We start from the raw sequence: 57,671 nt of genomic DNA, 5'->3' as shown, positions 1-57,671 counted from the left end.
AAATTCAAATTGTTACTATAGTCTCTAAATTTATAACAATCAATTTATCATTTCATCATTATTTCAACCGTATATTACTATGACTATTTCACTAGTGAAATAGTCATCTTCGATCGCCGCCAACTTGGATATGCCCTGCATACTTATCACAAATAATACACCCCATCTCTTCTCCTCCTTTATTATAAAAAAATGTCCATCATCTCCTAAAGAGACAATGGACATTGCGGTACCACTCTTTTTCAGCGAGCGAGCAAGCCCGCCCTCCTATGCTGATAACGGCAGTTCTCTAAGACAGATTTCCACCCTACTGCTTCTGTGCACTGTGTTTATCTATTCCAAAAATTGTTTGCGGTTGAATGTATTCCGGAACAAGAGATCCCGCTGGTGATTGTTCACAAACATACGAACAATATCACTTACACCTTTAAGATGAATCAGCTGGTGACTTGTCACATACTTAATATCGCCGCTATTTAAATGAATCGATAACTCTCCTTCTCCTGTGCCTTCGGTATAAAGGACATAATCGATGTTCTCATAAATTGTCATATCCAGGTAAGCAGGTTTCATTAACGGCTTATGCGTAAACAGAATTCGATTTTGCGTGACACCAATTATGCCGTTCTTCCCCTCGAGCTTACATGGTGCGTAGAGAAAAAGTCGTTCATCTTCATCTAAATACGTGGACAACACCTTCAGATCTCTTTTTTGTCCCATTCTCCGCGTTCTCCTCACTTAAATATACTCGCTTCACGTCTTTGTTCATACCTTCTAAATATATATATCATTTTGGAAATTATGCAATGAAAAGTAACAGCTTTTGTTCTTGCTTCACAGGCAGTTAAATGTTTCTTAATCATCCTACATTCTACCAGCACCTTGTGCAGAATGATACCACCTTGCTCCGTATTTTCCAGCCCTTCCTAGACTTTCTTCTAGGAATTTAGGCTCTTTTCATTTCAATCCATATAGTGTTACGGTATGATGTTTATGTCTTTATTTGTTTATTATTAGAAGACAAGACCTGTTAACAGAGAGGATGAAAGAAATATGAAACTGTTCCGTACACCGGCTGCAGTATTGTTATTCGCACTCACCCTTGTTTTATCAGCATGCAGTAACGGCGAAGAAGCTGCAGAGAAGTCTACATCGACGGCAGAAGCTGCTGATACAAATAGCACCAAAACATTGCCCTCCGATTTGTCAGAGGCTGTGGCAGCGGATAATCCCTTTTTCCCTGACCGCCTGACACGAGATGCAGTAGCGGAGAAGGAAATATTGGCTGAACAGAGCCTTGATCAATCTCAAACTGCTGATAATTTGGAAGTAACCCTAGAGGGGATTCAATATACGAAGTTAACACCCGCTTCATCTTATGCGTCTTCATTTACGGGCTTTCAGGACCCAAATAAAATTGTAGCTGCTACGGCTAAGCTGAAAGTAAAGAATGCTAGTGAACAGGCGATACCATTAAGTGAGCTTGGTGCCTTTCTGGAAACGTCAACCTACCGTATCTTGAATCATAATATACTGGAAGCAGATACGGGGGAAATCGATCCTGGTAAAACTGCTACTAAGTATGTTGTTTTCTTAATGGATCAGAAGGATTTCAAAAAAGAGGACACGTTCTCCCTGCGGATCTCCAGTGTTTTAGATGAAGAGGAAAAAGATCTGCTGGCAGCTGACTTGACGTTCGATTTGCCAGCAAATTAAAAAGAAGAGCACATGGCCAGGGTGGCGCATGTGCTCCTTTTTTATTAAGAGGCATGCAAATGAGACAAAAAGCTGTAAAACCGATGAATGTCTGTAAGGTTTCGGTTGCATTTGGCACTATCTCTGCATACATAATTTCCGCGCTTCACGTACGTTCCGTGGCTGCGGCTGACTGGATCAGCCATAAAAAGACCAACACTTTCTAATTTATTGCATATCGTACAAATTCCCGGCTGTGAGGAAGGCGTAAACGTACCGCGAGCTGCCAGAGTTCCTTCCTTATACGGCGCAACCAGGTACTTTGCCTGCTGGCCGTTATCATTCCAGCCTAGATAGGAGGTTTTTTCTAAGTCTACTTCACTTAATTTCGGCAAGTACAGCTGCTTTACCTTTGGAAATAAATCTCGCAGCTGCTGCTCTGTATATGCAGGGAAAGGTTTAATAGACGGACGAAGCTGTGCCAAGTAAAGTTCTGCATCAATTTCATCGCGTACCGTTGAAATGCGCTCTAGCATTTCTGCTTGTTCTTCTGATAAATCCTCGAAACGTTCTTTGATTTTCTCTTCTGCCAACGAGCGAAGTCCGTAAATCATATCTATATCTTTTACTGCAGCCGAACTGTTCACCAGCTGCTGCGCCTGCTCTTTGATATTGTTATATTGGTCGTTTCGGATAAAGGCTTGCATGTGGACATCCCTCCGTTTTGATCGCTTCCTCCTATTTTAGCAGATAATGAGCAGGAAACAAAAAAACGGGTGTAAATGAAAGAAATAACGAAATGCACGGCTCATGGTTGCTGGGACAACAGAAGCGTGATTTTCATCCTTTGCAATGTCTGATGTTCTGTCGGCGTTAGTTGAACGATTAACAAACGAACATAAAACTCTCTCATCGGATAGGCAGATAAAGATAGCTTCGTAACTGTTACACAAGATATTAGCAGCCGGTTGTCCACACCACTCAAGAATCTTGTAATATGCGGCACTAAGGACAGCAAAAGCAATTACTCCAATCCGTGCAATTGTGATAATTTATCGTAATCAGCTATAGAAAAGATGATGCAACAATACTTAGAAAGGAGAAGTATAAGAAATATATAATAGACTGCAGGAGTTCTGCAGCCTATTACTTAATCAAAATGTAACTTATAGTCGCCTGAATTTATCCATTTCCACTTTTTCGTAAATACGTACAGCAAGATGACGTTTAAAATAAATGGCAGGATAAAGAAAGTACCTGCCATAATGAAGACGTTGGCCGCAGACCAGCCTCCTTCAGCTAATCGCATATAATTCAATGGACCAACAAATCCGGAGAGACCAAAGCCTGCACTGTATGGTGTTCCTTGAATATTTAATACACCTGCCAAAGCTCCTAATACAGCAGCTGTCAGGAACATGGGAAAAGCTATTTGCGGTTTCATGAAAAAGTTGCGCATTTGGATCTTCGGTGAACCGAGAACATGCGCTAAGGCCGTTCCTAAGGAATTGGCTTTATAGCTGGCAACGGCCAAGCCGATACCCGCTGCAACAATACCAAGATTAGCAGCACCTGATCCAATTCCTGCTAATGAGATCACAGTTGCCACGCCAACTGTAGAGATAGGAGATAAAATAATAAAACAAAAAATAACTGCTAACAGTGCTCCCATTAAAATTGGCTGCCAATTTGTCATCAAGGCAATTCCTTCTCCAATAAAACCTGTGCCGCTTCTTATGTAAGGAAGTAAGATTAAACCTATCATGCCAGGAATTAAAATACTTAAGGTCGGCAGCAGCAAAATACTGTATGCTTTCAACCTTTTACCGATAAAAGTAACGAATAGGACTGCTACGGCTGCGGTTATACCAGTATTAATAACAATGCCAATACCTTGTAAAGCGAAAAGGCCATCTGCAGTCTTCTGGACTGATCCGCCGCCTACCATTGCAGCAATACCGACACTAGCTGTCTGAATCGGTGTGAGCTTGAATGAAATTCCGACCATAACACCGATTAAGATAGGCAATAAGCTCATAACGAAAACAGTTGTGTCGTAAACGGCCTGCAAGACGGGTGCGTAGGGAATTGCGAGCTTGAGCAGTTCACCTAACAACGCATTTGGAATCAAGGCAACTACAATACCAATACTCATCCCATTCAGCAATTTGCTGAAGAATTCTCTCATCTATTTCTCTCCTCTCATATAGCGATTGATTATAGATATTAAATTTATAATTGTCAATAAATTTAGAATAGTAAAATAGCCCATCCAAATGGATGAGCTATCACTTTATCTTGTTTGGCCAGTGCCTTTCATGACATATTTATATGTCGTTAAAGCCGGCAGACCCATTGGTCCGCGTGCATGCAGTTTTTGGGTTGAAATTCCTATTTCTGCCCCAAAACCTAATGCATGACCATCTGTGAACCGAGTGGAAGCATTATGGTAAAGAGCTGCCGCGTCGACTGTTTTCATAAATACGTTAACCGCTTCTTCATCTTCAGCAATAATAGCTTCGGAATGTTTTGTTCCATATTGATCAATATGCTTAATCGCTTCTTCTACTGAATCTACAACCTTCACAGCAACGTCAAGGCTCAGATATTCATTGGACCAGTCTTCTTCTGTAGCTGTTTTGCAGTCAGGGAGCAGCTGAACAGCCACTTCATCACCATGTGTTTGGATGCCATTATCTTGTAACGCCTTTACAAAGTCCGCTTTATGCGCCTCTAGCCACTCTCGGTGAACAATTAAGGTTTCCAGTGCGTTGCATACAGCAGGGCGATCTGTTTTGGCATTCAAAAATGTTGCCAGCGCCATTTCGACTTCTGCGCTTTTATCAATATACATATGACAGTTGCCTACGCCTGTTTCCAGCACCGGTACGGTTGCTGAATCAACAACTGCTTGAATTAATGAAGCACCTCCGCGAGGGATAAGCACATCGATGTGCTCCTTCATTGTAAACAGTTTCGCTGTCTCTTTGCGATCTGTTGATTGAATAAGCTGCACTGCCTCTGCTGGCACTTTCGTTTGTTCCAGCGCTCGCTTGATTACCTCAACAATAGCCGTATTTGTATGAATGGCAGAAGAACCGCCTTTCAGAACGATACTATTACCGGATTTAAGCGCCAAACCCGTTGCATCAGCAGTGACATTTGGACGCGCTTCATAGATCATGCCGATAACGCCCAATGGTACGGTGATACGGCTGACTTGTAAGCCATTTTCCAACGTCCAGTCACTTGTAACTTTGCCAGTCGGGTCGTCAAGGTCGACTACTTCCTTCAATCCGTTGGCAAAATCCTCGATACGATTTCTTGTGAGCTTCAAACGATCCAGAAATGCCGCATCAAAGTCTTTCGCTTTTCCTGCCTGCATATCTTTTTCATTTGCGGCTAAAATCACTTCGTAGTCCTTTGCCAACTGATCGGCAACCGCCAGCAGTGCTTCATTCTTCTCGTCTGTTGTTAAAAGTGCCAGCTGCTTGCCAGCTGCTTTGGCAGAGATCGCCTGTTCTTCAACTGTTAGTCCTTTTAATGTGTGCTCCACGGTTTTCCTCCTTGTATATTATTGAATCGGTACAGTATGATCCAGTTCACAAACAAACGCTTCTTGATCAACGATCGTCTCTTCCATATTCTTCACTGGACTCGCCAATGCCTGCCAAAGCTCAGATGCATCTTGGTTCACGATGCCAAGTCCAATTCTTTCTCCTGCTTCATTCTGAATTCGGACCACATCGCCTTTTTTGAAGTTGCCTTTCACAGTTTGGATGTCACTCAAATTGATTAATATAGGTGATTGATTGATATTCTTAATAATAATTTCGCCAACGGGACCGGAATTAAAAGCAATCCACTGTTTTTTGCGGTTCAGAGAGTCTATATCCTCACTGGCCTCAAAATAAGTGCCTTCCGCGTCTCCAAGTACAGAGCGATAGATAATGTCTTCTGCTGTTGCTTCTCCGAGAAAGCCTTTAATGCCAGAAGCCATTGCTATCTTGAAGGCATCCAGCTTGGATTTCATGCCGCCGGTACCAATCGCGCTGCCAGCATCGCCTGCTGCCGCTTCTATTTCCGCTGTGATTGCTTCTACAAGCTCAATACGTGTTGCTTCCGGATTTTTGGCGGGATTATCCGTATACAATCCATCTATATCAGAAAGGACTGCAAGGAAATCTGCTCCAACCAAGCCAGCTACCTTTGCTGAAAGGGTATCATTATCGCCAAAGCGAAGCCTGTCAACTGTAACTGTATCGTTTTCATTGATGATCGGGATAATACCTCGATCTACTAATACATTGATTGTATTTCTAACATTATTATAGCGGGTTTCATCCGAGAAGTCCCCGCGGGTAATCAAAATTTGTGACGCAACATAGCCATGCGACAGGAAAAGGTCCGAATAAGCCTCCATCAGAAGCCCTTGACCGATTGAAGCTGCAGCTTGTTTTTCCGGAAGTGATTTCGGACGCTCCAGAAAGCCTAGTTTGCGGTAGCCGGCTGCTACTGCACCTGAAGAAACTAGCAATACTTCATAACCATTGTCCTTCAGCTTCACTAGCTGCTCTACTAGCTTTTCAAGTTTTTTGCGGCTTATTTCTCCGTGTAAACTCGTTAATGAACTGCTTCCTATCTTGACGACAATACGCTTTAATTCTGTTGCTGGTTTAGAAATGATAAGTTCCTCCAGTTTTCGAATTTTGACCGAGTGTCCAGAATGGCATTAGCGTGTCAGCAATTGTTTTTTTAGATCCTCACTAATTTCATTTGATCGTTCTGCTGCGGATAGAATAGCTTTTGTCATCGCTTCTCCTGCTCCTGCATCGTTCAATGCTTCCAGACCCGCTGCTGTTGTTCCATTTGGAGACGTAACCTTCTTTCGTAAACAGGCTGGGTCTTCTTTTGTTTCCACTAACATTCTGGCTGCTCCAAGCATCGTCTGAATGCCAATTTGACTGGCGGTGTCCTGGTCAAATCCTGCAGCTACACCTGTTTCAGTGAAATGTTCCATAAGCTTATAAAAGTAAGCAGGTCCGCTGCCAGCCATGCCTGTGAATACATCCATTTGATCTTCTTTTATAACAAACGCCTTGCCAAAGGCCGCCACAAGTTCTGTTACCATGTTAAGCTGCTCAGCTGATACATGTTTTCCTGGTGCAATGGCTGTAGCTGATTCGCCAATGGTACTGGAGGTGTTAGGCATAATACGAACAACGGGTTGATTTTTTGGGAGATAATGCTCGATCTGTTCATTCTGGATGCCTGCTGCTACTGATATAAGCACCTGTTGTTCCTGAACCTTGTCTTGCAATTCGATCAATGCAGCAGTAAGATCCTTCGGTTTCATTGCGAGTATGATTACATCCATACCGTGCCAATCCACATCACTTTGCGAAATTGCGGTGAGACCGTAACGCTCCTGCAGCTCACGAAGGCGTGCAGCGTTGCTTCGGTTCGTCACGAAAATCTGCTCATTTTGCAAGCTGTCTGATCCGCACATGCCGGCAATCATTCCCTCTGCCATTGATCCTGCTCCTACATACATAATCCGTTTGTTAGTTAAGATACCTAATCGCTCCTTTTAGAATATTTCGATCTCTGTTATCAGTTATCTATGCTATCACTATAGGATACTATGTCAAGGAATGTCACAGCGCAAAAGCCTGTCCCATCAGCGTTTTAACCTCTAAGACAACGCAATGGAAGCGCTTTACAAATTATATTGAAGAAGTTCAAGAAATGGTCATAATATCATGCTCTTTCCTACTTGTATTGGAGGGAAAATTGGCCTACGCTTATGCTTGTACTATTGCGCTCATTATTCCATTTTATATAGAAAAAGGAGTTGTCCAATGAATGGAGGCACAACAAAAGCCACCGGCACCTAAGAAGAAACTGCGACGCCGTTCTCTTTATCAGTCCGTTTGGCGCTGGCATTTCTACGCTGGTCTCATTATCATGCCATTTCTTATCATTTTGGCTGTCACTGGCGGTATTTATCTCTTTAAGCCTCAAATTGAAGCTGCCCTTTATAAGGATTACTATGAAGTGACACCGCAGACGACTGTCACAACTCCATCGGAACAGATTGATACGGTAGAAACGATCTATCCGGATGCAGCTGTAACGTCGTATCGACCGAGCGACAGTCCAGATCGTTCTGCAGAAATAGGCATACAGCAGGATGGTACTGCATTTACTGTGTTTGTCGATCCTTATACAAACGTGGTACTTGGCAAACTGGAGGAATCCTACCGTCTTGTTAATGTTATAGAAAAGATCCATGGTGAGCTCTTAATGGGAACTGTCGGGGATCGTATCGTAGAATGGGCTGCCTGCTGGGCGCTTATATTGCTTATTACCGGTGTTTACTTAGGCTGGCCTAAATCAAAGACGCGAATCCGCGGTGTACTTGTTCCGCGACTGAATAAAGGAAAGAAACTGCTTGCACGCGATATGCACGTTGTACCAGCGTTTTGGATTTCTTTAGGACTGCTTTTCCTCATTCTCACCGGCCTTCCTTGGTCAGGCTTATGGGGTAATAATTTTCAGGCACTAACGACAAACGCCGGCATTGGCTACCCGCCTTCCGTATGGGTCGGTGATGCACCGGCATCTGATGTGAAAACAAAAGAAATAGCTGATGTGCCATGGTCTGCTGAAAATCTGCCAGTCCCAGTATCTGCTAACCAGCAGTATGCACAGCTGTCTGTCGATGATGTCGTTCAAATAGCCGATGAGGAAGGCGTTAAGCCCGGCTATAATATTATGATTCCGCAAACACATGATGGCGTGTTCACGCTGTCTGCTTTCCCGCCAAATGCTCGTGATGAAGTGACGATGCATATTGATCAGTATACAGGAGCTGTTCTCGCAGACTATCGATATGATAATTATCAATTGCTAGGCAAGATTATTGCGTATGGTATTACCATTCACAAAGGAACCGAATTCGGCATTTGGAATCAAATTATCGGTGTGATTGTTTGTCTGGGAATTGTCGGTATCGCAGTGAGTGGATTCATTCTCTGGCTTTCTCGCAAGCCGAAAGGAAAGCTCGGTTCTCCAAAAGCACCTTCTGATAAGGTTATGAAAGGTGTCATTGCCATCATAATTATCCTGGGCATCGTTTTCCCGCTTGTCGGAATTTCCATTATCATTGTCTGGCTGTTTGATCGATTCGTTATCCCGCGTGTACCTGCACTAAAACGGTTTTTCAATGCTTAAGAAAGGGGGAAAGCAGATGCGAAGACTTGTCATCACAAGTTTGTTACTGATGTTATTCCTGCTCGCTGCTTGCTCCGCTGATCCGGATGCAGCTGCTCACTATTCCCAACGGAAAGAAGTGAACGTGAACATTGAAGTCCCCGACTCAATTGAAGCTAATTCCGTTCCTCGCATTGATGTATTGCTGACGAGTGATGGAAAGGCCCTCGACAAGGAAGCAGACGTTACCTTCCTTGTTTGGAAAGATGACAACAAAGCCGAAGCAGAAACGATTCCAGCGTCACGTAAAGAAGACGGAGGCTATCAACTGGAATATACATTTCCATCAGAAGGCGTCTATTATGTGAAAGCAGACGTTATTGTAGATAATATCCATTTGATGCCGACAAAACAGCTCCGAGTCGGAGAATTGACAGAGGAAGAGAAACAAAAGATTCTGCAAGAACAAGAACAAAGAAAACAAAAGGATAGCGGCAGTCACCATCACCATTAATCAATAGAAAAAAAGTCGTATTTTCGCGAAATGCGGCTTTTTTCATTGGAAATTTCTGTTACGATAGAGTCATATCTTATTACTTTATGAAATGGTGAAACGATGCAAAGACTACAATCATACTTTGAGAAATTCGATTATATATATTTTTCACTTATCGTACTGCTTGGCCTGACAAGCCTTGTCAGTTTATATCAAGTCCAAATTCTGCAGGGTGAATATTTTGTTGTGCAGCAAATTGTCTGGTATGTCGTTGGTTTAGGAGGCTGTTTTGTTGTCTCATTCTTCCTTGATTTAGACATTATAAAGCGTCTTTCACTCTTTATTTACTTATTTTTCCTGTTTCTGTTAATCGGTATTCTCGTTGCACCATCCAGTATTTCTAAAGAGATCAATGAAGCATACGGTTGGTACTCGATTGGCGGGTTCTCCTTCCAGCCGGCGGAGTCGATGAAGATTGGTTTGATCTTGTACCTTGCTCAAGTTATTAGTAAAGGGACCGAAACATCTCCTACGCTAAAAGAAGAGATGCTGCTTGTTGGAAAACTGACGCTGATTACATTGATTCCTGTTGGTGTTGTAATGAAGTTTCCCGACTTTGGAAATGCCATGGTTTATTTGGCTATTTATGGCGTAATGCTGATTGTTTCCCGTGTGCGTTTGAAAACAATTCTATTGATTTTCTCGATTCCTATTACGGTTGTACTAGCGTTGGCTATTACCTATTTCGCAGCCCCCGACTTTTTCTTTGACCGAATACTTGGTATGCTGCCGAGTTACCAGGCAAGTCGATTCTATGGCTGGCTGCAGCCGGAGAAATATGCTATTTCGGGCTATCAGCTTAACCAATCAATTATGGCAATTGGAGCTGGGAATATGAGCGGCTATGAGCAATTACCGCACGTGCCATACGCATACTCTGACTTGATTTTCGCTGTTATTGGCGGTGTATTTGGCTTCCTTGGCACGAGTATCGTCTTGCTGCTTTACTTCACACTTATTTACAAAATCATCATGATTTCTCAGCGTTATCATGATTCCTTCGGTTCCCTAATCGGAGCTGGAATTGCTGGCTTTTTAACGTTTCAGATATTCCAGAACGTCGGCATGAGTATTGGATTGATGCCTGTTACCGGACTTGGATTGCCTCTGATCAGCTATGGCGGCAGTGCGCTTGTCATTACACTTGCTTCGCTTGGACTGATCCTTAATATGCGCGTGAATACGATGACGTTTATGTTTGGAAGCAAATAACGTTTACTTCTGTAAATAGTTGCGTTATATTATTCGTAATTACTACTATTAAGGAGAACATATGCAGCATAAACAGTATCTAGCCTTAGCTTTGCCGCTGACCCTCTCGACAATCACAACCCCGCTGCTCGGTGTTGTTGACACTGCCGTTGTCGGTCAGCTTTCCGATTCTTCCTATATTGGCGGAGTAGCAATTGGCACCATTATATTTAATACCATGTACTGGCTTTTTGGTTTCCTGCGGGTCAGCACCTCTGGTTTTGCAGCGCAAGCTTCAACTAGTCTTGATACAGAAGAACATGTAATGGCACTATTGCGGCCTTTTGTGGTCGCTTTTTTGGTCGGTTTGCTGTTTGTTTTGATTCAGCAGCCTATTCTGCACTACTCCCTTTCCTTCTTGGGAGCGAGTGATGCAGTAAATGTCAGCGCTTCAGCTTACTTTTCCATTCGAATCTGGGGAGCACCTTTTGCACTTGCAAACTATGTTATTCTCGGCTGGCTGATTGGCATGAGTTATATTAAAGCGACACTTATTCTGCAGATTAGTACGAATGTGCTGAATATCCTTCTGTGTATCTTGGCAGTTCATGTGTGGGATTGGGGTGTAGCCGGGGTAGGCGCATCCACCCTCATTGCAGAGGTCTTTTCTTGTGTGTTCGGCTTCGTGCTGCTGCGAAAATATGCCGGAAGCATCTGGCAGCAGCCATTTATACAGCTGCTCAAGCGTGCACTGGATCCTAAACCGATGTGGCAGATGATGAAAGTGAATCGTGATTTGTTTATCCGAACCATCTGTCTGCTTGTTGTATTTAATCTGTTTACTGCAAATGGCGCTGCATTTGGAGAGGACGTATTAGCAGCTAATGCAATCCTTATTCAGATTCATTATATGATGGCATACTTCTTTGACGGCTTCGCCAATGCCTCCAGCATTGCTGCTGGCCGAGCACTTGGCGAACGCAATGAAAAACTCTTCTCGCAGTCACTGCGGCTGTCTTTTCAGTGGGGACTGGGTATAGGTATTACACTTGCGCTTGTTTTCCTGGCAGGAAAGCAGTGGATTTACCCGCTCTTTTCGGACCAGCAGCATATTATTGATCTAACCAGCACATACGCAAACTGGCTTGTTCTGTTTCCGCTTGTGGCTAGTCTTGGTCTTGTTTATTACGGTGTATTCACCGGCATGACAGAAGTAAGGTTCGTGCGTAATTCAATGATACTAGCAGTGCTGCTTTATCTGGCTGCACTTTTCTCGCTTCAGCCGCTGGGCAACCATGGACTTTGGCTCGCGTTTCTGCTGTTCAGTCTTGGACGCTCTGTTTTTCTTATCCTTTATGTACCAAAGCTGCGCCGTCTGTTTAAACAAACGGCAGCAGCATAACCTCAAGCTTGATGACCGCCAATTTTTGAACTGCGCTCGATTGTCATTCCGGCAGCTTTATAACTGCTGGCTCGCAGTATAGCGGTCGTTCCGAAGCGAGCTCGGATTTGATCCATTGCCTTGCTCAAATCCTTTTGCTTGCTTTTGTCCTCGAACAAGCTGAGCTGCGTTGCTTCTTCATCATATAAATTGGTCAGGGAGACAGACACACGTCTGACTTCGTGACCTTTTTGGTAATTCTCATAAAATAACTCCATGCACAGCTTATACATATCCGTCGTCAAATTGGATGGACTGGTGAAGGAACGAGAGCGGCTGAATCCTCCGCCGTACTGACTCGCATATCCAACAGACAAGTGCACGGTATTGCCTTCCTTTTTATCCCGTCTTGCCCTCCTGCAAGCCTCTTCACACAGCTCCAAGATGATTGTCGGGATTTCTTCCCCCTTATAATTGCGAAGCAAGGTAATGCCATGTCCATAACTCTTTTGCTCTTGTTTAACAAAATCACCGAGCACTTCACTTTCATCAATTCCCCATGCATGCCAATACAATTGCTCTCCCATGACACCATACCGTTTCTTGAGCTGCTCTAAAGAAGCATTTGCCAAGTGACCGAGTGTCACAATGCCCATTCTGTTCAAGTTTCGCTGCATCCGTCGCCCTATTCCCCAAATATCTTGTATCGGAACAGGCCATAATAAGCGCGGAACATCTTGATACCGACAAACGGCTATGCCAGAAGCCTGCTTTTTTGCGTGAATATCCATAACAACTTTAGCGAGAAACTTATTATCTCCAATTCCGATTGCTGCTGTGACTCCAAATTGCTCCAAAATATCTGCCTGCAGCTTGGCTGCTGTTTCTTCTGCTGATCCATGCAGCTGTTCCGTCCCATCAAGTGTTACCCAAAACTCATCAACCGAGTAGACGTGGATGGCCTCCATCGGCACATACTCGTGAACCAGCTCCGTAATTGCTACGGAAACTTCTAAATAATCCTTCATATGTGCTTCCGCAATCACGATGTCCGGATCTTCCGGCAGTTCAAAATAACGACTCACGTTACTAACACCATGCTTTTTCTTCAATGCAGGACTTGCTGCCAGTACAATGCTGCCGGGCCGCTTCGTATCTCCGACTACCGCAAGCAATGTCGTCATCGGATCCAAGCCGCGTTTCACACATTCTACACTGGCATAAAAACTCCGCATATCCACACATAGCAACTCATGCTGTTGAAATCCGCTGTAATCCATTCTCTCCACCTCCAAAAGGGAACAAATGTTCTTGTGGATAGCTTACCCGATTTCTGGCAGTTATAGTAGCTGTAATTTTTGGATAGGGAGGAAAATAGGGAAAGAATCTGCTTCCAACAGCTGAATAGTAGCCCATATTTCGGTATTATAGTTATACAATAGGTATTTTTCGTGTTACTAATAGGTGGGGTATGATGGAAAATTGGCTGACTTTACACTATATAGCGGGTTTTTTGCTAGTGCTGAGCTTATCTATCAGCTTGTTCTAGAAGGCAGCATCAACTGGTTTTACCTCGCATACTAATCAGTCAGATAAGTGCTATATATGCAGCGAGAAAAGAACAGAAAGAGCAAGTTGCAGAATAATATATACATATGTAAATAACCCGCGCAGTTTAGCGCGGGTTATTTTTATTCTTTTTATGCTTCCACTTTATTAAAGAACTGCGGTAAATGCTCTTTATGTGCTTCCAGCATCTCATCCATGATTTTCTTCGCTGTCTCATCAGAAGGAACTAGCGGATTGATTGTCATTGCCAGCAGCGCCGTATTGTAGTCACCTGTTACGGCAGCTTCTGCTCCAACACGCTCAAATGATTTGATTTGCTGAACAAGTCCGCGTACGGCAACTGGCAAGTCACCGATCCCGATTGGTTTTGGACCGTCTTTTGTGATGACACTGTTGATTTCAATGGCTGAATCGTTCGGAATGCTTTGAATCGCACCGTTGTTCACTGTGTTTACTGTTTGGATATCACGTTTATCATTGTAAATCGAGTTAATTAAGCTGCAAGCTGCATCGCTGTAGTACGCACCGCCGCGCTTGGACAGCTGTTCTGGTTTATGCGCCAAATTCGGATCTTTATAAAGCTCGAACAAGTCACGCTCCACGCCTTGCACGACCTCAGCACGAGTTCCTTCGTTATCCGCTGATTCCAGCTCTGCTTCCAGCATGCTGGATGTTTTATAATAATAACGATGGTATGGGCAAGGAATCGCCTTCAAGCCTTTGATAAAGCCAGGCTCCCAGTTCATCGCTTTGATGTTTTGCATCGTCATCTTATTGTCGTCGCTCGTCATTTTATCAAGCACTGTATCTGTTACATTCTCGCCGTCCAAATACACATTCAAACCAAATACCATATGATTCAGCCCGGCAAAGTCAATATGCACGCGATCTCCATCTGCACCGAGCAGCTCTGCTACTTGCATTTTCATCATAATCGGCACATTGCATAAGCCAACAACTCGATTGATATTGGAATAACGAAGCACTGCTTCTGTTACCATACCAGCTGGATTTGTGAAGTTTACGAGCCAAGCGTTCGGGCACAGCTCCTCCATATCCTTGCAGATACCAAGAATGACTGGAATTGTCCGCAAGCCTTTGAACAAGCCGCCTGGTCCGTTTGTTTCCTGACCGATAACATTATATTTTAATGGAATACGCTCATCTTTTGCACGGGCATCCAATAGACCAACACGGAATTGTGTCGTTACAAAGTCGGCATCCTTCAAAGCTTCGCGGCGATCCAATGTCAAATGTACATCAATTGGAAGTCCTGCTTCTTTGACCATACGCTTTGCCATGTTTCCTACAATCTCCAGCTTCTCTTTTCCTGCTTCCACGTCGACAAGCCAAAGCTCCGTAATGGGCAGCTCCTCATAACGCTTAATGAATCCTTCTACAATTTCCGGTGTATAGCTGGAACCTCCGCCAATTGTAACAATCTTCAATTTTCCCATGATTTCGGCCTCCTGTTTGGTTATGTTTATCTCTGCAAATAAAGCTTATATGCTGGAATGCATCCCAGGTCAAGCACAAATTCGTAAGGAAATTGTAAAGGAGTAACCGAAAGCATACAAAATGGTTATTTTCCGCTACAATAAAGGAAAGAAAGCGATTTCTAAAGAGGTGATGTACATGAGTAATATCAAGCAGATCGCAAAGCTGGCTGGGGTTTCCCGCAGCACTGTTTCCCGTGTCCTCAATCACCACCCGCACGTTCACGAAGAGACAAGAAACAAAGTACAGAAAATTATTGATGAGTTGGATTACATACAAAACAGCAATGCTGTTCAGCTGAAAAAAGGCAAAACAAATACGATTGGCATTGTATCTCCATCTATAAGCCACTATTTTATGCAAATCGTCCAAGGCATAGCTGAGGCAGGCGCTTCCTGCCATTATCAAACGTTACTTTATCAAACGAATGGAAAGCCTGAGCAGGAACTGGAGGCATTGGAGATGCTGCGCCAAAAACGCCTCGATGGACTGATTATTTTGCGCTGTGAAACAAGTTGGGAAAAAGTCAGCACCTATACAAAATACGGGCCGATCATGACGTGTGAGCCTTTACAGCATCCGAAAATACCGTCCATCTATATGAACCATTATGCGGGCTTTCAGCTTGGTCTGGAGCATTTGATTGAAAAGGGCTATACCCGCATCGCTTGCACAATCGGCAGAACAGAAAGCAGAAATAGTCTGGAGCGGAAGAAAGCGTTTGAGGATGTATTGAAAAGACATGACCTTCCCATTCATAAGGAGTGGATCTTAAACGAAACGTTCACTGTTGATGATGGACGTAAAGCTCTTCAAGAGCTGCTAGTCAGCAAACGAATGCCTGATGCAGTCATTCATGCAAGTGATTACGTCGCTGCCGGCATGGCAGCAGAAGCCCGAAAAGAAGGTATTCATATTCCAGACGAGCTGGGTCTGGTCGGTTTTGAATCTGATCAAAGTGACATCGCTGGTCTTATGGAGCTGACGCATGTGTGTAACCCGTTAAAGCAAATGGGAGCAGAAACTTTTCATCGCATGCATGCCCTGTTAACAGACGCCGCCTATACTGCTAAACCACTTTCCTTCTCGCTGACCGAGCGACAGTCAACTGCCAGAGCTGTGACACAAGAGACATAGTATTACAGAGAATTTCTATATAGATAGACTCGTCTGCTGTGCTAGGATAGTGACATAGGGGGTAATGCATATGATGGTAACAAGACAATTTACTAACTTTACAGTTTGCACTGTCCACCTAGTTATACTAGTGTTTTGGCTGGCAGCATGGGAAAAGCTCTTCAACACGCCCGGCCTTATCATCTGGGGAGCTGCCGCGTTACTAGGCGCTGGTCTGTTCTTTTTATGGGAACGCAGAGATAAGATGGACATTAGCGGCCGGTTATTAGCGCTATCTACCTCTATGCTCATTGCGCTGGCAGTACTATCTGTGCTCATTGAGATTACTGTTTCCTCCATGCCGTGAAGAAATGAGGCATGGAGGATGAAAAGGAATAGCCTAAGCAGCTACTCCTTTTCACTAAAGTCATTTAAAATACGCCGGTGACTGCCGATCATCTTTTCCGGTAATGCTTTCAGCGGGAAAAATGCCAGCTGGATTGATTCCGTTTCTTCATGCATGAGCTCTCCATGGTAAGCATTTGCACGGTAAACAATGGTTACATTGTAGAATGCATCACCATTTGCAGCTACAGCAAAGTTATCTTTCCCAGAATACACATCGACCAGCTCTAAACCCTCTGCAGTCAGCCCTGTCTCTTCTAATACTTCCCTTGCGGCTGTTTGTTCTGCTGATTCACCGAGCTCCATCAATCCTCCTGGCAAACCCCACGTTTCATGAGGATGAACCCGCTGCTGCAATAGCACACGGTTTTCACGATCAAAAAGCAAACATAACGCCCCAACTAAAATGACCGGCTGATGCCCGACATATTTACGGAGATTTTCTACATAACTCACAAGCATAACTCCTCTCTTCATCAGTTTACCAAATGTACACCCAGCTAATAGAATTCTTTGTTCCCGATGTGATACAGTTAAGATAACGAGAACAAGGAGTGATTATATGGATAAAATCATGTTCATCCAAACTGGATTCGGTGTTGATGTCCATGGTCAAGACGTGACCAAGGCTGCAGTCCGCGCAGTTGTGAATGCCATTCACACAAACTCAATGCCAGGTATTAAAAGTGTGCTTCCTGAAAACGATTTACATAATATGAAGGTGAATGTACGGCTCGCAGTTCCTGCTGACAAGAACAAGCTGGATATCGAACAAGTAAAAGCTCGAATCCCATACGGTACTGTTACAGTGGAAGTAATCGACGGCGGGATGCTGACTTCCAGCGCTATTTTCTTAGAGGAGAAACAGGATAAAAACGACATGATGTATATCGTTAATGCTTCCGTCGAAACAGGCTACTAAAATGATAGCCCACAAACTTTATAACATGGTCATGGTGCACACAGAAGATCACGTACTTTTATTAAATCGGCAGCATGATGATTTCAGCGGTTTTATTCCGCCTGGAGGGAAAGTGGATTTTCCGGAGAGTCTTACTTCCAGCGCCATTCGTGAAGTAAAAGAAGAGACCGGGCTGGATGTGCGGGACTTAGAATACAAAGGTATACAGCATTATGTGAACAAGAAACAAAATGTTCGTTATCTCATTTTTTACTATATCACAAGCTCATTTTCCGGTCACTTACTGACAGAATCACGAGAAGGGAAGCCATCTTGGTTCAAAAAGTCAGAAGTGATGGAGCTGCCCATGCAGGATGTCGTTCGTACTGCCTTCCCACTATTCTTTCAAGAAGGCACCTTCGAATTATATCTTCAAGCAGGCTTCAAGGAATCAGATGACAAGGAAGACGTTTTGTACACCTAAAAAGAGGGAGCCAGTTAGCTTCCTCTTTCCTTTACTATGTACATCAATGCGATGCAAAAGCTACCGAATAGGGCGCTTCCTGCCGGATAATAAAATAGTGATTTAGAGATTACAGTGAATTGTTCTGCTAGATGCAGCGTGAATAACTGCAGAAACGCAATGATCAGCATTGTAATACCTACTTTACTCCACAAACTTGCTCCCCCCTTACAATCTATTATATGTTAATTCCAGTTATTGTAACTACCAAATAGGTAATGATGCGAAATAGAAAATTCCAGCTAGGTATTTCTGCTTATTTTCAGAGTAATAAGCATAATTTTCAGCAGTTTCCCACTTTCCCAACTTCCTGCATGCTTCTACATATTTATATATTATCTGTAATCATTTTTACTGTCACCTTTCCCAACTTTCCTTCTAATTCTGTCAGATTGTGTGAGAATAACTCACGAAAACCGCATGAAATCAAGGTCCAAGCTGCCTCTCCCCCTTCTAAAGAACCATTGTGAATCTAGCAAACTTGAAGCTATACTATTTCATAAGGAAAACTTTACCTACATACATTTATTGTTTTCCGACTATTTAAACTATTAGCACAAGGGAGAGTGACATGCTTGAAGAAGAATAAATGGATGGCCTCTGCGATGGCAGCTGTTATTGGATTTAGCACTTTTACTTTATCATTGACGCCCGCACAAGAAGCAGAAGCTTCAACCGCAGAGGAAGTACCTGCTGTAACCTATTCACCGAAAACCACACAAGGCGGACCTTTCGACAGTGCCATTGCCAATACAGATAAGCTGATTGAATTACTTAAAGAAGAAGGAAGGATCAGTAAAGATGCTACTGAAACAGAAGCACAGGAAGCAGTGAACGCCTACTTGAAAGAGCGGGAAGAAAAAAGTGCAGAAGCTGCGAAAGAACCACTTCCAGAAGAATTAGAGGAAGCAAAAATTGATGAAACGGTTGTAAGCGACACAGATAAAGAGAATGGGAATGCAGATAATGCTGCGAGCCAGTCTAAGCGAGAAGATTCATGGAAGAAAGGGAAAGATAAAAAGAAAAATAAGAAAGTAGATAATGTAAAAGAAGAAGCATATGACGGAGAAGTCCGTGAAGACAAAGTACTTGTCTTGGCAATCGACTTCCCAGACTACCAGAACAGTTCCATTACACCAGAAGAAACAGATATGTGGTATGAGGATTATACACACGACCACTACCAAGATATGGTTTTCGGTGAGGATGGCTACACTGGTCCCGATGGCCAGAATTTCACTACCATGAAACAGTATTATGAAAATCAATCCGGCGGAAGCTATACAGTTGATGGCGAAATTGCCGGATGGTATACAGCAGACCATCCTGCTGCTTATTACGGCAGAAATGACCCTGCTCCAGACGGCAGTGATGCAGCTGCACGGGAATTGGTTTATGAAGCTTTAACAAAAGCGGCGGAAGATCCGAATGTCGACCTTAGCGAATACGATCAGTGGGATCGTAATGACTATGATGGTGACGGCGTCTACGATGAGCCCGACGGCATCATTGACCACTTGATGGTTATTCATGCAGGTGTTGGTGAGGAAGCTGGCGGCGGAAGCCTTGGCTCAGATGCAATCTGGTCTCACCGTTGGAATCTTGGCGGACTTATAGCTGTTCCGGGCGGAAGCTCTGAAAGTGATCGCTTTGACGGACAGCTGGCGGCATATGATTATACAATGATGCCGGAAGATGGCGCAATGGGCGTGTTTGCACACGAATATGGCCATGACTTAGGCTTGCCGGATGAGTATGACACAAACTATACAGGTCAAGGTGAAGCTGTCGCTTATTGGTCCATCATGGCAAGCGGAAGCTGGGCTGGTGATGTTCCGGGAACAGAGCCGTCTGGATTCAGTGCTTATGCAAAGGAATACTTGCAAAATGCGCATGGCGGCAACTGGCTTAGCGGTACAACCATTGATGTCAAAGATTTAGATGACGACGGCCTTGAGCTGCTGTTGGATGAAGCTGCGACAAAAGGAACCAATAATGATGTCATTCGTGTGAATTTGCCAGATAAGGAAAAAGAGATTACCAAACCTGCCAGCGGTACTTATGCGTACTTTAGCGGCAAAGGAAATGACCTTGATAACAATATGACAACAACGGTTGATTTGACTAATGCTTCGTCAGCCGAGCTTACTTTCAAGACATGGTATGACATTGAACAAGACTGGGATTACGCTTCTGTGAAAGTAAACGGAGAGACAGTTCCTGGTTCCATCACGACTACAGATAATCCGAATGAGCAGAACCCAGGAAATGGTATCACTGGTACTTCTGATGGCTGGGTAGATGCAACCTTTGATTTAAGCGCTTATGCAGGTCAGGAAATTGAGCTTTCATTAAATTACTGGACAGATGTAGCGGTAAACAACGCTGGATTCTATGTCGACGATATCCAAGTATCCACAGACGGGACTTCTATCCTTACAGACGATGCAGAAGCTGACAGCAGCTTTGAACTAAATGGATTTTCACAAGATAAAGGTGTGTCTCTATCCGAGCATTATTACTTGCTCGAATGGCGTACCCATAACGGTGTTGATGAAGGTCTTGCCCATATTCGCCGAGGCGACAGCCTAATGAGCTACAACACTGGTCTTCTTGTATGGTACGTTGATAATTCTTATGACAATAATTGGACAGGCACGCATCCAGGTGAAGGATTCTTAGGTGTAGTGGATGCGGACCAAAAAGCGCTTTACTGGAGCGATAAATCTGTTGCTTCCAGCCGCTATCAAATCCATGACGCTGCATTTAGTAAAGACAAGTCAGAAAAAATGTTCCTTGATTATCGTTCTACAACTGGTTTGACACTCAAGGATAACCATACAAAGAGCTATGATAAATTCAAGGATGTTAACAACTACTTGAACAAAGCACTTCCAGATGCCGGACGTAAAGTACCGGATTACGGATTGGAGTTTGAAGTGAAAGCAGACAGCAAAGATGGTTCAGTTGGTAAGATTGAAATCTCGCTTGAAGATTAAATGAAAAAGCAGGAACCTGTTATAGGTTCCTGCTTTTTTTCGGTAACAGCACAGTGAAAATTGTGCCTTTCCCTTCTTCACTCGCTACTTCAATTGTACCTTGATGGGCTTTTATAATAGAATGACTAATGGATAGACCTAGTCCTGCACCGCCTTGCTGACGTGTACGCGAGCTATCACTGCGATAAAACCGATCAAATATATGCGCTACATGTGCAGCAGGTATACCTGAGCCATTATCACGGACACGTATTTCCGCTCCAGCATGATTTGTTTGCAATTGCATTTCAATGACGCCTTGCTCGGGATTGGTGTGCTGGACAGCATTATAAAACAAGTTCAGCAGTACTTGTTTCAGCTTATCTCTGTCAGCCTCCACCGCAATCTGCTCCTTCATTAAAAAAAGCAGCTCCCGATTCCCAGCCAGCATTTCAAAATGTGGCTGCATTTCCTCTAATACTTGATTCAAGTTCACTTGCTGTAATTGCAGCCCTTCCGATTTATCAAGCTTGGTAAGTAACAGCAGATCCTCGACTAACTTCTTAATACGCTGCGATTCCTTCAGCATACTCTCCAATGCAGGATACAGCTGGTCGGGGTTATTCGCGGCTCCGCGCAGCAGCACTTCTAGAAATCCATGAATGGAGGTGAGCGGCGTACGCAATTCATGAGAAGCATCTGCGATAAATCGCTGCATCTGCTCCTTCGCTTCCCTTTCCGATTGAAACGAACGGTCAATCCGTTCCACCATTTGGTTAAATGCGAGTGTGAGCCGTTTAATCTCAACTTGTTTTGTTTCTTCTTCCAACCGTTCCGACAAGTTCTCAGCACTTGTTCGTTCTACCTTTCGAATAATCCGATGCAGCGGATCTAATGCTTTTTTTATTACTTGTGTATACAGTAAGCTGCCTGCTCCTAATGCCAATACAGCTAATAGGATGAACACTTGCAGTTGTCCATTAATGACGTCGTTCAGAGGTGCTGTTTTTGTCCCTGCTTGCAAATAGCTTGTTATTTCACCGAAGCGGCCCTCCGCAATGATAACGACAAGCTGCTCATTCCCCTCTTCATCGTCTGTGACAATATATTGCGCGTCTTTATCACCCCTGTTATTTACAGCTGCCTGAAACTCCTCCTGTTCGAGGCGGGGACTGGAAAGACTCGTTTCATCTGACATATCCGTGTAGTTTCCGGAGGTATCTATCTTCGCTAAAGAGCGATCAAACAGAAATGGCTGGCGTATATCTGATGCATCATCATTTAATAATGCCGGCGGAAGCGAATGCAGCTGCGACTGTATCGCATCCGCTTCATTTTGATAGAGAAAATCTTTCATTAGAATATACTGCAGAATCCCAATTACGATTAGAATGATGGCTAGAATCAGACAAGATAAAGCGACAATCTGTTTATTCAGCGTTTTTGGTTTTAATTGCTGTAATTTTTTCTTCATCTCACATCCAGGCGATAGCCCGCTCCACGGATCGTTCGAATCAGCTTCCGATCTTTATCATGCAGCTTTTCCCGCAAAGACCGTATATACACTTCTACAATGTTTTCTTCTCCATTGAAACTGTATCCCCATACTTTATCAAGAATGAGCGCCTTACTCAGCACAATATCTTGATTCATTACTAAGTATTTGAGCAATTCATACTCTGTTGGTGACAGCTTTAGCACCTCTTCTTCCAAATATGTTTCCTTCCGCCGGTCATCAATTCGCAAAGGACCTGCTTGCAATGAATCACCTACTTCCGGGAATTGATTACGCAAGCGCGCTTGCATTCTGGCAAGCAGTTCCTCAAAGCTGAAAGGTTTGACTAAGTAATCATCAGCTCCGTCGTTCAACCCTCTAATCCGGTCATCCACTTGATCTCTGGCAGTCAGCATAATAATAGATAGTTTTCTGCCTTTCTTTTTCAGCATGCGACATACTTCAAAACCATCCATTCCCGGCATCATCACATCCAAAATAATAAGATGCGGCTCGAATTTTTCTGCTTTGGCAATTGCTTGCATTCCATCCGCAGCACTTTCTACTATATATCCTTCATTTTGTAATCCGAGCATCAAAAACTGTGTAATTGTTTGTTCATCATCAACGATCAAAACTTTAATTTTTTCCATCCTGTCATCCAATCTTTCTTTTTTCTTTATTATGGAACAACTAGCTGAAAAACAGCTGAAGATTCTCGATTTTTTCACTTTCAGCAAATCTTCAGCTAGCTTTCATGTGCACTTCAGCACGAGACTTCATACTAGCAACTAGTCAGAGCAGGCATGACACAGAAGCATTATTGCAGGCATGAAAAATGTAAAGGAGACGGTGTAATGAATTTTATAAAACGTGCATTTTGGAGTATGAAAGCAAAAAAAGGTAAGACATTGCTTCAGTTGGTTATCTTCACAGTCATATGTGTGTTTGTACTATCTGGATTAACCATTCAATCTGCTGCCAAAGCATCTAGTGAATTGGCAAGACAAGAACTCGGAGGATCTGTGACACTGCAGGTTGACCGAGAAGCAGCAATGGAGCAGCAAAGAAGCGAGCAAAGTGAGACAGATGGACCGCCGCAATTTACCAGTACACCAATAAGTTTGGATGATGCAGCGTCTATTGCAGCTTTGGATCATGTGAAGAGCTACAACTATTCTGTATCAGCATCAGCAAATGCAGAAGACTTCGATATTATAGAAAGCAGCACCTCAACAGAAAGTGACAACAGTGAAACAGATAGTGAACAGGCACCTGGCGGAGATCAAGGCCGAGGCGGTATGGTCCAAGCTGACCTGACTGTCAACGGTACACTAACAAGCGATGGAGCAGACAGCTTTAGCGATGGAGAAGCAGAAATTGTTGATGGCCGCGGTATTGAAGCATCTGATGCTGGCAGCAATGTTGCTGTAATTGAGCAAACACTTGCTGAGGAAAACGATTTAGCAGTTGGAGATACAATCACAATCAGTTCCTCCAATGATGAAGATACAACACAAGAATTAGAAATCGTCGGTATTTATGAGACTAGTTCTGCAGGCAGTGACCAAGCATTGAATTTCTCGTTCTTGAACCCATACAACACGGTTTACGTACCTTATACTGCAGCAAATACGCTGAAAGGCGAAGATTATACGGATACCGTAGAATCGATAACATATCAAATGGACGATGCAGAGAACATTGATGCATTCCTTACCGCAGCTGAGAAGACGGATGTCGATTTTGATGTATATGAATTAGATGCAAACGATGATCTCTACCAGCAGATGGTAGGGCCAATTGAAAACGTCGCATCATTTGCTAAAAATATCGTCTACCTTGTCACAGTTGCCGGTGCGATTATCCTTGCCTTAATTGTTATGCTTTCTATTCGAGAGCGTAAGTACGAGATGGGTGTTTTGATGGCCATTGGTGAGAGCAAATGGAAGCTCGCAGGACAATTTGTAACAGAAATTGTGGTAACTAGCATCGTAGCAATTGGATTGTCTTCTTTATTCGGAAACCCGATTGCAAACGTGTTGGGTAATCAACTATTAGATCAGCAAACAACCGCCTCAGCAGAGAATGTCTCAACTTCTATGCAGCAAGGACCTGGCGGTCGTGGTCAGATGGGCGGCGGTCCCGGACAAGCTGTGTCTGATGTATTCAGCCAGTCTAGAGACGCAGTCAGCAGCCTGAATATTAACGTGACATGGGAAAACATCCTATTGCTTGGCGGTATTGGATTGGCAGTTGCGATTATCTCAGCATTGATTCCGTCCATTGCCATCCTTCGATTACAGCCAAAAAACATTTTAACTAAACAAGAATAGAAAGCAGGTATAACGATGAAAACAGCTCTACTGTCTTTTAAAAATGTCAGCTATTGGTATACAGATAAAGAGAATCCACTCTTTCAAACGGTGAATATAGATTTCTATAAAGATACATTCTACACCATCACTGGAACTTCCGGGTCTGGTAAAACAACCTTCCTGTCATTAGCAGGGGGATTGGACAAACCGCGTGAAGGTGATATTGAATACGATGGAAAATCCATTCGCAAGATGGGACTTGGCAAATTTCGTCACGACTACGTCTCCATTGTCTTTCAATCCTACAATTTGATCCCTTATATGACAGCCTATCAAAATATAGCATCAGCGATGGCCATTACTGGGACAAAAGTGGAGAACAAAGAAGATTTCATCTTAAAAATGCTCGCAAAAGTTGGTATTTCTGAAGAACAGGCAAAACAGCGTGTCCTCACTCTTAGCGGCGGACAGCAGCAGCGAGTAGCTATCACACGTGCATTCTGCTGTGATACTGAATTGATTGTAGCAGATGAACCGACAGGGAACCTTGATGACGAAACATCCAAGGACATTCTAAAGCTGTTTATTGATCTCGCACACCAGGAGAATAAGTGTGTAATTATGGTTACCCATGACCCTCAAATTGCAGCTCAATCTGATGTTAATATCCAGCTGTCCAACGGCAGTTTCCGAATACTGCAGCATATATAAAATAATGAAAAATGCGTATCCGCTAACGGATACGCATTTTCTTATTTCCTTTTTACTATATAACCGATAGACAAGATAACAATCCAAATTGGCAAAATGACAAGTGCCAGTCGATAATCTGGGATATATGCCATAATTACAACGATTGCAGCTAGAAATAGCATGACAAGATAATTAGATATCGGATAGAACGGAAGTTTGAACGACAGCTTCTGCTCTGCTTCTTTCCCTATTCGTTTCCGAAATCTAATTTGACTAATCATAATCATTGTCCAGTTGATGACGATAGATGCTGTTGCAATGGACATCAAATAACTGAAGACTTTCTCAGGAAATAAGAAGTTGAGAACGACCGTGATAGCAGCTGCACCTGAGGAAACTAAGATAGCAGGTACTGGTGCGCCTGTCCGCTTGTCCACCTTTTGAAGAAACTTAGGTGCACTACCTTGCTGGGCTAGCGAATGCAGCATACGGCCGTTACTATACAGACTGCTGTTATAAGCAGAAACTGCGGCTGTTAGGACGACGACATTTAAAATACCAGCGGCAGCGGGTATGCCAACACTATCAAAAATCTGGACAAATGGGCTGCTATTGCCATCCACTTCATTCCATGGGAAAATCGCCATAATGACAAGTAATGCACCAACATAGAAAATTAAAATACGATAAACAACCTGATTGATTGCTTTTGGTATCGTCTTTTTCGGTGTCTCTACTTCACCTGCTGTAATACCGATCAGCTCCACTCCGCCGAAACTGAACATGACAAGAACGAGCGACAAGACGACGCCAGTCAAGCCATTCGGCATAAAGCCACCTTCATCAAACAAGTTCGAAAGTCCAGTAGGAACACCGCCATTGCCAAAGCCAGTGAAAATGATGAGCAAACCGAGAATGATCATCCCGATAATTGCTGCAACTTTTATAATCGCAAAGTAGAATTCAAATTCTCCATACAACTTAACACTCAATAAGTTGATACAGGTAATCAACACTAGAAAACCAAATGCTGTTAACCAAGTCGGAATGTCCGGGAACCAATACTGCACATAGATGCCGACAACAGTCAGTTCTGCCATGCTGATGGCAATATAGTTGAACCAATAATTCCAGCCTGATATGAATCCAAAGTAATCGCCCATATTCTGCTGGGCATAATAACTAATCGAGCCAGAATTAGGTGAGTCAACAGACAGCTCACCCAATGCGCGCATAATAAGGAAGATCATAAATCCACCGACTAGATACGCAAGTGAGATTGCTGGTCCAGCTAACCCGATGGAAGAAGCAGAACCGTAGAATAAGCCTGTCCCTATCGCCCCGCCAAGTGCAATCATCTGCACATGACGGTTCTTCAACCCTTTGTGTAAAGTATTCGATGTTTGATCTTTTCTTGCCATGTCGATGCTCCTTGCCAACTAACTAATAAATCGTTTTAGTCTTTCTTAATGAAACGGCCAAATGCTTTACCGATTGGCAGCACAGTGTGACCATAATGACCATTTAGTACTGCTGCGGCAGAACCATAGAAAGATAATAGGGAAATGATTAGCTCTGCAATCCCTGCGATTGTATGCGTTACTTCATATGCTATATCAAATGAACTTAAAGATAAACCAATAAATAGGAAGTCAATTGCTACGAAAATAAAGAATAATACTTTATGTGTACCCATAGCTCCAACTGTCATGAAGAGACTAAAGATAAGATACCCAATAAAAGCTACGCCTAACTGATGTCCGTCTGCTCCTGTCTGCAAGCTTTCTCCAAGTGTACCAAGCTGCATAAGCCAGCTCATACCCACGCCGAACCAGAAAAGTCCAAAAGCGCCAAAAGCTGTGGCTCCAAAAATATTATTGTGTTTAAAATCCTGAATAGAAGCGATCAGCTGTGCGATTCCTCCTAAGAAAAATGCCCATGGAAGGATCATAGAAAGTCCATCCGTTAAACCTAGCTTCTGAGAAGATGCAACAAGCGTTACCATTGCAAGACCGAATAATCCCAGTGCACTCGGGTCAGCTGTAACAATCTTCACTGATGTTTTTGATGTATCCAAATTAATACCCCTTTCTTATTTACCTTTATATCGGAAAAAATACGGGAGACCTATTGAAAGAATATTTAGTATAATTATATGAATGCCCGTTTTGTCCAAATACAGCAGATTTTCTAATCATACACATTTTATAGGGGAGAATCTAGTCTATGCGTAAATTTAAGATTGAAGAAATCAGTATTTCATCCTTACAAGCAGACCTTGCATCAGGTAAAGTATCCTCCGTGACTTTAGTTCAGACTTATCTGGAGCGAATTGCGAAAAGAGATTCATGTAAAGACGGCACGAACAGTGTGTTGGAAATCAATCCTGATGCCTTGTTTCTTGCTGAACAGATGGACAAAGAGAGAAAAGACCATAGCTTACGCGGAGAGCTTCACGGCATCCCGATTCTCTTGAAAGATAACATTAATACAGCAGATGGTATGCACACTAGTGCCGGTACGCTAGTGCTTGCTAACCACTATGCCAAATCAGATGCCTTTATTGTCAAAAAGCTGCGTGATGCCGGTGCCATTATTTTATGTAAAGTGAACATGACAGAGTGGGCTAATTTTATGTCCGATCCTATGCCGAATGGTTTTAGCAGCCGCGGCGGTCAAGTACGCAATCCATATGGAAGCTTTGACGTTGGCGGTTCGAGTTCTGGAACTGGAGCTGCCATAGCCAACAACCTAGCCGCTGCAGGTATTGGTACGGAGACCAGTGGTTCTATTCTCAGCCCCGCAAGCAGTAATTCATTAGTCGGAATTAAACCAACTGTCGGGCTCGTCTCCCGAACTGGTATTATCCCGATTGCACACAGCCAGGATACTGCGGGACCGATGACAAGAACTGTTCGAGATGCAGCGATATTGCTCCAAGTAATAGCAGGCTCGGATGCGCTGGATCCAGCAACACTTTCTGCACCCCATGCGCCGGATTATACAGATTTTCTGAAGGACAAGGGGCTGAAAAGCAAACGTCTTGGTATTGATGGACGCACGTTAGAGTGCATAGACCAAGACAGACGGGAGCTGATGGAGAGAGCATTTGCTGTCTTACGTGAGCAAGGCGCTGAGCTTATTGATGTATATGTGCCGGAAATCACGCGGGATTCCAGCGTCTTATTTCACGAGTTTAAACACGGGGTAAACCGCTACTTGCAGTCTGCGGAATCGTACTTACCCGCTCATACACTGAAAGAGATTATTAACTGGAACCGCATGCACACCGACAACGCTTTACCATACGGTCAGGATCTGTTGGAAGCAGCTGAGAAAACAGACGGCACCTTAAAACAAAGTGACTATTTAGCGGACCGTTTAGCAGATATTCATGAATCCCAAACTGAAGGCATTGATAAGATTATGAAAGAATCTGCTTTAGATGCTATTGTCTTTCCAAGCTATCATGGGTGTGATATTGCAGCAAAAGCAGGATATCCATCCATAACTGTTCCAGCCGGTTACACAAAGACTGGAGAACCGTTTGGAATTACGTTTACTGCTGGTGCTTTTGAGGAATCTACCTTAATAGAAATCGGCTGCGGCTATGAAAGTGCCACAAAGCACCGGATAGCTCCAAATTAAACCATTCTAAATTACAGTTGAAATCTGCCGCCTTGTATAGTAAGGTTATAGAGGTTTTCAATTGCATAAGAACTCATCAATTTGCATAGCCACTCATTAATTGATGCGAATTTACAGCTTGTATGTGTGTATCTCTCAAGCGTAAAACTGCCGAAGCTCGGCACATTTTGAGCTGGCACTATCTTTTTATTTAGAATGACGCTGTTGTATATAATAAGCCGTTCGGATAGAGCAAGTGTATCCGCCGCGGCTTTTTTTAGTAAACAGATAAAACAAGCCCATACTATAGACGAGGTGAAAGAAGTGAGCAAACAACATAACAAGACGGAACCCGGACTTCAAAGAAAGCTCAAAGCCCGTCACTTGGGAATGATTTCCCTTGGAGGAACAATTGGAACAGGATTGTTCCTAGCAAGCGGCGGAGCAATCAGTCAAGCAGGTCCCGGCGGGGCACTGCTCGCATATGCTCTAATTGGCAGTATGGTGTTCTTTCTGATGACCAGTTTGGCAGAAATGGCATCCTTCATGCCTGTATCCGGAAGCTTTAGCACATATGCCACCAAGTTCATCGATGAATCACTTGGCTTTGCCCTCGGATGGAATTATTGGTTCAGCTGGGCAACTACAATTGCGGCTGAGCTCGTAGCTGTCACGCTTATTATGGATTTCTGGTTCCCAGATGTACCGTCTTGGATTTGGAGCGGAATCAGCCTGATCATCATGTTTTTGTTAAATTATATTTCCGTCAAAGGCTTTGGAGAATCCGAATATTGGTTCTCTCTTATTAAAGTGATTACTGTCATTGTATTTATTATTGTCGGAGTATTAATGATCATCGGCATATTTGGCGGAGAATCTCCTGGTTTCTCGAATTTCACAATAAAAGATGCTCCGTTTAATGGCGGCTTTCTTGCACTGCTTGGTGTGTTCATGGCAGCAGGGTTCTCCTTCATGGGAACCGAACTGTTAGGAGCTGCTGCCGGAGAAGCAGATAATCCAAGAGTATCCATACCGAAAGCGATTCGTTCTGTTTTCTGGCGAATTCTTTTGTTCTATATTCTAGCGATTTTCGTTATTGGTATGCTTATTCCTTATACAACAGATAGTTTGGCAAGCGAAGATGTTCGGCTCAGCCCTTTCACATTGGTGTTTGAGAAAGCCGGGATTGCTTTTGCTGCCTCTGTCATGAACGCTGTTATTTTGACTGCTGTACTGTCAGCTGGTAACTCCGGCATGTATGCCAGCACACGTATGTTATGGAACCTTGCAAAAGAAGGAAAAGCTCCTCGCTTTCTTGGCAAACTTAACAACAATGGTGTACCAGTAAACGCTTTGCTTGCAACAGCAGCAGTCGGATGTGCGGCCTTTCTTACCTCATTCTTCGGCAATGGTATCGTCTATACTTGGCTTTTAAGCGTGTCAGGAATGACCGGATTTATTATTTGGATTGGGATTGCTGTCAGTCACTATCGTTTCCGTAAAGCTTACGTCGCGCAAGGGTATGACATTAAAGACTTGCCTTACACAGCGAAGTTTTACCCATATGCGCCGCTATTTGCACTCGCCTTAAGTATCTTTGTCATTATTGGGCAAAGTGTCTCATCCTTTACAGAGAACGGGTTTGATTGGGGCGGTTTTATTGCTTCCTATGTTGGTATTCCAATCTTCTTGCTGTGCTGGATTATCTATAAAGTGAAATACAAAACAAAAGTGCATAAATTGGAGGATGTTGATTTAACAACTCCTGATCATGAAACAGCCCCGGACTAATGTCCGAGGCTGTTTTTTTCATCACTAATAAGGCATTGAAATAGCCAACGCGATAATAAAAATTAAATAAAGTACGAAAAGCCCTTGATAGCACAAACCGATGATTGCGCATACTCTTCCGCCTAAGTACAATGCTTTAATTGCCTCAGTATCCTCTGTAGTCTTGAGGCTCCTGTTAGCAAATATAATCGCTATGATACCTGTAATAAGACCAATAACAGGTAGGAAAATAGCTAAAATGCCTAATGCTAATGTACCTGATGGTGAATAACGTTTTTCTTCCACAACTAATTCCCTCCCTTTTTTTATCCCCGTTGAACTGCTGTTATAGCTCATTTTCCAAGTCATAGAAAAAAGCATGCGGCGTACCGCACGCTTCTTCTTACTTGAATATATTCTTCACTTTTTCAACTGTGTAATGACTGCCGCCCTTACCTTTGACATCTTCTATCATCATACTGATTAACATATCTTGCTTGTCATAATCATATGCTACAAACCAGCCATTTTCTTTTCCGTTTTCATCATCTTTGCTTTGCTTCAGCTCAGCTGTGCCAGTCTTACCTGCAATCGTTAAACCGCCAACTACAGGCTGATGTGCTGATCCGCGTTCATCTTCTACGACACCGCGAAGACCTTCCGTAATTGCATTTGCTCCATCAGCCGGCAAAACATCCTCATGCCACACTGTTGGTTCAGCTGCTTTTGTTTTCTGCAATGTAGGTTTAATCAGATCCCCATCATTTAAGAATGGTGTATAAGCTGCGGCTAAATGCAGCGGAGACATGAGCACTTGGCCCTGACCATATCCTGAGTCCGCCAGCAATGTTTCACTGTTTAGACCATCATTTGAAACAGATGATGCTTTTGTCGGGAATGCGTAGTCCAATTCCTCATCAAATCCGAACGACTCCAGACCTTTTTGGAAGTTCTCTGCTCCAGTATCCACCGCTGTCATAGCAAAATAAATATTATCGGAAGTAATCAGGGCATTTTCCAAGTCCACATCAGTCAAACTACTCGATACACGCGTAACACTGTAGTCACCGAATTTGCCATCATTGTTCCATGTTTTTCCTTCAATATGTTTCGCTTCATCTGGTGAAATAACGCCATTCTCTAATCCAACCGCTGCTGTTAGCGGCTTGATGGTAGAACCAGGTGCGTATGTTTTATTAAATTTCGCTGTAAATGGGCTGTTTTCATCATTAGACAGCTTCTCATATTCCTCTGCATCCCAGCCGAAGATGAAGTTATTCGGATCATAAGATGGTGTACTTACTAACGCTAATGTTGCTCCTGTTTTCGGATCTATTGCTGCAGATGCCCCGCTATCTTCCTTCAGCTGGTTATAGATCTCTTTTTGTGTATTACTATCAATTGTTGTCTCAACATCTTCTCCATTTTGAACTTCGGTTTCCGCAATGATTTCTTGTTCTTCACTGGAGTCCGTATAAATCTTCCAACCGATTTTACCGCGAAGTTTATCCTCAAAGACTGATTCTAATCCAGTCGAGCCGAGATAAGAAGTCGAACTATAATTGGAAGCATTATCGTCTTTCTCCAAGAATTCTGCATCCACTTTCTTCACATATCCAGTCAAGTGTGCTGCAGCTTCCCCAAGCGGATAGAACCTGGAAGTTGTTTCTGTACTTTGTACACCAGGCAATGTGGTAACTTTTTTCGCGAGATCACGCTGATCTGGGCGCAACGTCTTGATTGGAACATTTACCTCATCCGTCACCCAGCTCTGTTCTAATAGCGAATCAATTTCTTCCCGATCCATCTCGAGAATCTCAGCTACTTGATTCAATGTCTCATCTTTTGTCTTGCCGTCACCTTCGAGCTGACCTGGAATAAGTCCGATGGATGGTACAGTTGCATTAAATGCCAGCTCTTCTCCGTTCACATCAAGAATACGGCCCCGTTCCGGTTCAATAGATGATATCCGCACACTTTCTTCTCCGTTCAACTGCGCAAAGATATAAGATGGGTCCCAGTTTATTTTCCAAGCTGCCCCATCTTCTCCGTCCACTTTCACAAGCTCTGCATCCTTATCAAAAGCTACTTCTCCAGCAACTGTCTGCATAGAGACAGATAAAGGAAGCTGCTGGGTATCTGCATCAGATTTCGCTTCTTCCTCGGAGACTTCGCCAACTTTCACTTTTAAATCCGTGACGCCTGTTTGTTCATAAATATCTGTATAGCGCTTAACAAACTCTTCCTTGGTAATATCCTGTTGCGATTCTTCCGTCAACTGACTGTACATCTTATCAAAATCCTGTGCATTCCAATTGTCCACGAACTGATTCAAGCCATCTTTGGCTGATTGATCATCCGAACAAGCAGAAAGCAAGAATAGCGCACTAACGATAAACAACACGGCTGCTAGACGTTTCATAGTTCACCTTTCCTCTTCAATATGCTGTCCCCAATTATAGCATAGCAATGGAAAAACTTTGCTGGATTAACCCATGTATTTCCCAGGAAATAACCTAAAAATGTCGAAAAAGATTAGATTACAAGCTAGTAAGTAACAAACCTAACTACAGAGAATCCTACACTAGAATTTTCAGAAGTTCGTTTGATTTGTGCTCTATAAGCTCACACTTTAAGCCTTATACATGCGAAACAATAGCTTCCATGCTGCCTTTCATAACATAACGATCAATGTGAACAGGCAAAACGAAGTGATCACCTTTATGCAGCTGGAAAGACTGTCCATCCAGGATGATTTCACCTGTACCGTCAATGATGCTAACTTGCACGAAGCTGTCAGGGGTTTTTACCTCGGACTCGCCTGTTATTTGCCAATGATAAACGGAAAAATATTCATTTTGTACTAGCTTCTGCTCTTTGCGATCACCTATCATAACAGCAGGATTTCTCGTATCGGTTGTTTCATGTGGAACAGTTGAAACAGCCTTAGCCGAATCTAGATGCAGATCACGCGTGTTACCTTGGTCATCTTTTCGGTCATAATCATATACACGATAAGTAATATCGGAACTTTGCTGTGTTTCTAAGATAACGATGCCCGCACCAATGGCATGAATAGCACCGCTTGGAACATAAACAAAATCTCCCTTTTCTACAGGAATACGACGCAGCAGCTGCTCCCATTCGCCTTGGTCAATCATTTGCTCCAGCTGCTCTTTTGTTTGCGCATGATGTCCGAATACAATCTCAGCACCTGGCTCTGCATCAACAATATACCAGCACTCTGTCTTTCCGTATGGTTGATTCTCGACTTTCCGCGCATATGTATCATCTGGATGCACTTGCACGGATAAATCCGCTTTTGCATCAAGTAACTTTACAAGCAGAGGATAATCTTCATTGCCATGTTCGCCAAACAATTCCCGATTATACTGCCAAGCATCTAATAACGTCTTACCAGCTAAAACACCGTTCTTTATTTTGCTTGGTCCGTTTGGATGTGCCGAAATTACCCAAGCCTCTCCAGTATGCTCCGATATCAGATTGTATCCAAATACCTCCGCCAATTTGTTGCCTCCCCAGATTCGCTCCTGCAAAACAGGATCCAGGAAGATAGGTTCTTGAGTATACATATTCTAAATCCTCACCTTCGATTCTTCTAACCTCCTTTATTTTACCAATAGTTTTATGCCGCTGACTATACTTTATTGTTGTTTGATTGTTCTGATTTATATATGATAAATGTAATAATCTTTCAATAAACAGAAACGTCTAGAAACTACCTCATGAGGAAGTTATAGAGTGTACTCTAACAAAGGAAGGAAAGAAAACTATGGAGAAAGAAATCCATTATTCTACGAATATTAGCGATGCGTTCTTCCGCCAAGTCATAGATTATGTAGGCGCAGGGGTTGTCATTACGGATCCTGCATTGCCAGATAATCCGATTATCTATACGAACTCTGCATTCGAAAAGATTTCTGGCTATCCGACGAAAGAGATCATTGGCCAGAATTGCCGCTTTCTGCAAGGAGATAAGACTTCTAGCACAGAAGTGGCAAAAGTTCGCGAAGCAATTAAGGAAGAACGCTCTGTGGTCGTAGAATTGGAGAATTACCAAAAAGACGGGACAATGTTTTGGAACGAGCTTTCTTTATACCCAATCTATGTGCCAAGCGAAGATAAGCTATATTTTGTTGGGGTTCAAAAAGATGTCTCCGACCGTAAGTCCGAAGAAGCAAGAACAGCAGGCTACAAACAGGAAGCCTGCTTGCTGTCCACGCCATTTGTCCCAATTACTGAGAATATCTGCATTCTGCCGCTTGTCGGTAATATAGATACACAGCGTTGGGAAGAAATATATGAGCGTATCTCTGCTCATGTTTATGATCACGATGAAGAAATTTTTATTATGGATCTCCAAGGCATCCAAAATTTAAATGATGATGTGCATAACGGTATATTGACTTTGCAGCAGCTGCTTCATGTAATGGGAGCAAAGCTCATTGTGACTGGAATTGAGCCGAGCACAGCTAAAGCAGGCGTCAATCTGGCTGATTTCCGCAAAAATAAAATATCTTTTTATGCCAGTGTACAGCAGGCTTTGGAAGGTATCCGCGCTTTGAATACTTAATATAATTATAAAAACCGCTGCTGAACAGCGGTTTCTTAATGTATTTGCGATTTGATTATCTCTGTAATTGTTTCCTTCGGCAGCGGTTCATGCTGCCGCTCCCAGTCTGATATAAGCGCAATGTAGGTTCGATAGATTAAAAATGCCAGCAGCTCAGGATCATGCTTTGCGCTAATTCCTTTCGCTTGCTCCTTCTCGATTACTGACTTGATGTAATCGAGAATCATCCTCTCCACTTGTGTCAAAATCTCCAGCACTTCAGCTGTACCTAATTCCTTCGCTTCTTGTCCCAGCTTAATTAACAGCTGATGGTTCTCCCGGAAGTTTAGAATGGCATCCAGCATCGCTTGGATATTCTCATGGAATGGCGCGTCTTCTTGTAAGGCTGCTTCTGCCGATTGCCGAAGATTCTTCATCGTTCGATCAAGAATAGTAGAAAACAATGTTTCTTTACTGTCAAAGAACGTATAGATTGTACCTTTAGCTACCTTGGCAATTTTTGCGACTGATGCCATGGTCGTCGCTTTAAATCCGAATTGGCTGAATGATGTCGCAGCAGCCTCTATAATCCGTTCTTTTTTATCTATAATCATTGTTTTCTACCCCTTCTTTACATGGAGACCGCCGTATCTTCCTCTGTCTCTTTTTTATATTTACGTGTCTGCACTGAGTAAACTAAAATCGTCAATGCTAAGAATAGCACAGAAAAGATACTCAAGTAACCTGCTTGCTGCCAGAGAAATCCCCAGTCATCCCCAATCGAGATAATCTCCCTAAAACCGCTGATTGCGTATGTCATCGGTACAAACTTATGAATGACTTGGAAAAATTCCGGAAGTAATGCAACCGGATAAGTTCCCGCACCAGCCCCAATTTGGACTAGCAATACAATGATACCCAGGAAACGTCCGACATTATCTAAAGCAACAGTAAGCAGCTGAATTAACAAGAAGCTTGTTAAGCTAAAGAGAATGGCAAAAACGAGCAGACGCCATTCGCTGTGTACTTGTAGATGAACAACGTGAACGAGCATAATAACCGCAAACAACGATTGCAATATACTTACAAAGCACACAATACTAAATTTGCTTAAGAACCAAGAAAAACCAGATGTTGGTCTGCCTGCAGGATCACGAAGCGGAAAAATATTAGTAAATACCAGCGCTCCGACAAACAGCCCAATAGAAAGGATATACGGAGCAAGACCTTCTCCATAGCTATGCACTGTACTTAATTTTTCCTCCTGCACATCTGTCGGGCTGGCAAACATCGTCTCTGTCTTATCACTGGTACTGATGTTTGCATCCGATGCACCTTTGGCCAGCTGGTCATACAGTTCGCTGCTTCCATCCGTTACACTTTGTGTTCCATCAGATAATGTTTTAGAGCCATCTGTCAGCTTGCTCGCACCTTCCGCTAACTGCGGACCATTGGTATTCAACTGATCAAGTCCATTGGTGATCTTGGAACTGCCTGATTGCAGCTGCCCTAAAGCATCACGCACGGCTTGGGAACCGCTCACTAAAGCTGGTGCTCCATTTGCAGCCTGACTAACACCATCTGTATAAGCACCTATGCCGCTATTGAGTTCTGACTGACCAGACTGAATTTTTGCTGCCCCATTATATAATTTGCCAGCAGCCTCGTCGATACCCGTCAGTGCAGTTTGTGTTTGCTCAGCACCATCTGCTAGTTTTTGAATTTGACCAAGCTGCTTATTGATTCCTTTAAGTTCCTGCTGCATAGCTTCTGGATCAACATCTGGCAGTTGAACCTCTGGAACAGATGTCCGATCAGCAAGCTCCTGCACCTGATCTTGCAATTGCTGCTGCTTTTCTTCCGCTGATAAATCGTCATTTGTCAGGGTAGCTTGAAGCTGATTGAGTTGAGCCGTCTGCTCTTCCTGCGCCGTCTGCAGCTGCTGTGCAAATTCAGTTAGCTCATCCAGACTTGTTTTTATTGCTTCTCCGGCAGTTTGCACTTTTTCATTAGCAGCCGCTATTCCATTATTCAATTCTGGAAATTTCCCTGCCAATTGGCCTGTCGCTTGCTGCAGCTTATCTAGTCCGCTGGTTAACTCATTGGTGCCAGTCACTAACTGATCCGACCCACTTGTCAGATCACCGCTTTTACCATTTAAAGTTTGTAAGCCTTTATTTAATTCTGTAATGCCGTCATCAACTTCCGGATATTGAGAAGTCAGACTTCCTATACCTTGATTTAATTCCTGCATACCTTGATCCGCTTCTCCGACTTTTTCCGTATAAGTGGCAGTGCTAGTTGATAAGCTGGCTAAGTTTTTGTTCAAGTTTTTTGCGCCTTCATTTAATTCACTTGAGCCATCCGCCAACTCTTTCGAACCATCACTTGCCTGCTTTAGTCCATCTGCAACATCCGCTAAGCTAGTAAATACAGAGTGTGCATATTCTTCGGTCACTTGTTCAGCAACTTCTCTTTCTAATTGCTGAATCGCACTGTCCGTAATTTTGGAAGCTGGATAGTTCTTACCAGGGTTTGAGTAATATTTAATATCCATTTGCTTCGGATTATCATCGAGTAATGTTGCTGCGTTAGCAGAAAAATTTTCAGGGATTTTGACAACCATATAATAATCCTCTGTCTTTAATCCATCCATCGCCTGCTTTTCTTCAACGAATTGCCAATTGAATTTATCATTTTCCTGCAAATTATCCACAAAATCCGATCCAACGTGGAGCTCTTTTCCTTCAAAAGTTGACCCTTTATCTAAATTGACAACAGCAACAGGCAATTGATCCGTATTGTTGTAAGGATCCCAGTTTGCTGCTAGAAAAATAACACTATACAGCAGCGGCACAACAAGAATACCGCATATTGCCAACAGCATTTTACGGTCTTTCCATATATGCCGCCACTCCTGTTTCAACATATTCATAACTTTTCCTCCCATATTCATATATATACTTATCCACAAATACCGAGTGACCGATATGGATTTTTGGTCATTTTCACTTGCTCATAATAGCAGAAAAAGCCTATCTGTACAATAGATAGACCATGATTCTTACGAAGTATCCGCTTTCAGTATGTTATCCACTTTTATTGTGCACAACTTGTGGACAAGTTCTTTATACACAGTATTCCACACGCTATAAACAAATTATCCACACACTTATACACATATACACAATTGCAATACTTTATTTAGTGATAAGAATACTTGTTCGCCACCAAATAGAGTATCTTATCCTCACTAAATCCACAAGCTGTGCATAACTAAAAAAGCAGCCACGAATGGCTGCTTTTACTGCTCTTGTTCACTTAAAGTGACTGTCGTTTCTCCGCGTTGCCCATCTCGATAATACGTTACTTTCATTTTGTCTCCAATTTGCTTTTCTTCATAAAGATGCTTTCGTAAAGCTGTCATATCTTTAATTGCCTGGCCATCAAGTTCAGTTATAACATCCAGTTCTTGCAGACCGCCTTGCTGAGCAGGAGATGACGGTACCAGACTCCAAATATATACACCATTCTCGATATCTTCCGGTAAACCTAGATGCCCTGATCGTTCTCCAGCCGGAATCTCATTCAAAGAATAGGCCTCCACACCTAAATATGGACGTTTTACTTGGCCATTCTGCTCGAGCTGTTCCATCACAGGCACCGCAGAGTCAACAGGAATAGCAAATCCAATTCCTTCAACGGATGATTCTGCAATCTTCATGGAATTGATCCCAATTAGCTGACCTGCCATGTTTATAAGTGCTCCGCCGCTGTTACCAGGATTAATGGCTGCGTCTGTTTGCATAACATCTGCCTGCCAATCAGATCTGCCATCTCCATTGAAATCCTGCGGAACAGTACGATTTATACCGCTGATAATACCTTGTGTAACGGAACCAGAGAAACCAAGCGGATCACCGATAGCAATGACTGGTTCCCCTGTTTTAACGGAAGAGGAGTTCCCTATGTCAATTACCTTTTCCACTCTGGAAGCGTCAATTTCCAGCACTGCTAAGTCGGTAAAAACATCACTGCCCAGCAATTCAGCAGAAATCTCTGCGCCATTATGCAAAACAACATCCACATCCGTTGCCCCTTCGACAACATGATGATTTGTCACCACATAAGCTTTGTTGCCTCGTTTTTTATATATAACACCAGAACCGCTCCCTGCAGCGCTCTCTTCCTGAGAAAACAACGCATCTCCTTGCTGAAGATTAACAACACCTACAACAGCTGGAGATGTTTCATCAACAATGTCGGTAATACCTGATTGAACATCAACACGCACATTCTGCAAACCAGTATCTTGATTGGTGTCAGAAACCTGCTGTACAGTTCCCTCTTGCTGCGACTGTGATTGATTGTTCATTTTCATACTGTCTTGATCAAGTCCATAAGCAACAAGCAATACAATACCAGCACCAATAATACCTCCTAAAATAGCTGGCAGCAGCCAATTGGGGCGCTTCGACTTTTTTGGTTCTTTGTGTTGATCATCAAAGTAATCCATATGAGCCTCCGTTCCTGCATCTTTTGATATAGCTTATCTTTCCACCGTTTTGGGAATTTAAACTACTTGGAAGAGCGGTGTTGGCATTTTTGGATCTGTATCATGCAGTTCAATATGTTTTTTAAGGTCAAAGCCTCGTTCCTCTAAGATGTTACCTACTGCAAGACGAGCCAAATCCTTCATGTTATTATCGCGGCTTAAATGTGCAAGATAAATACGTTTCGTATTGTTATCAATTAAATCGGTGAGCGCCAAAGCACTATCTTCGTTCGACACGTGGCCTAAGTCGCCTAATATTCTCCGCTTTACGTTCCAAGGATAACTCCCCATCTGCAGCATGCTCACATCATGATTTGCTTCAAAGATATACGCATCTGCCTTCTCCACAATGCCTTTCACCCGTTCTGAGATATAGCCGGTATCTGTCACTAAGGCTACTTTCTTTCCTTCATGATGGAATGTGTAAAACATTGGTTCAGCAGCATCATGGGAAACACCGAAGGACTGCACATCCAAATCACCAAATGTTTTCGTTTCTTCCATTTGGAAAACAAATTTATGATCTAATGGTATTTTCCCGATGCTATTCTCCATCGCTTTCCAAGTCTTTTCATTCGCATAGATCGGTAAATCAAATTTCCGTGCCGCCACACCTAATCCTTTTATATGATCACTATGTTCGTGCGTGACCAGAATCTTTGTGAGAGAAGCCGGGTCAATTCCCGTCTCCTCTAATAAACGCTGCAGCTCCTTGCCCGTTAGACCAGCGTCCACCAGGATACGCTCTTTTTCCGTTCCGATAAAAAATGCATTACCAGAACTGCCTGAAGCAAGCACGCTAAAGCTTAATGTCATGCTGTTTCACCTCTTATTGTGTATCTTCTGTCTCTGTTTCTTTCTCTAGATCTAAGTTGCTTATAAACGCTGACTCTGTTTGCTGGCGTATATAGGGATTGTTATCCGGAAGCATCAAATAGAAATAATGCTTCGTATCATTAACAGTGATTTTGTAAGCAGGTGTATAATTCGGCTTAGATGAGAGTTCAATGATTGGATAGAAGCCTTTCTCTACCTCAATTGTGTCCCCGCGTTCAATGTACTGCTTTGCTGTCAGCGCCTTCACTGCCTGCTTCTCTGAGTAATGATTCACTTCCCAGCCTTTCTCATTCTCACTCTTCTTAAAGTTTTCGATATATGTCTGGGTGTATCCAGTTACTTGATAGTCTTCATTAATTGTTACCATCAGCAAACTGTCCTCACTAAAATAAGTCTGTCCCTTATCGGTTTCTTGAAAGAAAAGCATTTTGTTTCCTTGTCGGCCCCAGTACGTATAATCTTCTCCATGCAGCACATATTCCTCAATAAAACCGTTTAAGGCATCAAGAGACTGTGTGGTATCTTTATCAAAGGGAAGCTCAACTGGCAATCTTTCAGGTTCTTCAAAGGTTGCAACAAGCTCCGTGCCTGAATTGATGTCAAAGTTCATATTGCCGGGAAGCTCTTCCAATTCCTTTTTTTTAAATTGCATCTTTGTTGCTTCGTACTGCTGATTCGTTTCCGTTTCCTCATCAGAAAGCTCTGAATACCCCTTCACGCTTTCTAGTACAGATGCGGGCGTTTCTGTTTCCAGTCCTATTTGTTCTGTCTCTTCCTGCGGAAACAGCTGAATCACGAGATAGACATTCAAAACAAGGAAGGCAAGGATAAACGTCAGCTTAATTTTATTCCATTGCATCAGTCTGTGCCTCCTGTCGCATTGTCTCCTACTTGAATCCATCTTCCATCAACTTCTATATACCAATATGGTGATAGCTTGTATTTGTAAATATCGGAATCAAACTCTTCTAACTGGTAACCAATTGCAACATCTTGTATATCGCGGGAAATGTAATTATTATCCGAAATCCAATTCTCTACTTCCTTGACTGTCAGTGTTTTTTCCCCATCTGGCCGACCTGACGTTGAGCTTATATTAAGCAGAGTTCTTTCGTATCTTCCAGGCTCAGGATGACCATATTGCATTTGAATAGACAAAAGTGATAATTTATTTTGCTGAAATACCGGGTAGCCATCTATCATCATTCGGAACTCAAACGTATAATTTCCTTTCCCTAAAACATCATATAAGCGAAAGTTATTTGTCCATCCCTTATGTGAATTGATCGCATGAATTGCCGCCTGCAGCTGCTCTGCTCTGCTAGCTGCTCTCGTAGAAGAAGTCCGATTCGTATAGTAAATACCATAGTTTCCGTTATTGCTGAATTTGGCAGATTCCAAGCGATTGGAGTCAATGTATTGATCGCCTAATGTGATTGGATCATCTAAATATATATCTGAAAATACATCTCGGGAGATTGTCTCGCTGCGAACAACTCTGTTTTCTATCTGAATACTTTGCGGCAGATAAACCTGATTCCAAGCATTAGTTTCATTTTCAGCTAATGGTACAGCTGCTAATAAATCTTCCTTATCATTTATAACATCACTTACGCTGTTTACAACGGTTGCCGTCACAACATTTTCTAGAGGGTTGTCCAGATTTTCATTCAGAAAGATCAGCTTCGTGGTGTTATCTTCATTATTGGATAGGTATATTCTTGTAAAGACACCGTTTTCCAGACTGCTTGTATCACTATTTGTCCCTTCTACCTGAAATAAGGTATTCAGTTGCGAATAAGAGATCGTAACTGGATACACGAGTTCTATATTCGTATCCGGTATACTCGATAATTCACTTTGTTTCAGATTAGTCAGCGTCCATTCGGACAATCTATTCACAAAGGTCTGTTCTTTATCGTCTTTTGATGCAAAGACAAAGTGGTTATTGTTTTCATTAATATATACATGGCTCGGTCTTACCAAGTCTGCCATCTGCTTCTCTGTTCCATCTAAGGTTCGCGGCTCTTCGGTAATTAGATTATCTGATTCAAAACCGCTCGACTGGAATGTCCATACAAAAGCTGTTAATACCAAGCTAAGTGCCACAAGAACGACAAGTAAAATTGTATTAAATGTTTCCAGCTTCATCGCAGCTCACCCCTTTTCCGATTAAGCGGAATGGTGAAGAGCACAGTTGTACCTCTTCCTTCCTTGCTTTCAGCCCAAATCACTCCGTGGTGCGCATCAACAAGATCTTTCGCAATCGCTAAACCTAGTCCTGTACCGCCTAGTTTACGTGTACGCGCTTTGTCTGTTCGGTAAAAACGTTCGAATATCTTATCGAGTTTTTCATGTGCAATTCCCATTCCTTCGTCAGAAATGCTGATGAGAAGCTTCTGGCTATCCTTACGGAGACGGAAACGAATTGTCCCGCCATCTGGAGAATACTTAATCGCATTACTGATGATATTATCCAGCACTTGCATCATCTTATCTTGGTCAACCGTAACAATTGCCTCATCCTTCGGCAAATAGCGTTCAAAGTGGATATCCTCACGCTTGTTCATGTCAAATCGGTCAATCACATGATGGAAGAATTCCGTAAAATCAATTCGCTGCCATTCCATCGTATAATTACTGCTATCCATACGGGAAAGCTGCAGCAAGTCATTAACAAGACGTATCATTCGGTCCGTCTCCTGTTGCGTTACATCAAGGAAGTGAGGAGCGATACCTTCATCTTTCCATGCACCATCTGTTAATGCTTCTAAATAACTTCTCATCGTTGTCAGCGGTGTTCGGAGCTCATGAGATACATTTGAAACAAATTCCCGGCGCTCCTGTTCAATTTGTTCTTGCTCTGTCACATCACTGATTACAGTAATGAATCCGCTAATCTGCTCATATTCATCCTGCACAATCGAAAAATTACAGCGCAGCAGTAAATATTGATCATCATCACTCATATCAATTATAATCGAGCCTGTCTCTTGTATTTCGGTTATATCTACTATTTTTTCATTCAAGTTTAAAACTTCAATTAGAAATTGTCCGCGAACTTCTTCAGCACTGCGCCCAATCAGACTTTCTGCTGGCGCATTCATCAAGGTGATCGCTCCGTTCCTGTCTGTTGCGATAACACCATCTGACATATGGGAAAGCACTGAGCTCAGCTTTCTGCGCTCGCCTTCTGTGCGCATATGTGCCTGCCGCAGTTCATCGTTCATATGATTAAAAGTGCGAGCAAGCTGTCCGATTTCATCTTCGCCATATACATTTACTCGTTTCGAAAAGTCCCCTGTAGCCATGATGCGTGCTTGCTTTTGCATCTCTTTGATAGGCTTCGTTATTGCCCGGGCAATGAGAATTCCTAAAATGGCAGCAAATATCAAAGCGATAAAGGTTGCTTGCAAGAAGATAATATTTGTACTCTTCAACTGAGTATATACATCTTCTATTGATTTACGCACATAGATAATTCCGAGTAATTCTTCTTCTCCATTACTGCCTGTCCTCATTATTTCATCATAATATCGAAGCGTACGATCACCTGTATCTTCATCAATAACAATATTCGATTGCTCTCCAGAAGGGAGAATTCCATTATTGGTGATGGCCTGAATAATATTATTTTCTATTACACGAGCACCTATTATATCCTGCCCGCTGGGTTCACTCGTACCTACTAGCTGTCTCTGGTTATCAATTACTTGAATCTTTGTATTATCCCCGTCCGAGTAATTGACGAGCAAATCGGCTATATCTTCTTCTAAAGTCGGATCGGTAGGAGATCTTTCCTCTTCAAATTCCTGGACTAACGATTGATTCAGCCATTCAATGTTGGACTCCAATGAGACTCTGGTATTTTTGATAAGCTGGTTCTCTAAACTGTTTGTAAAAAAGACGCCGATCAGCAAAAGCGCGATGATCAGCAGCAAAATATAGACAAGAACCAATTTCAGGCTCACGGAACGAAAGAAGCCTATTTTATTCATTGCTATTACTCCTGTTCAGGGCTGCGAAGATAATATCCTACACCCCTTCTTGTAATTATCCAAAGCGGACTGCTTGGATTGTCTTCTATCTTCTCGCGGAGACGGCGAACGGTTACGTCTACTGTACGGACATCCCCAAAATAGTCGTATCCCCATACAGTTTCTAACAAGTGTTCACGTGTCATAACTTGTCCGCTGTGACGCGCCAAGTAATGAAGCAATTCAAACTCTCGGTGTGTTAATTCAACTTGCACACCATCATTTGTGACCGTGTAAGCCTCGGGATGAATAACAAGTTTCCCTATCTCGATGTCTTTGTTTTCCTTGCTGTCTTCTTCCGGAATTTGTGCCTGTCTGCGGAGATTCGCTTTCACACGTGCAATCACTTCCCGATTACTGAACGGTTTTGTTACGTAATCATCTGCACCAAGTTCAAGACCGAGTACCTTATCAATCTCTGCATCCTTTGCTGTCAGCATGATGATTGGCATATTGTGCGTCTTGCGTACTTCCCGGCATACTTCATTGCCATCTTTATTTGGCAGCATAATATCCAATAAAATCAAATCTGGGTTTTCCTGCTGTACGAGTTCAACTGCCTCGTCACCGTCATAGGCACAGACTACCTCGTATCCTTCTTTTTCTAGGTTAAACTTCAATATATCAGCGATTGGTTTCTCGTCATCTACCACTAGTATCTTATGGTTCATCGTATTCCCACGCTTTCTCGTATAATTTTTATCTGAAAGAAATTGCATTTATCCTGTTAGTTCAGTTTGTGCATACTATTTCTATTTTACAGCAATTCGCAGAAAATGTCTTTGTAAGGGGGGTGTTATGGGGCTATTTGGAAGTAAAAAGAAATCGCCCCAGCAGGACGATTTCTCATTTTAGCTATATACACTTCGAACTTCATTTGTTTGTGTACGATCTGGTCCGACAGAGAAGATACTGAGCGGAATACCTGTCAGCTGTGAGATGCGCTCTAAATAATGACGCGCGTTAACTGGCAGCTCGTTCAAGTTGCGAACGCCTGTAATATCTTCTGTCCAGCCCGGCAGTTCTTCATACACAGGTTCGCAATCAGCCAGTTCTTTCAAGCTAGCCGGGAAATGTTCCATAATTTCGCCTTTGTAGCGATACGCAACACATATTTTCAATGTCTCGATACCTGTGAGTACATCAATGGAATTAAGGGAAAGATCCGTGATACCGCTGACGCGCTGCGCGTGACGTACTACGACACTGTCGAACCAGCCGACACGGCGCGGACGGCCTGTAGTTGTACCATATTCGCGGCCGACTTCCCGGATTTGATCGCCAATCTCATCATGCAATTCTGTTGGGAATGGGCCATCACCAACACGTGTTGTATATGCCTTCGATACACCAACTACATGATTGATTTTTGTCGGTCCAACACCAGATCCAATTGTCACACCACCAGCAATCGGGTTGGAGCTTGTAACGAATGGATATGTTCCTTGATCAATATCCAGCATGACACCTTGTGCACCTTCAAAGAGAACACGGCGGCCTTGATCAAGTGCTTCGTTCAGTTCAACAGAAGTATCTGTTACATACTTTGCGATCTGCTGGCCGTAATCATAATACTCTTCCAAAATCTCTTCCACTGTGAATGGCTCACATTCATATACTTTTTCAAACAATCGGTTTTTATCTTCCAAGTTTTGTTCTAATTTCTCACGGAATGCATCTTTGTCCAGCAAATCAGCAATACGGATACCCATACGTGCAGCTTTGTCCATATACGCTGGTCCAATTCCCTTTTTAGTCGTTCCAATCTTGTTTGCGCCTTTCGCCTCTTCTTGCAATTCATCTAGTTTTAGATGATACGGAAGAATAACATGCGCTCGGTTTGAAATAACCAGGTTATCTGTGCTGACATTACGTTCGTGCAAATATTCCAATTCTTCAACCAATGCTTTTGGCTCAATAACCATTCCATTGCCTAAAACACATTTCTTATCCGAGAAGAAGATACCGGATGGAATTAAATGAAGCTTATATGTGACATCATCGAATTTAATTGTGTGACCGGCATTGTTACCGCCTTGATAACGTGCAACAACTTCGGCATTCTGTGAAAGAAAGTCAGTGATCTTTCCTTTTCCTTCATCTCCCCATTGGGTTCCTACTACGACTACTGAGGACATCTGTGTGGCACCTCCGCCAAATAAACTATTTTTAACACCTCTAAAGTTTATCAATCCCCAAAACACATGTCAATGATACATCCGAACAATTATTCATTACTTTTCATATTTGTTCGTTAAAAAACACCCTATCATCTGATAGGGTGTTGATATTATGCAGGCGGTATATCACTTTCCGAATATCGGTGATCCAAATCCACGAATTTATTGTATTCTTTTACGAATGCCAGCTCAACTGTTCCAACTGGACCGTTACGCTGCTTAGCAAGAATAATTTCGATGATGTTCTGTTTCTCGGATTCTTTGTCGTAATAATCATCTCGGTATAGGAAGCCAACAATATCAGCATCCTGCTCAATACTTCCGGATTCACGCAAATCGGACATCATTGGACGCTTATCTTGACGCTGCTCTACACCACGGGAAAGCTGAGATAGTGCGATAACCGGCACTTCCAGTTCACGTGCCAAAGCTTTCAAGGAACGGGATATTTCCGATACTTCCTGCTGACGGTTTTCGCCTTTCCCTGAGCTGGATCCCATAATGAGCTGCAAGTAATCGATCAGTATCATCCCGATGCCGCCTTCCTGCTTTAGACGGCGGCACTTTGACCGAATATCACTTACACGAATACCAGGAGTATCGTCAATATAAACACCTGCATTGGATAAGCTCCCCATCGCCATGGTGAGCTTAGCCCAGTCTTCTTCCTGCAAGCTACCTGTTCGCAACCGCTGTGCGTCAATATTTCCTTCGGCACAAAGCATACGGGAGACAAGCTGTTCTGCTCCCATCTCTAAGCTGAAGATTGCCACATTCTCTCCTGCATGAATGGACACATTTTGTGCAATATTCAAAGCAAAGGCTGTCTTACCAACCGACGGACGAGCAGCAATAATAATTAAATCATTGCGTTGGAATCCAGATGTCATCTTGTCCAAATCCCGGTAACCTGTCGGAATTCCTGTTACAGATGCACTTTGATGGTGCAGTTTTTCGATATTATCATACACATCGATTAAGACATCTTTAATATTTTGAAAAGCGCCGGAATTTTTACGTCCGGAAACTTCCATAATTGTTTTTTCCGCTTCATTCAGGACATCTTCTACTTCGTCTTCTTTCGCGTAGCTTGAAGTCACAATATCTGTAGCAGAGCGGATTAAACGTCGCAATAAGGCTTTCTCAGCAACAATTTTACTGTAATATTCAATATTTGCTGCTGTCGGAACGGCATTTGCTAGATCACTGAGATACGATACACCGCCGACCTCCTCCAACAGTTTTGCATTTGCAAGTGCAGTGGTGACAGTTACCAAATCAACTGGTTCTCCTCTGTCAGACAAGCGCATCATTGCATCGAAAATGCGCTGGTGGCTGGCTCGGTAGAAATCATCAGCAATTAACTGTTCGGAAGCTCTGGATAGTGCTTCCGGTTCTAAGAAAATTGCGCCAATCACTGCTTGCTCTGCTTCTATATTATGTGGAGGGGTCCGGTCATTCCAGACTTCTTCCATCATGATTCCCCCATTTCTGGCATACTGCTTTCATTGTACCGAAATATCCCCCTTTTGTGTCAAAAGGGGGATGAAAAGCTATTGGTATTTTGCTGGAAAAATTATTATTGCTCGCTAATATGAACTTTAATTTTGCCGGTTACTTCTGGGTGAAGTTTGACATCCAAATCGCGGTAACCAAGCGCACGGATCGGATCATCTAATTCGATTTTCCGTTTATCAATCTTGATTTTGTGTGTTTTTTTCAGCTCATCTGCAATCTGCTTGCTCGTAATGGATCCGAACAAACGACCGCCTTCTCCGGATTTTGCTTTAACTTCCACAGTAAGGCCTGCCAACTTCTCACTTAACTTCTTCGCATCTTCTACTTCTTGCTGTTCCAGCTGCTGCTGTTTATTTTCTTTTGCTTCCTGGACTTTTACGTTCCCTTTTGTTGCAGGTGCAGCCAAGTTATTTTTAAGCAAGTAATTGCGTGCGTAACCATCTGGCACTTCTTTTACTTGTCCTTTTTTTCCTTTGCCTTTTACATCTTCCGTGAAAATTACTTTCATTCTTCATTTCTCCCTTCAACATATTCTTCAACAATCCGCTGCAGTTCTGCTTTCGCTTCCTGCACGGTCTTGTCAGCAATCTGTGTGGCAGCATTGGTCAGGTGACCGCCGCCATTCATTTTTTCCATGATTACCTGTACATTCACTTGTCCAAGTGATCTGGCACTAATACCAATTCGGCCGTCTTCACGTTCTGAAATGACAAAGCTGGCACTGACGCCATCCATTGTCAGCAGTGTGTCTGCGGCTTGAGCAATCACAACCGGTCCAAATACTTGCCCTGGTTCTGCTGTCGAAATGGCAATACCTTCCCGGTAAATCTCTGTATGTTCTATCAAATGTGCCCGCTTCACATACGTATCCAAATCTTCTTTCATAAAGCGCTGCACCAAGACTGTATCTGCACCCTTCGAACGAAGATTGGAGGCAGCGTCAAATGTACGCGAACCTGTGCGAAGTGTAAAGCTTTTCGTATCAACGATAATTCCTGCAAGCAGGGCACTTGCTTCTAGTGTGGAAAGTCGCAGCTTCTTAGGCTGGTAGTCCAATAGTTCGGTCACAAGCTCCGCTGTTGAAGAAGCATACGGTTCCATATAAACAAGCGTCGGCTTTTCAATAAATTCTTCTGCCCGGCGATGGTGATCAATAACGACTACATGTTCTGACTTGCTAAGCAGTTTCTCTTCTGCCACCAGTACAGGCTTATGTGTATCTACAACAACAACAAGCGTGTTCTTTGTCACTCGATCCAATGCTTCTTCCGGACTAATGAATTGCTCCCAAAGTTCCTCATCCGCTTGAATAGCAGTCGTCAGCTTAGAAACACCAGTATGAATATCTTGCTTATCCAAGACAATATGTCCAACCGTATCATTTGCTTCGGCAATCTTCAAAATACCGATAGCAGCTCCGATTGAATCCATATCAGGCGCTTTATGTCCCATGATGAGTACTTGTTCACTCTGTTTAACCAGTTCCTTTAATGCGTGCGAAATAACGCGAGCTCTTACTCGTGTCCGCTTCTCCATCGGATTTGTTTTACCGCCGTAGAAGCGTACTTTACCGCCTTCTCCTTTAATAGCAACCTGGTCACCGCCTCTGCCAAGTGCAAGGTCTAAGCTGGACTGTGCAAGCTCCCCAAGCTCAGGCAATGACTGCCCGCCTGCCCCCACACCAATGCTCAGTGTAATGGGGATATTCTGATCCGTAATCAATCCTCGGATCTCATCTAGGATCTCAAATTTACCTTTCTCCAAATCCCTTAAGATGCGATGATTCAATACCGCAAGGAAACGTTCTTGTGAGGTACGCTTCAGATACAATCCTTTTTGGCGCGACCATTCATTCAGCTGCGCCGTGACACGGGAATTTATTTGACTCTTTGCTGTATCATCTAAATTCTGTGTCATCTCTTCGTAGTTATCTAAAAAGATAATAGCTAAGACTGTTTGCTCTTCGTTATATAAGTTTTGTATCTCGAGCTGCTTCGTTCGGTCAAACAGGTATAACAGCCGTTCTTCCTTCTTAATGACGGTCAAGAAGTCATAATCGTCTAGTGTAATCCATACCTCGTTTTTCTCATCTTTAATTGCCGGGATTAGCGCTTCTGACAAATCATCCAGCGGCACACCTACAAGTGTATCCTCTGCAAATCTGTTCATATACGGTGTCGTCCACTCAATCTGGTAGTTTTCACTGTAAAGCACAATACCGATTGGCATTTCCAACAGCGCTTCCTCACCGACCTTTTTCACACGGTGAGACATGGTGGAGATATACTCCTCTGTTTTGTCTTGCATCCGCTGCTCCGTCACAATGCTGTAAAAGAAAGAAAGAGCCAGGAGTACTGTCAATGGCAGTCCAAGCTTCCATTCATAAAACCACACACAAACAAGCAGGACGACAGCAAGCGCATATGTCACGATTAAATGCTTACTCAATGTTGGTTTCTTAAATATCTCTGGCATATATGTCAGCTCCTAAACCTAAATTCCGCGACCATGCTATTTCTTGCTGCTCAGCCGTTCCCGAAGCCTGAATCCTATATCAATTATACCCAAAACCCGTACGAGATACAGCAGGATAGGCCCTAAAAGAATAGAGAATATAACAGTTAAAATCGGAAATACCTTTGCTAGTTTCCGCTCATAAGCAAAATAAAACATAAACGCAAATCCTTGGATGATAAGCAATATTCCTGCAAACTCAGTGATGTTCACTACAAATGGATACAAGCCGCCGTTCGGGTCTATATTGAACCAACGAGCAAAAGATCCAATAAAGTAAATAAACAGCACAATAACAGGCAAGTTAAAACGGCGAAATGGCGGATACAAGATCTTTTCCTTCTGCTGCCGGTTATGAACCTTTTGCGCCAGCCATTGCGTTACAAACGCATACAAGAGAGAATAAATTGCAATCAAGGTTGGAACAAGAACGAAGATATAATCAATCATTTCGGTCACTTGCCCCCAGCGTTCCTCAGGAGTCGCAACGCCTAAATCATTCATTTGGGTGCGTACCTCTTGCATTGTTGCTTGCATGCTGGTCTGTGCTGTTTCAATAATATTAATCCCAGTTATTGCTTGCGTTAACACCCAGAAGATTGTCACGCCAAGCGCATAACCCGCTGTTCCCTTTAGCAATGCTTCATAAGTTGTTTGTTTACGATGCAACGCATACCCCGTCATGGAGGCTCCAATTGCTATGGTTAGAGTAGTCAGTATACCCGCCGGACTCGCTATGATTGATAACAGCAGAATTGCTGCAGAAAAAGTGAAACCTGACTTGATTCCATGCCGAAGCCAATACAAAATAATTGGTACTGGCAAAGCAAAATAGGCAAAAATCTTAATGAAAGGAACATATATAGCAATCAGCAGCAGTACAAGGTAAATTGCCCCCAGCATAGCTCCTTCCGTCAGTTGTCGACCGTTTTTCATGAATCGTGACACCCCATTTGAATATGTAATGAAGCAAGTGTAGAAAAAGCACAGCTGCTTAGGCTGTGCTTGCGTTCGCTTGAAAGAGATGAAGGTGCGCAAAACAGCCCTCTCATCTGAAAAAATGCTACCCACCAATTATACCCGAAAGAAAGTATGCAAACAAATGATTCGTAGGAAATAGAGTGCGTCAAACGAAAGCATTCAATTGAACTTCTTATATGAATTGTCCCCCCAGTCCGGCAGTCAGCAGCAAATCAGTCAAAACACATTCTTCATCGCCTTTGTAAAATGAAAAATAACTGTTTATTTTTTTAAAACAAGACTTTATAATAAGTAGACAACCTTACATTAGATTTACATTGAATACTTTACACCTCATTAGTTACAAATGAGACGATTCTAAAATCGGCGGCATCGCGACAAGCATGCTGCCGATTTTTTCATTCCACATTTTTTCCACATTTTTTATACACGATTGAGAAGAAATACAAGCCGGCTGGGTGCTATGATATTAATAAGATCAGAGGTTACAACAACAACAAAGCGGGTAAGATAAAACTAACGAATATAAATCAACAGAAAGGGTAGGAATATCATGAAAAACAGTCGCTTTAATATGATTCTTGCAGCAACATTACTACTGAGCAGTGTCGGTGGCTACTTGAACTCTATTCTATAATATTTTTTCTTCTTGAAGCTCTCCTGAAAAGGCAGAGCTTTTTCATTTCCCCATTTTAAAGATTACCTTACAAATCTCTACTTGGAACATCTCATATAATATGTCAAAATATTTTTAACTTAGTTGATAGGAGTGGAACATATTGCTGACAGATTATCATGTACATATGGCAGAAACAGGCACTTTCTCATTGGAATATATTCACGAGTACCTTGCATCGGCACGCAGTAAGGGAATTGAGGAATTCGGAATTTCTGAGCATGCGTATTTCTTCCAGGAAACAAATAAAATCTTATCCAATCCTTGGGTTGAGAACCGGCGGACACTGCACTTCCAAGATTATCTAGCCTTCTTCGAAGATATTAAAAAACTAAAACTTCCAGTGAAAATGGGCATTGAAATGGATTATACACCTGGTAAAGAAGCAGAAATGGCAGAATTTCTAGATCAGCATCCATTTGATTACGTGATAGGATCTGTTCACTGGATTCGCGAATGGGGAATTGATCTTGATATTTACAAAGAGGAATATGAAAAAAGAGATTTGAAGCAAGCATACCGCGACTATTATGATCAAATCATAACGTTAGCTGAATCAAAACTCTTCAGCTTTGTCGGCCATATTGACTTAATTAAGATTTTTGGCTACAAACCAGAAGACCAAGCATTTGTAGAAGGTGAATATGATCGGGTTGTTCAAGCACTTGCGGAAAACGATACATGCATTGAAATCAGCACTGCTGGCTTGCGAAAGCCGGTCGGCGAAATATATCCTGATCCGCTTTTGCTGCAAAAATGCTTTGATGCGGGTGTTGGTATTGTAATTAATTCAGATGCACACGCACCTAAACATGTTGGTTATGCGTATTCAGAAGCCATACAGCTTGCCAAAAAAGTTGGCTACACGGAAATTCAAACATTCGAAAAAAGACAGCGCCAAGCTGTACCGCTTGGCTGAAAAAACGGTATAAGTACGGGCAATTTATTAGATGGAGCTGCAGCTACTGCAAGCTCCTTTTCTATGTTAGAAGCCTTTACATGTCAGAATACTTTTTCTAGTTTCTATTTATAGCTGTATTTCCTATAATGAACTACATATCTTCATGCATGCAGTAAGGACAGAAAAAGGAGTGACAACATGAATCAACCAGAAAACGCAGCATTAAAGAAAGACATCGGACTTTTTCTAGGTTTATCTATTGTAGTAGGTACGATTATTGGTTCTGGTGTATTTATGAAACCTGGTCCCGTCCTAAGTTATGCTGGCAGCGCTGAAATTGCCATGCTTGCCTGGCTGATTGGCGGACTTTTAACGCTTGCTGGCGGTTTGACAATTGCCGAAGTTGGTGTTCAAATTCCGAAAACTGGCGGTTTGTACGCCTATCTTGAGGAAACATACGGCGAAATATGGGGCTTTCTTTGCGGATGGGTGCAGACCATCTTGTATGGACCAGCAATCATCGCTGCACTAGGTCTTTATTTTGGGACACTAATGGTTAACTTGTTCGGCTGGAGTTCAGCATGGACAGCTGGTGTCGGCATTGCCAGTGTCGTATTTCTTTGTGTCATAAATATAATTGGTACAAAATTTGGCGGTATTGTACAACTGGTCACAACGATTGGGAAACTGCTCCCTATTATTCTTATTGTCATCTTCGGTTTTTGGAAAGGTGACGCAGATTTCTTTAGTGCTGTCCCGGAGGCACTCTCTGAGATAAACTTTGGCGCTGCTATTTTAGCAACTTTGTTTGCTTATGATGGCTGGATCATGCTCGCATCTATGGGCGGGGAAATGAAAGATCCTGAGAAAACACTGCCTAAAGCAATGATTGGCGGTATCTTAATTGTTACAGCATGTTACCTGCTAATCAACGCAGCTATGCTCTATATTTTACCAGCTGCTGAGATTGTCAGCTTAAACACCAATGCCGCGAGCACCGCTGCGAAACTTGTACTTGGTGATACTGGTGAAATTATCGTCAGTTTGGGGATTATTGTGAGCATCTTCGGTTGTTTGAATGGTAAAATTCTTACCTTTCCACGGATTCCATTTGCAATGGCAGAGCGTGGACAACTGCCATTTTCTAATTTGCTGAAAAAAGTGCACCCTACATTCCAAACACCTTGGGTTGCAGTTGTTTTGCAGCTTGTATTGTCTATTATTTTTATGCTGGTAAGCAATCCAGATAAACTATCAGAAATCAGTATTTTTACCATTTATCTATTTTATGTTTTGGCTTTTTATGCTGTTTTCATCTTACGAAAACGACATAAAGGTAAAGAACGTGCTTACAGCGTACCACTCTATCCTTTTATTCCAATAGCTGCAATCGCCGGCTCTTTGTTTGTCTTGATCAGTACATTGTTCACAGACTTCCTAAGCTGTCTGTTATCTATTGGAATAGCAGTTATCGGACTGCCAATATTTTATGCGTTAAAAGCGAAGAAGCGAGCAGAATAATCTGCCCGCTTCTTTTTATATTGTAATAGCTGTTACATCAAAAATATCTGCCAGCTGCTTCAATTCTTGTACTTCTTCTGCTTGTGGTTCTTTATCGACAGTAAGCATCATGATAGCATCGCCGCCTTCATTTGACCGCCCTACTTGCATGGTTGCAATATTAACCGAGTACTTGGCAAGCAATGTTCCTACACGGCCGATAGCTCCCGGCTGGTCTTTATGCCGTACGAGCAGCATGTGCCCCGCGGGTGTAACATCTACATAATAGTTATCAACCTTTACAATCCTTGCTCCTAGTCCATTTACCAGGGTGCCAGCCACTTTATGGGTGACGGAAGCTGATTTCGCTTCTACTGTTACCAGACTGGTGAAGCCTCTTGTGGTAGATGTTTTTTGTTCATTGATTGTAATGCCGCGCTTCTTAGCCAAATGTGCCGCGTTGACATCATTTACACTTCCTAAATAACGCTGCAGCAGACCTTTCACCGTATTCCGAGTTAACGGCGCAACCTCTTTGTCAGCTAGTTCCCCTGCATAATATACTGTAACTTCTTCAATGGCATCCGGCATCGTCCGTGCAAGGAATGCACCGAGCTTTTCAGCCAAATCAAAGTATGGCTGGATTTTCCGCATTAATTCAGGTGAAACGGAGGAGAAATTGACAGGGTGAATGGCTTGTCCGCCGCGAAGTATCTGCATCACATCCTTGCTCACGTCAATTGCAACGTTCTCCTGTGCTTCCACCGTGCTGGCTCCTAAGTGCGGGGTTGCAATTACTTGCGGCAGCTCCAGCAATTTATGATGAACGGCTGGCTCCTCTTCAAATACATCCAATGCTGCTCCTGCCACCTTGCCGCTGATAATTGCTTCATATAAAGCATCCTCATCAATAATACCGCCTCTGGCACAGTTCATAATTTGCACGCCATCCTTCATCTTGCCAAAAGCATCTGCAGAGATCATATGCCGTGTTTCTTTCAGTAATGGTGTATGAACTGTAAGGAAATCACTAGCTGCAAATACCTCGTCCAGTGTTCCATAAGCAATGCCCATCTTGTCTGCACGATCTTTTGTTAAAAATGGATCATATGCAATAACATCCATTCGCTGTCCTTTGGCCCGATAAGCAACCTCCGCTCCGATTCGTCCCATTCCAACGATACCAAGTGTCTTCCCCTTTAATTCTACGCCGATATGCTGTTTGCGCTCCCACCGTTCCTGTTTCAAAGCAAGAAAAGCTTGCGGAATATTACGAGCAAGAGACATCATCATGGCAACAGTATGTTCTGCAGCGGAGTTTGTGTTTCCGTCAGGAGCGTTGACAACCACGATGCCGAGTTCCGTTGCTGCTTCCAAATCAATGTTGTCCACACCGACTCCAGCGCGTCCGATTACTTTTAAATTCGGAGCTGCTTCCATAATCGCTCGTGTAACAGTCGTCTGACTGCGGACAAGCAGTGCGTGGAAGTTTCCGATTTTCTCGATTAGCTCCGCTTCTGCTAATCCTGTGTCAACAGTCACATGGAAGTCATCAGCTAGTGTTAATGGTGCCATTCCCTCTTCGCTTAACGGATCACTAATCAGCACATTGTATGTCATTAATTATTCGCTCCTTGCTCCAGATAAATTTGCTGGGCGGCCTGTGTACCTGCTCCTAGCTTTATTTGCTTCCCGATTTGCATAAGTCCGATTTCCACTGCACTAATTACTTGCAGTACATCTGCCGGAGAGCAATATCCCATATGTCCGATTCGGAAGATTTCTCCCTTCATATGCTGCTGCCCACCTGCAAACGCTAGATTGAACTCCTGCTTCACTTGCTTACGCAGCTGTTCAGCATCAAAATCTACGGGTTTAATTGCCGTTACTGTCGGCGAAGCATATGCATCTTCTACCAGCAGCGGTATATCCAACGCTCGGAAGGCAGCTCTTGTCATATCCCGCATTAAACGATGTCGTGCATACACTTGCTCCAGCCCTTCTTCTTCTAACAGTGTCAGAACTTGCTCCAATCCAAACAGGATAGATAAAGCAGGCGTGAACGGTGTGCTGTCTTTTGCAATACCATCACGATATTTTGTCAGATCCAGGTAAAAACGCGGCTGTGTATTGGATTCAATTACTTGCCATGCCCGTTCACTTACCACTGCAAAAAACATTCCGCCAGGCAGCATGAACGCCTTTTGTGTACCTGTAACGAGAATATCAATTCCCCATGCATCAAATTCTGTTTCAACACCTGCTACACAGGAAACGCCATCTACGATAACCAATGCATCAGAAACTTCGTGAACTGCTTCGGCAATCTCTTTAATTGGGTTCAGTACACCTGTAGAAGTCTCACAATAGGTAACAAAGACAGAGCTAATTTCCGGATGTTTTTGCAATACTGCTTTAATATCTTCCGGTTTTGCTGCTTCTCCCCATGCGACGTCTAAATGGTGAATA

General features: G+C 42.9%; 50 protein-coding genes (1 of these 50 only partly in view). 17 read left to right on the top strand and 33 right to left on the bottom strand.

All coding sequences use genetic code 11. The features are described from left to right. Positions 1–333 precede the first annotated feature (333 nt). Positions 334–720, bottom strand: coding sequence for a PH domain-containing protein (locus CRO17_RS00550; RefSeq protein ID WP_097038268.1), 387 nt, complete (start codon positions 718–720; stop codon positions 334–336). 333 nt (positions 721–1,053) lie between these two features. Here CRO17_RS00550 and CRO17_RS00545 point away from each other — a divergent pair, with 333 nt between their 5' ends. After that, entirely contained in the window at positions 1,054–1,716 is a 663-nt protein-coding gene (locus CRO17_RS00545; RefSeq protein WP_097038266.1) for a DUF4352 domain-containing protein, read from the top strand. Positions 1,717–1,760: 44 nt separating this feature from the next. Here CRO17_RS00545 and CRO17_RS00540 read toward each other — a convergent pair whose 3' ends face one another. The 6 genes from CRO17_RS00540 to proC form a co-directional block, all read right to left on the bottom strand. Then, positions 1,761–2,402: a FusB/FusC family EF-G-binding protein gene (locus tag CRO17_RS00540; RefSeq protein ID WP_097038264.1), complete on the bottom strand. Its 642-nt coding sequence runs from the start codon at positions 2,400–2,402 to the stop codon at positions 1,761–1,763. A gap of 101 nt (positions 2,403–2,503) precedes the next feature. Then, on the bottom strand, positions 2,504–2,713 hold the full coding sequence (locus CRO17_RS00535; protein WP_097038262.1) for a hypothetical protein: 210 nt from the start codon (positions 2,711–2,713) through the stop codon (positions 2,504–2,506). A gap of 132 nt (positions 2,714–2,845) precedes the next feature. Beyond that, the gene (locus tag CRO17_RS00530; RefSeq protein WP_097038260.1) at positions 2,846–3,883 is read right to left on the bottom strand and encodes a PTS sugar transporter subunit IIC; all 1,038 of its coding nucleotides are present in this window, start codon (positions 3,881–3,883) and stop codon (positions 2,846–2,848) included. A gap of 105 nt (positions 3,884–3,988) precedes the next feature. After that, positions 3,989–5,251: a glutamate-5-semialdehyde dehydrogenase gene (locus CRO17_RS00525; RefSeq protein WP_097038258.1), complete on the bottom strand. Its 1,263-nt coding sequence runs from the start codon at positions 5,249–5,251 to the stop codon at positions 3,989–3,991. An 18-nt stretch (positions 5,252–5,269) separates the two neighbouring features. Further along, the gene (proB, locus tag CRO17_RS00520) at positions 5,270–6,379 is read right to left on the bottom strand and encodes a glutamate 5-kinase (RefSeq protein WP_097038256.1); all 1,110 of its coding nucleotides are present in this window, start codon (positions 6,377–6,379) and stop codon (positions 5,270–5,272) included. Between the two features lie 48 nt (positions 6,380–6,427). Then, on the bottom strand, positions 6,428–7,249 hold the full coding sequence (gene proC / locus CRO17_RS00515) for a pyrroline-5-carboxylate reductase (RefSeq protein WP_097038253.1): 822 nt from the start codon (positions 7,247–7,249) through the stop codon (positions 6,428–6,430). A gap of 311 nt (positions 7,250–7,560) precedes the next feature. Between proC and CRO17_RS00510 the strand changes: the two genes are divergently transcribed. The 4 genes from CRO17_RS00510 (at position 7,561) to CRO17_RS00495 (ending at position 12,059) form a co-directional block, all read left to right on the top strand. Continuing rightward, positions 7,561–8,931 carry a PepSY-associated TM helix domain-containing protein gene (locus CRO17_RS00510; protein WP_097038252.1) on the top strand — a complete coding sequence of 457 codons (1,371 nt, stop codon included), beginning with the start codon at positions 7,561–7,563 and terminating at the stop codon, positions 8,929–8,931. Positions 8,932–8,947: 16 nt separating this feature from the next. Continuing rightward, positions 8,948–9,424, top strand: a complete 477-nt coding sequence (locus CRO17_RS00505) for a FixH family protein (protein WP_179636748.1) — start codon at positions 8,948–8,950, stop codon at positions 9,422–9,424. Between the two features lie 102 nt (positions 9,425–9,526). Next, positions 9,527–10,678 carry an FtsW/RodA/SpoVE family cell cycle protein gene (locus CRO17_RS00500; RefSeq protein WP_097038248.1) on the top strand — a complete coding sequence of 384 codons (1,152 nt, stop codon included), beginning with the start codon at positions 9,527–9,529 and terminating at the stop codon, positions 10,676–10,678. Positions 10,679–10,739: 61 nt separating this feature from the next. Then, the gene (locus tag CRO17_RS00495) at positions 10,740–12,059 is read left to right on the top strand and encodes an MATE family efflux transporter (RefSeq protein ID WP_097038246.1); all 1,320 of its coding nucleotides are present in this window, start codon (positions 10,740–10,742) and stop codon (positions 12,057–12,059) included. 2 nt (positions 12,060–12,061) lie between these two features. Here the strand turns inward: CRO17_RS00495 and CRO17_RS00490 are convergent, their stop codons facing one another. Together CRO17_RS00490 and CRO17_RS00485 are read right to left on the bottom strand one after the other, a co-directional pair. Beyond that, on the bottom strand, positions 12,062–13,318 hold the full coding sequence (locus CRO17_RS00490) for a Y-family DNA polymerase (protein WP_097038244.1): 1,257 nt from the start codon (positions 13,316–13,318) through the stop codon (positions 12,062–12,064). Positions 13,319–13,738: 420 nt separating this feature from the next. Then, positions 13,739–15,064 (bottom strand): 6-phospho-beta-glucosidase, encoded by a 1,326-nt coding sequence (locus tag CRO17_RS00485; RefSeq protein WP_097038242.1) that lies wholly within the window; start codon positions 15,062–15,064, stop codon positions 13,739–13,741. Positions 15,065–15,242: 178 nt separating this feature from the next. On the opposite strand from CRO17_RS00485, the gene CRO17_RS00480 reads away from it, so the two are divergent. Together CRO17_RS00480 and CRO17_RS00475 are read left to right on the top strand one after the other, a co-directional pair. Next, positions 15,243–16,241, top strand: a complete 999-nt coding sequence (locus CRO17_RS00480; RefSeq protein WP_179636746.1) for a LacI family DNA-binding transcriptional regulator — start codon at positions 15,243–15,245, stop codon at positions 16,239–16,241. 70 nt (positions 16,242–16,311) lie between these two features. After that, on the top strand, positions 16,312–16,587 hold the full coding sequence (locus CRO17_RS00475) for a hypothetical protein (protein WP_097038238.1): 276 nt from the start codon (positions 16,312–16,314) through the stop codon (positions 16,585–16,587). Between the two features lie 41 nt (positions 16,588–16,628). Here the strand turns inward: CRO17_RS00475 and CRO17_RS00470 are convergent, their stop codons facing one another. Then, positions 16,629–17,081 carry an NUDIX hydrolase gene (locus CRO17_RS00470; protein WP_097038236.1) on the bottom strand — a complete coding sequence of 151 codons (453 nt, stop codon included), beginning with the start codon at positions 17,079–17,081 and terminating at the stop codon, positions 16,629–16,631. Between the two features lie 106 nt (positions 17,082–17,187). Between CRO17_RS00470 and CRO17_RS00465 the strand changes: the two genes are divergently transcribed. Beyond that, positions 17,188–17,547, top strand: coding sequence for a Lin0512 family protein (locus tag CRO17_RS00465; protein ID WP_097038234.1), 360 nt, complete (start codon positions 17,188–17,190; stop codon positions 17,545–17,547). Position 17,548: 1 nt separating this feature from the next. Continuing rightward, positions 17,549–18,010, top strand: coding sequence for an 8-oxo-dGTP diphosphatase (locus CRO17_RS00460; RefSeq protein WP_245864513.1), 462 nt, complete (start codon positions 17,549–17,551; stop codon positions 18,008–18,010). A 14-nt stretch (positions 18,011–18,024) separates the two neighbouring features. Here the strand turns inward: CRO17_RS00460 and CRO17_RS00455 are convergent, their stop codons facing one another. Next, the gene (locus CRO17_RS00455) at positions 18,025–18,204 is read right to left on the bottom strand and encodes a hypothetical protein (RefSeq protein WP_097038232.1); all 180 of its coding nucleotides are present in this window, start codon (positions 18,202–18,204) and stop codon (positions 18,025–18,027) included. A gap of 438 nt (positions 18,205–18,642) precedes the next feature. Between CRO17_RS00455 and CRO17_RS00450 the strand changes: the two genes are divergently transcribed. Beyond that, positions 18,643–21,048, top strand: coding sequence for an immune inhibitor A domain-containing protein (locus CRO17_RS00450; RefSeq protein ID WP_425444399.1), 2,406 nt, complete (start codon positions 18,643–18,645; stop codon positions 21,046–21,048). 19 nt (positions 21,049–21,067) lie between these two features. On the opposite strand, the gene CRO17_RS00445 is transcribed toward CRO17_RS00450, so the two are convergent. Both CRO17_RS00445 and CRO17_RS00440 read right to left on the bottom strand, forming a co-directional pair. Then, positions 21,068–22,501, bottom strand: coding sequence for a sensor histidine kinase (locus CRO17_RS00445; protein ID WP_097038227.1), 1,434 nt, complete (start codon positions 22,499–22,501; stop codon positions 21,068–21,070). Beyond that, a complete protein-coding gene (locus tag CRO17_RS00440) occupies positions 22,498–23,175 on the bottom strand; it encodes a response regulator transcription factor (protein ID WP_097038224.1) in 678 nt (225 codons plus the stop codon). Before CRO17_RS00440 ends, CRO17_RS00445 begins: the two co-directional genes overlap by 4 nt. Positions 23,176–23,379: 204 nt before the next feature. Here CRO17_RS00440 and CRO17_RS00435 point away from each other — a divergent pair, with 204 nt between their 5' ends. Continuing rightward, positions 23,380–24,858: an ABC transporter permease gene (locus CRO17_RS00435; RefSeq protein WP_097038222.1), complete on the top strand. Its 1,479-nt coding sequence runs from the start codon at positions 23,380–23,382 to the stop codon at positions 24,856–24,858. A 15-nt stretch (positions 24,859–24,873) separates the two neighbouring features. Continuing rightward, a complete protein-coding gene (locus tag CRO17_RS00430; protein ID WP_097038220.1) occupies positions 24,874–25,551 on the top strand; it encodes an ABC transporter ATP-binding protein in 678 nt (225 codons plus the stop codon). 41 nt (positions 25,552–25,592) lie between these two features. Here the strand turns inward: CRO17_RS00430 and CRO17_RS00425 are convergent, their stop codons facing one another. Beyond that, positions 25,593–26,954, bottom strand: coding sequence for an amino acid permease (locus CRO17_RS00425; RefSeq protein WP_097038218.1), 1,362 nt, complete (start codon positions 26,952–26,954; stop codon positions 25,593–25,595). Between the two features lie 35 nt (positions 26,955–26,989). Continuing rightward, a complete protein-coding gene (locus CRO17_RS00420; RefSeq protein ID WP_097038216.1) occupies positions 26,990–27,610 on the bottom strand; it encodes an acetate uptake transporter in 621 nt (206 codons plus the stop codon). Between the two features lie 149 nt (positions 27,611–27,759). Between CRO17_RS00420 and CRO17_RS00415 the strand changes: the two genes are divergently transcribed. Both CRO17_RS00415 and CRO17_RS00410 read left to right on the top strand, forming a co-directional pair. After that, entirely contained in the window at positions 27,760–29,181 is a 1,422-nt protein-coding gene (locus CRO17_RS00415; RefSeq protein ID WP_097038214.1) for an amidase family protein, read from the top strand. Between the two features lie 294 nt (positions 29,182–29,475). Then, entirely contained in the window at positions 29,476–30,951 is a 1,476-nt protein-coding gene (locus CRO17_RS00410; protein WP_281253799.1) for an amino acid permease, read from the top strand. A gap of 24 nt (positions 30,952–30,975) precedes the next feature. On the opposite strand, the gene CRO17_RS00405 is transcribed toward CRO17_RS00410, so the two are convergent. From CRO17_RS00405 to manA, 3 genes are all read right to left on the bottom strand, one after another. Beyond that, entirely contained in the window at positions 30,976–31,236 is a 261-nt protein-coding gene (locus CRO17_RS00405) for a hypothetical protein (protein ID WP_097038210.1), read from the bottom strand. A gap of 97 nt (positions 31,237–31,333) precedes the next feature. Further along, complete coding sequence (locus CRO17_RS00400; protein WP_097038208.1) at positions 31,334–33,352, bottom strand: penicillin-binding transpeptidase domain-containing protein; 2,019 nt, start codon at positions 33,350–33,352, stop codon at positions 31,334–31,336. A 217-nt stretch (positions 33,353–33,569) separates the two neighbouring features. After that, complete coding sequence (manA, locus tag CRO17_RS00395) at positions 33,570–34,523, bottom strand: mannose-6-phosphate isomerase, class I (protein WP_097038205.1); 954 nt, start codon at positions 34,521–34,523, stop codon at positions 33,570–33,572. A 200-nt stretch (positions 34,524–34,723) separates the two neighbouring features. On the opposite strand from manA, the gene ytvA reads away from it, so the two are divergent. After that, entirely contained in the window at positions 34,724–35,524 is an 801-nt protein-coding gene (gene ytvA, locus CRO17_RS00390; RefSeq protein WP_097038203.1) for a YtvA family blue-light photoreceptor, read from the top strand. Positions 35,525–35,559: 35 nt separating this feature from the next. Here ytvA and CRO17_RS00385 read toward each other — a convergent pair whose 3' ends face one another. The 13 genes from CRO17_RS00385 to CRO17_RS00325 form a co-directional block, all read right to left on the bottom strand. After that, a complete protein-coding gene (locus CRO17_RS00385) occupies positions 35,560–36,117 on the bottom strand; it encodes a TetR/AcrR family transcriptional regulator (RefSeq protein ID WP_097038201.1) in 558 nt (185 codons plus the stop codon). A 17-nt stretch (positions 36,118–36,134) separates the two neighbouring features. After that, on the bottom strand, positions 36,135–38,438 hold the full coding sequence (locus CRO17_RS00380; RefSeq protein WP_179636742.1) for a YhgE/Pip domain-containing protein: 2,304 nt from the start codon (positions 38,436–38,438) through the stop codon (positions 36,135–36,137). Between the two features lie 369 nt (positions 38,439–38,807). Then, complete coding sequence (locus CRO17_RS00375) at positions 38,808–40,019, bottom strand: S1C family serine protease (protein ID WP_097038197.1); 1,212 nt, start codon at positions 40,017–40,019, stop codon at positions 38,808–38,810. A 57-nt stretch (positions 40,020–40,076) separates the two neighbouring features. Next, complete coding sequence (locus CRO17_RS00370; protein ID WP_097038195.1) at positions 40,077–40,874, bottom strand: MBL fold metallo-hydrolase; 798 nt, start codon at positions 40,872–40,874, stop codon at positions 40,077–40,079. Positions 40,875–40,887: 13 nt separating this feature from the next. After that, a complete protein-coding gene (locus CRO17_RS00365) occupies positions 40,888–41,754 on the bottom strand; it encodes a two-component system regulatory protein YycI (RefSeq protein WP_179636740.1) in 867 nt (288 codons plus the stop codon). Then, positions 41,754–43,046, bottom strand: coding sequence for a two-component system activity regulator YycH (yycH, locus tag CRO17_RS00360; protein WP_097038192.1), 1,293 nt, complete (start codon positions 43,044–43,046; stop codon positions 41,754–41,756). Before yycH ends, CRO17_RS00365 begins: the two co-directional genes overlap by 1 nt. Beyond that, positions 43,043–44,893, bottom strand: coding sequence for a cell wall metabolism sensor histidine kinase WalK (gene walK / locus CRO17_RS00355; RefSeq protein WP_097038190.1), 1,851 nt, complete (start codon positions 44,891–44,893; stop codon positions 43,043–43,045). The genes yycH and walK overlap by 4 nt, the downstream gene beginning before the upstream one ends. 5 nt (positions 44,894–44,898) lie before the next feature. After that, a complete protein-coding gene (yycF, locus tag CRO17_RS00350) occupies positions 44,899–45,603 on the bottom strand; it encodes a response regulator YycF (protein ID WP_097039984.1) in 705 nt (234 codons plus the stop codon). Between the two features lie 180 nt (positions 45,604–45,783). Next, positions 45,784–47,070, bottom strand: coding sequence for an adenylosuccinate synthase (locus tag CRO17_RS00345; RefSeq protein WP_097038188.1), 1,287 nt, complete (start codon positions 47,068–47,070; stop codon positions 45,784–45,786). A gap of 152 nt (positions 47,071–47,222) precedes the next feature. Next, positions 47,223–48,587, bottom strand: coding sequence for a replicative DNA helicase (dnaB, locus tag CRO17_RS00340; protein WP_097038187.1), 1,365 nt, complete (start codon positions 48,585–48,587; stop codon positions 47,223–47,225). Positions 48,588–48,691: 104 nt separating this feature from the next. Next, the gene (gene rplI, locus CRO17_RS00335; RefSeq protein WP_097038185.1) at positions 48,692–49,138 is read right to left on the bottom strand and encodes a 50S ribosomal protein L9; all 447 of its coding nucleotides are present in this window, start codon (positions 49,136–49,138) and stop codon (positions 48,692–48,694) included. Further along, the gene (locus CRO17_RS00330) at positions 49,135–51,105 is read right to left on the bottom strand and encodes a DHH family phosphoesterase (RefSeq protein ID WP_097038183.1); all 1,971 of its coding nucleotides are present in this window, start codon (positions 51,103–51,105) and stop codon (positions 49,135–49,137) included. Before CRO17_RS00330 ends, rplI begins: the two co-directional genes overlap by 4 nt. 36 nt (positions 51,106–51,141) lie before the next feature. Next, entirely contained in the window at positions 51,142–52,080 is a 939-nt protein-coding gene (locus CRO17_RS00325) for a YybS family protein (RefSeq protein ID WP_097038182.1), read from the bottom strand. Between the two features lie 824 nt (positions 52,081–52,904). Between CRO17_RS00325 and CRO17_RS00320 the strand changes: the two genes are divergently transcribed. After that, positions 52,905–53,720, top strand: coding sequence for a histidinol-phosphatase HisJ family protein (locus CRO17_RS00320; protein WP_097038180.1), 816 nt, complete (start codon positions 52,905–52,907; stop codon positions 53,718–53,720). A 180-nt stretch (positions 53,721–53,900) separates the two neighbouring features. Beyond that, complete coding sequence (locus CRO17_RS00315) at positions 53,901–55,223, top strand: APC family permease (protein WP_097038177.1); 1,323 nt, start codon at positions 53,901–53,903, stop codon at positions 55,221–55,223. A gap of 15 nt (positions 55,224–55,238) precedes the next feature. Here CRO17_RS00315 and serA read toward each other — a convergent pair whose 3' ends face one another. Further along, entirely contained in the window at positions 55,239–56,822 is a 1,584-nt protein-coding gene (serA, locus tag CRO17_RS00310) for a phosphoglycerate dehydrogenase (RefSeq protein ID WP_097038175.1), read from the bottom strand. Next, positions 56,822–57,671, bottom strand: partial view of a pyridoxal-phosphate-dependent aminotransferase family protein gene (locus CRO17_RS00305; protein WP_097038172.1) — the 3' portion only. It continues 311 nt past the right edge of the window; only the last 850 of its 1,161 coding nucleotides appear in the window; the start codon falls outside the window, past its right edge; its stop codon occupies positions 56,822–56,824. The genes serA and CRO17_RS00305 overlap by 1 nt, the downstream gene beginning before the upstream one ends.

Source organism: Terribacillus aidingensis, from assembly GCF_900215625.1.
In the GTDB taxonomy this organism is placed as follows: Bacteria; Bacillota; Bacilli; order Bacillales; family Amphibacillaceae; genus Terribacillus; species Terribacillus aidingensis.
The sequence above is the reverse complement of the archived record's forward strand: the minus strand, read 5'-3'. Positions and strand labels throughout refer to the sequence as shown.

What these genes read in the sequence shown, in the direction of transcription:
- dnaB (WP_097038187.1), bottom strand. Translation starts at nt 48,587, where the DNA reads ATGGAAGAAGTCTGGAATGACCGGACCCCTCCACATAATATAGAAGCA.
- yycH (WP_097038192.1), bottom strand. Translation starts at nt 43,046, where the DNA reads ATGAAGCTGGAAACATTTAATACAATTTTACTTGTCGTTCTTGTGGCA.
- CRO17_RS00450 (WP_425444399.1), top strand. Translation starts at nt 18,643, where the DNA reads ATGGCCTCTGCGATGGCAGCTGTTATTGGATTTAGCACTTTTACTTTA.
- CRO17_RS00490 (WP_097038244.1), bottom strand. Translation starts at nt 13,318, where the DNA reads ATGGATTACAGCGGATTTCAACAGCATGAGTTGCTATGTGTGGATATG.
- CRO17_RS00475 (WP_097038238.1), top strand. Translation starts at nt 16,312, where the DNA reads ATGATGGTAACAAGACAATTTACTAACTTTACAGTTTGCACTGTCCAC.
- CRO17_RS00370 (WP_097038195.1), bottom strand. Translation starts at nt 40,874, where the DNA reads ATGACATTAAGCTTTAGCGTGCTTGCTTCAGGCAGTTCTGGTAATGCA.
- CRO17_RS00415 (WP_097038214.1), top strand. Translation starts at nt 27,760, where the DNA reads ATGCGTAAATTTAAGATTGAAGAAATCAGTATTTCATCCTTACAAGCA.
- serA (WP_097038175.1), bottom strand. Translation starts at nt 56,822, where the DNA reads ATGACATACAATGTGCTGATTAGTGATCCGTTAAGCGAAGAGGGAATG.
- yycF (WP_097039984.1), bottom strand. Translation starts at nt 45,603, where the DNA reads ATGAACCATAAGATACTAGTGGTAGATGACGAGAAACCAATCGCTGAT.
- CRO17_RS00495 (WP_097038246.1), top strand. Translation starts at nt 10,740, where the DNA reads ATGCAGCATAAACAGTATCTAGCCTTAGCTTTGCCGCTGACCCTCTCG.
- CRO17_RS00380 (WP_179636742.1), bottom strand. Translation starts at nt 38,438, where the DNA reads ATGAATATGTTGAAACAGGAGTGGCGGCATATATGGAAAGACCGTAAA.
- CRO17_RS00330 (WP_097038183.1), bottom strand. Translation starts at nt 51,105, where the DNA reads ATGCCAGAGATATTTAAGAAACCAACATTGAGTAAGCATTTAATCGTG.
- CRO17_RS00375 (WP_097038197.1), bottom strand. Translation starts at nt 40,019, where the DNA reads ATGGATTACTTTGATGATCAACACAAAGAACCAAAAAAGTCGAAGCGC.
- walK (WP_097038190.1), bottom strand. Translation starts at nt 44,893, where the DNA reads ATGAATAAAATAGGCTTCTTTCGTTCCGTGAGCCTGAAATTGGTTCTT.
- CRO17_RS00545 (WP_097038266.1), top strand. Translation starts at nt 1,054, where the DNA reads ATGAAACTGTTCCGTACACCGGCTGCAGTATTGTTATTCGCACTCACC.
- CRO17_RS00480 (WP_179636746.1), top strand. Translation starts at nt 15,243, where the DNA reads ATGAGTAATATCAAGCAGATCGCAAAGCTGGCTGGGGTTTCCCGCAGC.
- CRO17_RS00465 (WP_097038234.1), top strand. Translation starts at nt 17,188, where the DNA reads ATGGATAAAATCATGTTCATCCAAACTGGATTCGGTGTTGATGTCCAT.
- CRO17_RS00325 (WP_097038182.1), bottom strand. Translation starts at nt 52,080, where the DNA reads ATGAAAAACGGTCGACAACTGACGGAAGGAGCTATGCTGGGGGCAATT.
- CRO17_RS00510 (WP_097038252.1), top strand. Translation starts at nt 7,561, where the DNA reads ATGGAGGCACAACAAAAGCCACCGGCACCTAAGAAGAAACTGCGACGC.
- CRO17_RS00365 (WP_179636740.1), bottom strand. Translation starts at nt 41,754, where the DNA reads ATGCAATGGAATAAAATTAAGCTGACGTTTATCCTTGCCTTCCTTGTT.
- CRO17_RS00505 (WP_179636748.1), top strand. Translation starts at nt 8,948, where the DNA reads ATGCGAAGACTTGTCATCACAAGTTTGTTACTGATGTTATTCCTGCTC.
- CRO17_RS00500 (WP_097038248.1), top strand. Translation starts at nt 9,527, where the DNA reads ATGCAAAGACTACAATCATACTTTGAGAAATTCGATTATATATATTTT.
- CRO17_RS00460 (WP_245864513.1), top strand. Translation starts at nt 17,549, where the DNA reads ATGATAGCCCACAAACTTTATAACATGGTCATGGTGCACACAGAAGAT.
- CRO17_RS00385 (WP_097038201.1), bottom strand. Translation starts at nt 36,117, where the DNA reads ATGATTATAGATAAAAAAGAACGGATTATAGAGGCTGCTGCGACATCA.
- proC (WP_097038253.1), bottom strand. Translation starts at nt 7,249, where the DNA reads ATGTATGTAGGAGCAGGATCAATGGCAGAGGGAATGATTGCCGGCATG.
- manA (WP_097038205.1), bottom strand. Translation starts at nt 34,523, where the DNA reads ATGTATACTCAAGAACCTATCTTCCTGGATCCTGTTTTGCAGGAGCGA.
- CRO17_RS00550 (WP_097038268.1), bottom strand. Translation starts at nt 720, where the DNA reads ATGGGACAAAAAAGAGATCTGAAGGTGTTGTCCACGTATTTAGATGAA.
- CRO17_RS00445 (WP_097038227.1), bottom strand. Translation starts at nt 22,501, where the DNA reads ATGAAGAAAAAATTACAGCAATTAAAACCAAAAACGCTGAATAAACAG.
- CRO17_RS00345 (WP_097038188.1), bottom strand. Translation starts at nt 47,070, where the DNA reads ATGTCCTCAGTAGTCGTAGTAGGAACCCAATGGGGAGATGAAGGAAAA.
- CRO17_RS00485 (WP_097038242.1), bottom strand. Translation starts at nt 15,064, where the DNA reads ATGGGAAAATTGAAGATTGTTACAATTGGCGGAGGTTCCAGCTATACA.
- ytvA (WP_097038203.1), top strand. Translation starts at nt 34,724, where the DNA reads ATGGAGAAAGAAATCCATTATTCTACGAATATTAGCGATGCGTTCTTC.
- CRO17_RS00425 (WP_097038218.1), bottom strand. Translation starts at nt 26,954, where the DNA reads ATGGCAAGAAAAGATCAAACATCGAATACTTTACACAAAGGGTTGAAG.
- CRO17_RS00315 (WP_097038177.1), top strand. Translation starts at nt 53,901, where the DNA reads ATGAATCAACCAGAAAACGCAGCATTAAAGAAAGACATCGGACTTTTT.
- CRO17_RS00530 (WP_097038260.1), bottom strand. Translation starts at nt 3,883, where the DNA reads ATGAGAGAATTCTTCAGCAAATTGCTGAATGGGATGAGTATTGGTATT.
- rplI (WP_097038185.1), bottom strand. Translation starts at nt 49,138, where the DNA reads ATGAAAGTAATTTTCACGGAAGATGTAAAAGGCAAAGGAAAAAAAGGA.
- CRO17_RS00440 (WP_097038224.1), bottom strand. Translation starts at nt 23,175, where the DNA reads ATGGAAAAAATTAAAGTTTTGATCGTTGATGATGAACAAACAATTACA.
- CRO17_RS00430 (WP_097038220.1), top strand. Translation starts at nt 24,874, where the DNA reads ATGAAAACAGCTCTACTGTCTTTTAAAAATGTCAGCTATTGGTATACA.
- CRO17_RS00400 (WP_097038208.1), bottom strand. Translation starts at nt 33,352, where the DNA reads ATGAAACGTCTAGCAGCCGTGTTGTTTATCGTTAGTGCGCTATTCTTG.
- CRO17_RS00540 (WP_097038264.1), bottom strand. Translation starts at nt 2,402, where the DNA reads ATGCAAGCCTTTATCCGAAACGACCAATATAACAATATCAAAGAGCAG.
- CRO17_RS00435 (WP_097038222.1), top strand. Translation starts at nt 23,380, where the DNA reads ATGAATTTTATAAAACGTGCATTTTGGAGTATGAAAGCAAAAAAAGGT.